The following is a 57671-nucleotide window of genomic DNA, read 5'->3' on the forward strand; positions in this document are numbered from 1 at the left end:
ACGCACACGGTCAACTCCCGTGAGAGTGACGCCGTGGAGGCGATCCGGGAGCTGACCGGGGGGTTCGGCGCTGATGTGGTGATCGAGGCGGTGGGGCGTCCGGAGACGTACCGGCAGGCGTTCTATGCCCGTGATCTGGCCGGGACGGTGGTGCTGGTGGGGGTGCCGACGCCGGAGATGAAGCTGGAGTTGCCGTTGCTGGACGTGTTCGGGCGTGGTGGGTCGCTCAAGTCGTCGTGGTACGGCGACTGTCTGCCGTCGCGGGACTTCCCGATGCTGATCGACCTGCATCTGCAAGGGCGCCTGGACCTGGGTGCGTTCGTCTCGGAGACGATCGCGCTGGACGAGGTGGAGAAGGCCTTCGAGCGGATGCACCACGGCGACGTCCTGCGCTCGGTGGTGATGTTCTGATGACGCACGCCCGTATCGACCACCTCGTCACCTCCGGCACCTTCTCGCTCGACGGCGGCACCTGGGACGTCGACAACAACGTCTGGATCATCGGCGACGACCACGAGGCGATCGTCATCGACGCCGCCCACGACGCCGACGCCATCGCCGAGGCGGTGGGCGACCGCACGCTGCGGGCCATCGTGTGCACCCACGCGCACGACGACCACATCGACGCGGCACCCGCCCTCGCCGAGCGCACCGGCGCCACGATCTGGCTGCACCCCGACGACCTGCCCCTGTGGAAGCAGACCCACCCCGGCCGGCTGCCCGACGCCTGGCTGGCCGACGGCCAGGTCATCGAGGCGGCCGGCACGGACCTGACCGTCATGCACACCCCGGGCCACGCCCCGGGCGCGGTCTGCCTGTACGCCCCGGGCCTCGGCAGTGTCTTCACCGGCGACACCCTGTTCCAGGGCGGCCCCGGAGCCACCGGCCGCTCCTACTCGCACTTCCCGACGATCGTCGAGTCGATCCGCGAGCGCCTCCTCGGCCTGCCGGCGGACACGGTGGTGCGCACGGGACACGGGGAGACGACCACCATCGGCGCCGAGGCGCCGCACCTGCAGGAATGGATCGCGCGCGGCCACTGACGGCCCCGCACCCCGGACGCGGGGCCCGCACCCGGGCCCCGCACCCCTGGGCCACGGACCCCCGGGCCCCGCACCCTCCGGACCGGCCGACGACCGGCGCGCGACCGCCGGTCAGCGCACCATCCGACGCGACGGGCCCCGGGGAAAACCGCCGGGAAAAGGCGACAGAAGATGTCCGGCTTCCACGACACCCTCATGACCACACCGTCCGGCGGCGCCGCCTCGGTCAAGGTGAGGGACACGGACATGGAGGTCGGAAGATGCCAGGAACGCTGGACGGCAGGGTCGCGCTGGTCGCGGGGGCGACCCGGGGCGCGGGACGGGGCATCGCCGTCGAGCTGGGCGCGGCGGGAGCGGTCGTCTACGTCACCGGCCGCAGCACCCGCGAGCGCCGCTCGGAGTACGGCCGGCCGGAGACCATCGAGGACACGGCGGACCTGGTGACCGCGGCGGGCGGCACGGGCATCGCCGTACCCACCGACCACCTTGTGCCGTCCGAGGTCCGCACGCTCGTGGACCGGATCGCCGAGGAGCGGGGCCGTCTCGACGTGCTCGTCAACGACGTGTGGGGCGGGGAACTGCTCTTCGCATGGGACGCCCCCGTGTGGGAGCACGACCTCGACAAGGGGCTGCGGCTGCTGCGGCTCGGCGTCGAGACGCACGCGATCACCAGTCACCACGCCCTGCCGCTGCTGCTGCGCCACCCCGGCGGCCTGGTGGTCGAGATGACGGACGGGACCGCCGAGTACAACCGCGACACCTACCGTGTCTCCTTCTTCTACGACCTCGTCAAGTCCTCCGTCCTGCGGATGGCGTTCGCCCTCGGCCACGAGCTCGGCCCGCGCGGCGCGACCGCCGTCGCGCTGACTCCGGGCTGGCTGCGCTCCGAGATGATGCTGGACAACTTCGGGGTGACCGAGGACACCTGGCGCGACGCCCTGGAGAACGTGCCGCACTTCTGCATCTCCGAGACGCCGTTCTACGTCGGCCGGGCGGTGGCCGCGCTGGCCGCCGACCCGGAGCGGGCCCGCTGGAACGGGGCCTCGCTCTCCAGCGGCGGCCTCGCGCGGACCTACGGCTTCACCGATGTGGACGGCAGCCGCCCCGACGCCTGGCGGTACATGGTCGAGGTGCAGGACCCGGGCAGGCCGGCCGACGCGACCGGGTACCGCTGAACAGGGGCCGTACGGAACGCCGTTGAGGAGCTGTCGCGGTGATCGCCGGGCCAGTACGGTCGCCCCTATGACTGCCATGCCGCGTTTCGAGGGGTACGGGGTTCTCATCACGGGCGCGGCCCGGGGCATCGGCGCGGCCACCGCCCGGCGGCTGGCCGGCGAGGGCGCCCGGGTCCTCGTCACCGACGTGGACACGGCCGCCGCGGAGAAGACGGCCGGCTCCCTGCGCGAAGCGGGCGGCCGGGCCGAGGCGTTCGCGTGCGACGTGTCCGACCGGGCTTCCGTGGAGCGGGCCGTGGCGCACGCCGTGGAGGTGTTCGGTTCGCTGGACGTGCTGGTCAACAACGCGTACGGATGCACACCGGACGCACCGTTGTTCGAGGGCGAGTCCGACGAGGTGTGGGCGCGCGATCTCGACCTCACGCTGACCGGCGCCTACCGCTGCTGCCGCGCCGCGCTGCCCCACCTGGTGGCCGGCGGCCGCGGGGCGATCGTCAGCATCGGCTCCGTCAACGGCCTCCAGGACTTCGGCAACCACGCCTACAGCGCGGCCAAGGCGGGCCTCGGCTCGCTGACCCGCACCCTCGCCGGACACGCGGCCCCGCGCGGGGTGCGCGTCAACCTGGTGGTCCCCGGCACGGTCCGCACCACCGCCTGGGAGGGCCGGGACGACGACCTGGCGGCGGCCGGCGAGCTCTACCCGCTCGGCCGGGTCGGGGAGCCGGAGGACGTCGCCGCCGCCGTGGCCTTCCTCGCGTCGGCGGACGCCGCGTGGATCACCGGCACGACGCTCTGTGTGGACGGCGGGCTGACGGCGGTCAACACCGGCTTCCGGCAGGCGGTCCGGCAGCGCCGTACGGACTGAACGCCGTGAGCGGGCCGGTCCCTACGTGCCGAGCGGGCGGGTCACGGCGCGAGGGAGTGCGCGGCCCGCACCAGGGCGTCCAGCACCCGGTCCGTGTCGGCCTCGGACGTACGCCAGTTGCTGAACGCGGCGCGCAGCGCGTGCGTCCCGCCGTACACCGTCGGAGTCAGGAACGTCTCGCCCGAGGCGGCGACCTCGCGGGCCAGGGCGTGCACCCGCTCCGGCGTCGGGTCACCGGCGAGCGTGAAGCAGACGACGTTGAGGCGGACGGGCGCGAGGAGACGCAACTCCGGTACCGCCTCGACGCGTTCGCCGAGACGGCGGGCGAGTGCGATGTTGCGCTCGACGATCTCGCGGTGCCCGTCCCGCCCGTACGCCATGAGCGAGAACCAGGCAGGCAGCGCGCGCAGGCGCCGCGAGTTCTCCGGCGTCAGGTGCAGGAAGTCCGGGTCCTCGGCCGGAAGTCCCAGGTAGGGCGAGGCGTTGTGGAAGACCTTCACCTGGAGGTCCTGGCGCCGGGTGAACTGGACGGCGGCCTCGTAGGGCACGTTCAGCCACTTGTGCAGGTCCACGCAGACCGAGTCGGCCGCGTCGAGACCGTCGGTGAGGTGCGCGTGCGCGGGGGACAGCGCGGCGAAGGCACCGAACGCGGCGTCCACGTGCAGCCAGAAGTCGTAGCGTTCCCGGAGGGCGGCGACGGCCCGCAGGTCGTCGAAGTCGACCGTGTTCACCGTCCCGGCGTTGGCGACCACCACGGCGGGCCGGCCGTCGAGGGCGTCGAGCGCCTCCGCCAGCCGCCCGACGTCGACGGCCTCGCGGTTCCCGGCGAGCACCGGGACCCGGCGCAGCCGGTCCCGTCCGATGCCGAGGACGGACAGGGCCTTGGCGATGCTGGAGTGCGGGCTGCCGGACAGCACGTCGACGGGACCGAGCGCCGCCGCCCCCTCGCGGGACACGGAGATCCCGAGCCGCTCACCGAGCCATTCGCGGGCCACGGCCAGACCGACCGTGTTGGAGACGGTGGCGCCGGTCACGAAGGCCCCGCTGTGCTCCTCGCCCAGCCCGAACAGCTCCCGCAGCCAGCCGAGCGTCTCGTGCTCCAGGGCGGACGCGGACGAGCCGGCGGCGCCGGACACGTTCTGGTCGTAGGTCCCGGTCAGCCAGTCCCCGGCCAGGCTCGCCGGGGTCGCGCCCCCGGTGACGAAGCCCAGGTAGCGCGGTCCGGCGGAGCCGGAGAAGCCGGGCGCCCACCGCTCGGTGAAGCGGGCCAGCGCGCCGTCGGCCCCGGCGCCCCCGGCCGGGAGGCGCTCGGCGTCCGGCGCCTTACCGGGGCGGGCGGCCGGCCGGTCGGCGAGGCCGGCGATCTCCCGGGCGGCGACGTCGCGGGCGGACTGCAGCAGTGCGGGGAACCGGGCCAGGTCCTCGGCCAGTACGGGATGCATGGCCGCAGCCTAGGCAGTCGGCCCCGGCGGCTTCCGGGGCCAATCCGGGACAGGTGGCCCCTTTGCTCCAGCCGGGAGCGCGGCGTAATGTCACCGTTCCGTCGCAGGGTGCGGGATGCCTACAACCGATTCCCCCGGCCGCCTGTCCAAGTGTGCAAGAAACAGCAAGACCGTATGAAGGGGAAGGGCCTGCCATGGGGGACATCCGCAGACGGGGAGCCGTCGCACTCGGCGTCGCCGGACTGATCGCGCCGCTCTCGCTCGCGCTCGGAGCCGCGCCGGCGAACGCCGCGAGCTGCACGACACAGACCGGGCCGTACCAGAAGCAGGTCGAGAAGTTCCTCGGCCGCCCGGTGGACGGCAGGCAGTCCAGCGCCGACTGCCTGGCGACGCAGGCCTTCCAGACCAAGCACGGCATCAGCCCGAACATCGGCTACGCGGGATCCGTCACCTGGGGCGTGATGGATCTCATGAACAAGCAGAAGGCCGTCGGGACCAACCCCAACAGGAACGGGACGTGCCCGGTCAACAAGGGCCGTATCGCCTGCGTGAACCTCACCCTCCAGCTCAGCTGGATCCAGGACGGCAGCACGCTCGTCTACGGCCCGGTACCGGTCCGTACGGGCCGTGACGGGTACGAGACCCGCACCGGCCTGAAGAAGATCTACTGGCGGCACATCGACCACGTGTCGAGCATCTACAACGTGCCGATGCCCTACAGCCAGTTCTTCGACGGCGGTCAGGCCTTCCACTCGGTGGGCGTCAGCATGTGGAACCCGCCGGGCTCGCACGGCTGCGTCAACATGACCACGACCACGGCGAAGAAGTACTGGTCGCTGTTGAGGAACGGCGACGACGTGTTCGTGTACGGCCGCAAGCCCGGTACCTGATCCTTTGCCGTGTGAGCGGCGGGCTCATGCCCGTTCGCTCACTTCTGCACAGGAGTGATCAGCTTCACGGTCCGATATGCCCGAAGATGCGTCTTTGCTCACATCGCCTTCACGCCCGGAGCCGTATGCTTCACAGCATGTCCACTACTCCTGAATCCACTTCGGCGCGCTCGGCCGCCGAGGTCAACGAGGAGATCCGGGCTCTCTGGTTCCGGACGGGCGGGACGCTGACCATGGACGAGCGGCGGGAGTACCAGCGGCTCGTCCTCGAGTGGGCAGCGGCCGCTCCGCGCTCCACGCAGGTCGCGTGAGCGCGTCTCCCACCGACCGACCCCTCACCCTCCGCCCGCGGGGCGGCCGCCGTCGCCGGTGATCCGGCCCGGCCGCCCGGCGGGGATCAGCCCCAACTCTGCGCGTAGCGCCTCCGGTAGCGGCTGCGCTCCTGCTCGGTACGGATGTACCGGGTCGCTACCAGCGCGATGATGCCCCCCGCGATGACCAGCAGCCCGGGACCGATGTTCCGCGGATCCGTGAGCCGTGACACAAGCGTCTGCGAGACGCCGGGTGTGCCCACCGGCTCGACGGCGCCCGGTGCCGCGGACCCGGGCGCCACGGCCGCGCCCTGGGTGGCGGCGGGTGCCGGCGACGCCTGGCCGTTCGGAGCGGCCGGTGCCGCGGGCTTCCCGGCCAGCCGCACGCCCAGCGAGGTGAGCGCCTTGGTCACCGGCTGGAAGAACGTCGTGCCGCCCGTGTCGCAGTCCCCGTTGCCGCCGGACGTCACGCCCAGGGCGACCCCCTCCGAGAAGAGCGGGCCGCCGCTGTCGCCCGGCTCGGCGCACACCGTGGTCTCGATGAGGCCGGTGACGGTGCCCTCCGGGTAGTTGACCGTCGCGTCGAGCGCGGTGACCTCGCCGTCGTGGAGCCCGCTGGTGCTGCCGCTGCGGAAGACCCGCTGGCCGACCGCCGGATCGGCGGCCGCCGTGATCCGCACCCCGCGGTCCCCGCCGATGGCGACGACGTTGGTGTCCGCGTCCGTGCGGGCGTCGGTGTACCGCACCAGCGAGAAGTCACCGCCGGGGAACGACCGGGAGACCGTCCGGCCGACCTGCCGGGTGCCGGTGGTGTCGGCGAACCAGACGGAGCCGGCCGGACCGCAGTGCCCGGCCGTCAGGATGAACTCGCTCCGCCCGTCGGTCACGTTGAACCCCGCGGAGCACCGGCCGCCGTTGGAGAAGATCGGCTGGGCGCCGTTGACCCGCGTGGTGAACGTGCCCCGCGTCCGCTCCATGCGGACCTGGTCCCCGATGCCGTCGGCCAGCTTCGTCATACGGGACCAGTCGGCGGTGGAGACGGTGCTGTCGCCGCGGACCACCACCTCGTTGTGCGCGTAGTCCACGGCCCAGGCGGTGCCGGGCACGCGCGGCGCCGAAGTCAGGCGCGCGGTGGCCGACTTGAGGTCCCGCAGACTGTGGCCGACCGTCTTGGGCCGGGCTCCGGCGCGCCGCACCTCGGCCGCCGCCTCCGCGTCCGTGACGGCGACGACCGTGCGCCCGTCGGAGGCGATCCAGCTGCCCGCCGTACGGGTCGCGCCGAGCCGCGCGACCAGTCCGGAGCCCGGGCCGGCGGCCGGCGCGGCGGAGGCTCCCGGGGCACGCGAGGTGTCGGACGGCTCGCTCGCCACGGCGTGCGTCACCATCAGCCCACCGCAGAGCAGCCCGCCGACGGCCGCGAACCGCGCCCCCCGTCGGACGATCCGTCGTCGTGCGTGCCTCATCCAGGGCTCCCGAAGCCGAACCGCGCGGTGTCACCACCGCCGGGGCGCCGGTCGAACGCCCTCCTCCCATACGTGCCTGGGCGCCGCGGTGTTCACCGCCCCGCGTCGCCGTGCCCGGGGGCCCGGGCGGCTCAGAGCTTGCGGCCGACTCCGCCGAACATCGCCACCTCGTCCGGCTGCTGGCCGGACGCCGTCTCCGGGCGCCAGCGCGAGCAGGACACCACGCCGGGTTCGAGCAGCTCCAGGCCGTCGAAGAAGCGGGCGACCGCCTCCGGGGTGCGCTGCTTCAGCTTCGGGGTGCCGTGCTCGTTCCAGAAGGCCACGGCCGCGTCCACGTCCGGCATCGACGGGCTGGTCACGGTGTGCGAGAGGACGAGGTGGCTGCCGGCGGGGAGGGCGTCGAGGAGGCGGCGCACCAGGCCGTACGCCTCCTCGTCGTCGTTGACGAAGATGACCACGCCGAGCAGCATCAGCCCCACGGGCTTGCTCAAGTCCAGCGTCTTGGAAGCGTGTTCGAGGATCGCGTCGACGTTGCGCAGGTCCTCGTCGAGGTAGTCCGTGCTGCCTTCCGGCGTGCTCGTCAGCAGCGCGCGGGCGTGCGCGAGGACGAGCGGGTCGTTGTCGACGTACACGATCCGCGCGTCGGGGGCGAGGCGCTGGGCGACCTCGTGGGTGTTGTCGGCGGTGGGCAGGCCGGTGCCGATGTCCAGGAACTGCTTGATGCCGCGGTCGGCGACCAGGTGCCGCACCGCCCGCCCGAGGAACAGCCGGTCGGCCTGGGCGTAGTCGCCTATGCCGGGGTGGAGTTGGCGGATCTGGTCGCCGGCCGCGCGGTCCACCTCGTAATTGTCCTTGCCGCCGAGCCAGTAGTTCCAGATCCTCGCCGTGTGCGGCTGGGTGGTGACGATGCGGCTGCGCACCGGCTCGGAGGGGTGTTCCGCGGCTGCCTGGTTCTCGGGCACGGTCGGCTCCTGGTCGTGTGGGAGTGCAGTGTCAACAGGCAATCTAGACGGCCGAGTTGCCTGCCGTGTCCGGAGGTGGGCCCGCACGGCGGCGCGGGCGGTGCTCCCGGTCGGGACCGGCCGCCGTCCGCCGGTGCGCCGGCCATCCGCCGTCGCCGTGGCGTACGCGCCGGGGCCGGGCGGCGGGCAAGTCACTACCAATCGGTAACTTCCGCGTCGCCTGCACTCCACTTCTTGTCGTGACCATGGCTGATGCGGCGTCGGAGGTCTATCCTCGCCGCTCGGACGACGAAGGGAACGGGAATGAGAGCACGCGGTGCGGGGCGCTGGGTCGCCACGGTCTCGATGGCCGTGGCCTTGGGCCTCGGCGGGACGGGGGCCGCCACGGCGGCACCGTCCACGGCGGCCGTGAGCGCGGCGCCGGCGCAGGCGGCCGACATCGACTACGGCACCTGGCAGCGGGACGTGCAGGTCGTCGTCGACCAGGCGCTGCCCTATGTGCGGCAGCGCACCGAGCAGGCCGGAGGTCAGCGGCTCGCGGTCGTCTTCGACATCGACAACACCGCGCTGGAGACGGACTTCCACCCGTGGTACCAGCTGCCCACCCCGGCGCTCAAGGCCTCGCTGGCACTGGCCCGTTACGCCCACGAGCGCGGTGCCGCCGTCTTCTTCGTGACCGCACGGCCGGGCATCATCGCCGCCGAGACGAAGTGGAACCTCAAGGCCGTCGGCTATCCCGTCGACGGTCTCCACGTGCGGAGCCTGCCGGACCTGTTCGACGAGGTCAGCGCCTACAAGACCGGCCGGCGGGCGGCCATCGAGGCGCAGGGCTACACGATCATCGCGAACATCGGCAACAACACGTCCGACCTGGTGGGCGGCCACGCCGAGCGGACGTTCAAACTGCCTGACTACGACGGCCAGTTGTCCTGAGCGAAGCGGCGGCGGCGAGCCTCCCGGGCCGGGGTGAGGGGCTTCCCGGCCCGGGAGGAACGGGCGGACAGGGCCTAGAATTCCGGTATGGATGATTCCCCGCTGGACGCGCTCGCCTCAGGCAAGTACCTGCTCGTCACCAGCTACCGCAAGAACGGCACGGGAGTCTCGACCCCGGTCTGGGTGGTCCGCGACGGGGACGCGCTGGGCATCTGGACCGCCGCGGACACCGGGAAGGTGAAGCGCATCCGCAACCGTCCGGACGTCCTGGCCGGCCCCTGCGACATGCGCGGCCACCCGACCGGCGCCCAGCTCCCCGCCCGGGCCGAGATCCTGGACGACGCCGGGACCGCCCGTATCCGGCAGCTCATCGCCCGCAAGTACGGCGTGACGGGCCGCCTCACCCTGTTCGGGAGCCGGCTGCGCCGCGGCAAGGACGGGACGCTCGGGATCCGCATCACCCCGGCCTCCTGACCCGGAGCCGCCGCGGTGCGCGCGGTCGGCGCCGCTGGCCGTCGCGTGCGCGTCCGCTCAGGCGTGCCTGCGGACCAGCAGCAGGGCGACGTCGTCGTCGGGTTCGGGACGCAGCGCGGAGAGCAGCATGTCGCTGGTCGTCTCCAGGGGGCGCTGCGGGCCCTGGAGCAGCCGGGTCAGGGTGTCCAGGCCCGCGTCGATGGGGTCGTAGCGGTTCTCGACCAGCCCGTCCGTGTACAGGGCGAGCAGGGAGCCCGGCGCCATCGCCAGTTCCACGGTGCCGAAGTCCACGCCCCCGACGCCGAGCGGTACACCGCCCGGGATCTCCAGCAGCGCGGCGCTGCCGTCGGGCCGGATCAGGACGGGCGGCAGATGGCCCGCGCTGGACAGTTCGCAGCTGCCCCGGCGCAGGTCGCACACGGCGTACACGCAGGTGGCGATCGTCTCGCCGAGCGAGCCGGTGATGTCGTCGAGGTGGCGCAGCAGCTCGGCGGGCGGCAGGTCGAGCCGGGCGAGCGCGCGGGTCGCCGTGCTCAACTGGCCCATCACGGCGGCCGACTGGACGCCCTTGCCCATCACGTCGCCCACGATGAGTCCGGTCCGGCCGGGGCCCAGGGAGAACACGTCGTACCAGTCCCCGCCGACCTCGCTCAGCGCCGGGAGGTAGCGGGCGGCGATGTCGAGCCCCGCGTGCTCGGCCGGTGCGGGCGGCAGCAGACTCCGCTGGAGCGTCAGGGCCGCCGCTCGTTCCCGCCCGTAGAGCCGGGCGTTGTCGACGCAGATCGCGGCCCGGGTGGCGAGTTCGAGGGCGAGGATGCGGTCCTGCTCGTCGAAGGGGCGCTGGTTGACGGACCGGTACAGGCTGAGCGTGCCGAGGACCTCGCCCCGCGCCACCAGGGGGACGGCCAGGTAGGAGTGCACACCCGCCGTGTGCAGCACCTGGGCGGCGTGCGCGTCCCGGGCGATGCGCCGCATCATCGCCGGACTCACCTGTTCGACCAGTATCGGGCGGCCCTCGCGGACGCACTGGGTGATGATCCGGGACGAACTGTAGGTGGCCAGCTCGCCGACCGGGTCCGCCGCGTGGATGGCGTCGGTGAGGTAGCCCGCCGCGACCGCCAGCGCCCTGAACTCGGCGTGGGCGTCCCCCGTGACGGCCGGGGTGGTGCCGTGCGTGACCACCGTCTCCAGTACGTCGACGGCGGCCAGGTCGGCCAGTTGCGGCACCGCCACGTCGGCGAGTTCCCGGGCGGTCTGCTGGAGGTCCAGCGTGGTCCCGATGCGCGCGCCCGCGTCCGCGATCACCGACAGGCGCTCACGTGCCTCGGACACCTCGGTCGCCGCGTTCTGCCGCTCGGTGACGTCGATGATGGCCACCGCGAGCCCGAGGACGCGGCCTTGCGTGTCCTCGATGCGGTGGTACGACTCCGAGAAGGCCCGTGCCGACGGGAGCCCCGGGGTCCGGCCGATGGTCATCTGGTCCAGCAGGGGCTTGCCCGTGACCAGCACGTGCCGCATCCGCGACTCGATGACCTCGACGTCGAGGTCGGGCAGCACCTCCCGGATGCGCCGGCCCAGGACCTGCTCCTCCGGCACCCCGTTCATCCGCTCCAGGGCGGGGTTGACGCTCACCCACCGCAGGCCGGTGTCGAAGACGGCGATGCCCACCGGGGTCTGCCGGACCAGGCTGTGCGACAGGGCCAGGTCCCGCTCCACGCCCCGTACGGTGGTCGCGTCGGCCGCCAGCCCCAGCAGGTGCATCGCCCCCTGCCGGTCGCGCAGCCGCATGGTGCGGAACTCCACCGGCACCTCGGTGCCGTCCCGGTGCCGGAGCGGGAAGACGCCCGCCCAGCCGGCACCCGACCGCACCTGGGCGAACAGGTCCCGGGCCCGCCGGCGGTTCTCGGGCGACACGAGCAGCTTGTCGGCCCGGCGGTCCAGGGCCTCGTCCGCGAGGTATCCGAGCAGTTGCTCCGCCTCGGGACTCCAGAGCACGACGCGTCCGTCGCCGTCCAGGACCACGGCCGCGACCTGGAGGAGGTCGAGCAGACCTCCCGGCGCCGCGGTGTTGCCGTCTCCCGGCCCGGCTGCGTACCCGTGCATCCCAGCCGCTCCTTCCGGCGCGGCTCCGACACCGCCATGATCCGTTCCGCGGCCTTTCTCCGATTACGGCACAGCCCGCCCGGCCGGGCAACCTCTGCCCCGCCCGGGAGCGGGCCGGACGCGGCGGGCGACGGCACCCGGCCGCCGAACCAAGCGCCACACCACTGCGGAATCCGCTGCCTCGGCAAGCGAATCGATCGCGATCCCTTGCTCAAGCGATCTTTTCGATCGTACGCTCCCTGGTGATCGGTCACCGTCTGAACTGGGGTACGTCATGGATCGCGTCCGTCTGCAGCACCTGCTGGCCCGCGAGAGCGCCGAGGCCGAGCGCCGCAACCCGCGGTCCAGGGCCGCCTACGAACGCGCCGAGCACCTCTTCGGCCGGGTTCCGATGACCTGGATGAACAAGACCGCCGGCGCCTTCCCCCGCTACCTCGACACCGCCCGCGGCGCCCGGGTCGCCGACATCGACGGCCACGAGTACATCGACTTCTGCCTCGGGGACACCGGGGCGATGGCCGGGCACTCGCCCGCTCCGGTGGCCCACGCCGTCCAGCGGAGGTTCGCCGAGCTGGGCGGCGCCACCGCCATGCTGCCGACGGAGGACGCCGAGTGGGTGGGCGCCGAACTGACCCGCCGCTTCGGCCTCGCCCGCTGGAGCTTCTCGCTGACCGCGACCGACGCCAACCGCTGGGCGATCCGGCTGGCCCGCGCGGTCACCGGCCGCCCCAAGATCCTGGTGAACAGCTACAGCTACCACGGCAGCGTCGACGAGTCGCTCATCGTCGTCGGCCCCGACGGACAGGGCACCGCACGGCCCGGCAACGTCGGCGCGCCCTGCGACGTCACCCTGACCAGCCGCGTCGCGGAGTTCAACGACCTGGAGCAGCTGGAGCGCGAACTCGCCCACGGCGATGTCGCCGCCGTGCTCATGGAGCCGGCGCTCACCAACATCGGCATCGTGCTGCCCGAGGACGGCTACCTGGCGGGCGTCCGCGCCCTGACCCGGCGGTACGGCACCCTCCTGATCAACGACGAGACGCACACCTTCTCGGCCGGACCCGGCGGCTGCACCGCCGCCTGGGACCTGGAGCCGGACCTGCTCACCATCGGCAAGGCGATCGGCGGCGGTGTCCCGGTCGGCGCCTACGGACTGTCCGCCGAGCTCGCCGACCGGCTGCTCGGCCGGGACGACCTGGACCTGGTCGACATGGGCGGAGTCGGCGGCACCCTCGCCGGCAGCGCCCTGTCCGTCGCGGCGGCACGGGCCACGCTGGAGCACGTGCTCACCGACGACGCGTTCGCCCACATGGCGAAACTGTCCGAGCGGTTCGAGGACGGCGTGCGCGCCGGCATCGGGGCGCACGCCCTGCCGTGGTCGGTGAGCCGGCTCGGCGCGCGCACCGAATACCGCTTCGCCGACCCGGCGCCGCGCACCGGGACGGAGTCCGCGGCGGCCGCGGACCCCGAGCTGGAGGACTTCCTCCACCTGTACCTGGCCAACCGGGGCATCCTGCTGACCCCCTTCCACAACATGGCGCTGATGTGCCCGGACACCACGGAGCAGGACGTGGACACGCACACCGAGGTCTTCGCCGCCGCCCTCGCCGAACTTGCGGGCTGAGCCGCGCCGTTAATCTTGGGCCCCCGAGCCGGAAGGAAGAGCGTGGACGAGATCGACCGGGCCATCCTGCGCGAACTGCAGACCGACGGCCGTATCGCGTACGCGGACCTGGGACCCAAGGTCGGACTGTCCGCGTCGGCCGCCCGGCAGCGGCTCCAGCGCCTGCTGGACGCCAAGGCCGTCCAGGTGGTCGGCGTGACCGACCCGATGGGCATGGGCGGGCAGTCCATGGCACTGCTCGGCATCGCCGTCGACGGGGACCCCCGGGCCGTCGCCGACGAGCTGGCCCGGCGCGCCGAGGTCGTCTACTCGGTGCTCACCTCGGGCGGGTTCGACCTCTTCGCCGAGGTGGTGTGCCCGGGCCCGAGGGACCTGCTCGACTTCGTCAACGACGTCGTACGGCCCATCGAGGGAGTCGCGCGGGTCCAGTCCTTCCCCTACTTCGGGATCCACACGCACCGCTTCCTCTGGGACGTCGGCTGACCGGAGCGCTCACCCGCGCGTCCGGCCGGCCAGTGCCCGCAGCACGGCGGAGCGCCCGCGGTCGGGCACGGTCCACAGGGTCTGGCCGCGCACGCCCCAGCGTTCCAGCAGGGCGTTCGCGGCGAGGAACCCGGAGGTCGCGGCGCGTTCCATCAAGGCCACCGGCAGCTCCGTGCGCACCAGGTCGCCCGCCACCGTCAGACCCGGGTCCGGAGTCCGTACGGTCGGCCGGTCGGCGTACCCGCCGACCGGGAAGAGCGGACAGTCGGCGCGCCACTCGTGCCGTACGTCGACGACGCCCGCGGCACGCGTCTCCGGGTACACGCGGTACAGCTGCTCGACGAGCCGCTTCTCCTCCACGTCGCGCACGCAGCCGTCCGGCAGCGCGTAGGCGTGCAGTTCCACGACGGACCCGCCGGTGCGGGCGGCCCACCGGGCGGCCTCGCCCTCCCAGCCGGACAGCACGCTGACGTTGTCCAGCGAGCCGAAACCGCTCGTCCCCAGGAACCCGGGACGATCCGGGGCCACCGGGCGGTCGAGCCACAGCCGCGAGACGAGGAACGGGGGAGCGGTGCGCAGTCCCGCCACCTGCTCGCGCCACCGGGCGTCGCCCAGTCCGGGCGACCGGGCCACGACCGAGCGCAGCCCCTGGGTGTCCAGGGCCAGCACGACCGTGTCGTGCTCGCGCTCGCCGTCGGGTGTCGCGACCCGATATCCGCCGTCCGCGCGGGGCTCGACGCACTCGACGGGCGTCGCCGTGCGCACCCGCGCGCCGAGCGCGGCCAGCCGGCGGGCCAGCGGATCCCACAGCGCGGCCGGGAAGGGCTCGCGCGGGACGTCGAACAGCAGCCCCTCGGAGGACCCGAGGAAGTAGATGTGGAACATCAGCACCATCTCCGCCGCGGACAGCGTCCGCGGATCGGCGAAGAAGCTCCGCGAGAACACCTCGAAGGCCAGGTGGTGCGCCGCCTCGGGGAAGCGGATCGAGGCGAGGAACTCGTGCGCGCTGACGCCGTCCAGCCGCTCGTAGACGTCCGGGACGCGGACGTCGAGCAGCGGCAGGGCCGCCGACGGGTTCATCCGCAGCAGGTCCCGGGCGCCGAACGTGGGACTGAGGGCCACGAAACCGAGCGCGCTCCAGGGCGGTGTGCGCGGCACGTGCCGGAAACTGTCCGTCAGGCCGCTGCTGTGCCGCAGGGGGTAGTCCGGCAGGGCGGTGAGCATGCCGAGCCCGGGATCGGCCCGGCGCAGCAGGCCCCGCAGGTTGTAGTACTGGCGGAAGAACGCGTGGAAGCCGCGGCTCATCGTCGCCGGGCTGCCGTCGGCGAGCTCGACGGGCCAGCCGGCGAGACGGCCGCCGAGGGTCCGGTCGCGTTCGTAGAGCGTCACCCGCACCCCGCGTTCGGCGAGGGCGGTCGCGGCGGCGAGCCCGGCGATGCCGCCGCCGATCACCGCGGTGGAGGGCGCGTCGCCGCTCACCCGCGGGCGCCCCGGACGCGGGAGGAGGACGTGGGCGCGCCGGTCCCGACCCCGCCGGGGCACCCCGTTCCCGGGACGGGCGTTCACACCGCACCCCCGTGCGGGGCATCCTGCCGCAGCCCGACCACGGTGTGCACGATGCCGGTCTGCCAGCCCGGCACGGGCAGCACCCGGACCTGCCCGAAACCCGCGCGCCGCACCCGGTCACCGAAGGCCTGAGCGGTGTCGAACTCCACGACGCTGCGCCACAGATGGTGGTAGAGGCGGCCGTTACCGGCGGCCGTGCCGGCGGGCAGCACGATGCCGCGGCAGACGGCGTTCCACACCGTGCGGTGGGCGGGCAGCCCGCTGAGCGTGTACTCGTGCACCGCGAGCCTGCCGCCCGGAGCGAGCAGTGCGTGCACGGCCGCCAGGATCCGGTCGGGGTCGGCCACGTTGCGGAACAGGTACGCCGCCAGGACCGCGTCGAAGGGACCCTCGACGCCTTCCTCGGCCAGGCGTTCCGCCGAGGCGTGCCGGAACGTCACCCGCGACGGCCAGCTCTTGGCAGCCGCGCGTTCCAGCATGCCCGCCGACGCGTCCACCGCCACGATCTCCGCCTCGGGGAGCACGGCGGCGAGCGCCGCGGTGGACGCCCCCGTGCCGCAGCCGAGGTCCAGCACCCGCCGGCCCGCCCCGCCGTCCGGCAGTCCGAGACGGCGCACGGAGCGGCGCAGGTGGGCGTGGTAGCCGGGGTTGAAGGCGACCAGGCGGTCGTAGGTGCGGGAGGCGTGGTCGAACGCCGTGGCCAGCTCCGCGTCGCGCAGCAGGGGCATGCAGTCTCCTCGGTTTCCGAAAGATGGGGCGGCGGCTTCGCCGGTGTCAGGAGTCCCCGGGCGGACGCCGGGGCAGCCACGGCAGTTCCGCCACCGTGCGCAGCATCGGCAGGACGGGGGTGCGCAGACCGACGGCGAGGTCCTCGTGGAGCCGTGTGCGGCCGTCGAGGAAGCGCAGCAGACGCTCGGCGGGCACGCTCGCGAACAGGCGCGAGAAGACGTCCGCGCCGTCGACCCGGCCCGTGGCGAGCGCGCGCAGCAGCACGGCGTCCATGGCGCGGGACCGGGCCGAGTGCGCCGGCGGGGGCGCCGGCCGCCGGCCGGACCGGAACGCGGCCGCGATGGCACGGGTCTGACGCTGCACGGCCGCGAAGGTGTACCCCGTCGACGGCCGGGTCGCGCCCCCGGCGGCGCCGATCCGGAACACCGCCTGGCCGGTCTGCCGGGCGAACGAGCCGTCGGTCATGGGGATCACGCCCGTCTCCCGCGCGGTCACCTCGAACGCGCCCAGACCGAGCACCTCCCCGGTGTAGTGGCGCAGAGCGGCGTCGTATGCGGAGGCGGTCAGCGGCGCGGAGGAGAACTCGGTGTACTCGACCAACGCGGTGTGCCGTCCGGTGGGCAGCACGTACCCGAACGACAGGCCCCGGTCCGGCTGCGGGGTGCGGAAGTCCATCAGGTCCACCACGTCGGGGTCGAAGACCGGACGGTCGGTGCGCACGAACCAGCCGTGGAAGTGCTGGAGCAGGGTGGTGCGGGCCGCGGGCAGGGCCCCCAGCGGCCGGGAGTCGAAGACCCAGCGGGCGCGCACCGCGAGCGGTACGCCGGCCGCGGTGGACGCCCGCACCTGCGCGCCCCCGCCGGGCAGCCCCTCGACGCTGTCGACGACGGCCTCCATCCCGCGCACCGACCCCCGGGCGGCCAGGTCGTGGTGGACGAGCTCCTCGAAGTCGTCGGAGCACAGCATCTTGTAGCGCAGCGGGGCGATCCGGCTGTCGGTCCAGGAGCCCTCGCGCCCGCGGATCCTGAGGCGCTGCCAGGAAGCGGTCAGCGCACGGTCGTAGGCACCCGCGCCCGCCTCCCAGTAGCACCAGGTGCGGCGCGGTGGCCGCAGCGGTCCCGGCGGCGCCGTGAGGAGGACGACGGAGGGGGTGCGGCGGCCCGTGGCACCGGACGAGAGCCGGTGCGCCAGGGACAGGCCCGCGGCTCCCGCGCCGATGATGGCGACGTCCGCGTCGAGCACAGGTTCCACTCCTCGGATACGGCAGGGAGGCGGCGGGCACAGGGATGCGCCTGCCGAAGCATTCCGTGCGCGGCACCCGTACGGATGCGCGCCGCACCGAATTCCCGCCCGGGGTAGGCCCATCGGCGCATCGCCACGCCGGGGGCGTCCGGGACGGCGACGGCCGGGGGCGCCTCCGCGGCCCTTCGCGTCGGGCGGGACGGGACCGGACGGGCGCCGACGGCGCGGGGCGGCGCACCCGACGGCCCGTCGGCGGACTACCGGGCGACCTGTCCGCCGCTCGGCGCCCGGGACGCCGCCAGGTGGACCCGGACTCTCACCCGGACAGCGTCCGATTCACGCCCGCGCTCGTGTGTCGCCGCCCTGACGGCTCACGGCCGCAGTAGCTTCACCGCTCGCGGCCGGCACGAGCCGGATCCGCTCCGGCACCCACGGGCGACCCGGCGGACGGGAAAAAGAGGACGCCATCGCATCCGCCACGCCCACCCCGGCCGAATCACTTCCGGCAAACCCGCGTCCGCCACGACGAGAGGAACCGGGATGCGTCGTACGAGGGCCGGGGAGCACCCCGCGATCGGCCCGGCACCCGTGCCACCGCACAACACCCGGGAGGCGCACGCCTCTTCGGGCCCGCGCGGCGGTCCGGACACGGACACCGCGACCGCAGTGCCCTGGCACCCGGACGCCGTGGACGCCGACGTGCCCGGCGCCGTCGGACGCGTACTGGACACCGTCCTGAGGGAACGGGTCGCCCAGGCGTCCGCGCTGGACCTCGCGTTCGGCGCCGACGTGGCCGAACGCGTAGCACGGTTCACCCGGCACGGCGGCAAGCGCATGCGCCCCCAGTTCCTGTGGTGGGCGCTGCGGGGCTGCGGCGGCGGCCGGCACCCGGCCGAGGCCGAGACGGCGCTGCGGATCGGGGCGGCGCTCGAACTCATCCAGACCTGCGCGCTCGTCCACGACGACGTCATGGACGCCTCCGCCCTGCGCCGGGGCCGCCCCGCCCTGCACGTCGACCTCGCCGCCCAGTACGCCGGAACGGTCGGGCGGCGGGCCGGCGCGCTGGGCGAGGCGGGCGCGATCCTCGCCGGCGACCTGGCCCTGGCCTGGGCGGACGACGTCGTCGCCGACCTGGTCGCGGACCCCGGCACACCGCCGGCCGTGCGGCGCGTCTGGCGGGCGATGCGCACCGAAATGGTCGCGGGCCAGTACCTGGACCTGCTGGACCAGTCCACCGCCACCGGCTCCATGGCCCGGGCCGTCCGCGCGGCCTGCCTCAAGAGCGCCCGCTACTCGGTGGAACGGCCACTGGCCCTCGGCGCCGCACTGGCCGGAGCGGACGCCGCCACGACCGACGCCATGTGCGCGGCGGGACGCTGCGCCGGAGTCGCCTTCCAGCTCCGGGACGACCTGCTGGGCGTCTTCGGCGACCCGCGCGGCACCGGCAAGCCGTCGGGCGACGACATCCGCGAGGGCAAGCGCACCTACCTGGTCGCCGTGGCGCGGGCCCGCGCCACGCAGTCCCGCGACCGGTCGGCCGTCGAGGTCCTCGACCGCTGCCTCGGGGACGGCGACCTGACGGAGGCACAACTCGCCGAGGTGCGGCACGTCCTGACGGCCACCGGAGCCAGGACCGCCGTCGAGAACCGGATCGAGCGGCTCGCGGCCCGCAGCGCCCAGCACCTCGCCGACGCCGGGCTCCTGCCCTCCGTACGAGACCGGCTGCAGGCCCTGATGTGCGCGGCGGCCGGCGTGACACCCGCCCGCGACCCGGCGGCGGAACCGCCGGAGACCGGGGACGACGACCCGACGGCGTGCCTGACCGGCGCCGGAGCCGCAGGAGGAACACGATGACCAGGACCGTCACCGGCCGCACCGACCACGTGGTGGTGGTCGGCGCGGGGCTGGCCGGCCTGTCGGCGGCACTGCACCTGCTGGGCGCGGGACGCCGGGTGACCGTCGTGGAACGCGCCGCCCTGCCCGGCGGCCGGGCCGGCCGCATCGACCGCGCCGGGTACCGCATCGACACCGGCCCCACCGTGCTGACGATGCCGGACCTCGCGGACGAGGCGTTCGCCGCGGTCGGCGACAGCCTCCGCGACCGCGTCGACCTGATCCCCCTGCACCCCGCCTACCGGGCCCGCTTCGCAGACGGCAGCGCCCTCGACGTGCACACCCGGGCGGACGCCATGGAGGCCGAGGTCGAACGTTTCGCCGGGGCCCGCGAGGCCGCCGGCTACCGGCGGCTGCGCCAGTGGCTGGAGCAGCTCTACGCCGTCCAGATGCGCCGCTTCATCGACGCGAACTTCGACTCGCCGCTGAACCTCCTGACCCCCGACCTCGGCAGGCTCGCCGCGCTCGGCGGGTTCGGGCGCCTGGACGCCCGTATCGGACGGTTCCTCAGCGACGAGCGGCTGCGGAGGATCTTCTCGTTCCAGGCCCTGTACGTCGGCGTGCCGCCCGAGCGGGCGCTCGCCGCGTACGCCGTCATCGCGTACATGGACACCGTCGCCGGGGTGTACTTCCCGCGCGGCGGCATGCACGCCCTGCCGCAGGCCATGGCCGACTCCGCCGCCGACGCGGGCGCCGAACTCCGCTACGAGCACGACGTGACGGGGCTCGAACGCTCCGGCTCACGGGTCACGGCGGTCCTTACCTCGCAGGGCCGCATCGCGTGCGACGCGGTGGTGCTCACGCCGGACCTGCCGGTGACCTACCGCCTGCTGGGCCGCCGTCCCCGCCGACCACTCGGGCTGCGGCACGCGCCGTCCGCCGTCGTCCTGCACGCGGGCACCGACCGGACCTGGCCGGGCCTCGGACACCACACGCTGTCCTTCGGCCGGGCGTGGAAGGGCACCTTCGACGAACTGACCAGGACCGGGAGCCTGATGACCGATCCGTCCCTGCTGATCACCCGCCCCACCGCCACCGACCCCTCGCTGGCCCCCGAGGGCAGGCACCTGCACTACATCCTCGCGCCCTGCCCCAACACGGACATCGGACCCGGCGCCGCCGCCTGGGGCGACCTCGCCCCCCGCTACCGCGACAGCCTGCTGGACGTGCTGGAACGCCGCGGGCTCGACGGGATCGCCTCGTCCATCGAGGAGGAGTGCCTGGTCACCCCCGCCGACTGGCACACACAGGGGCACGCCGCCGGCACGCCGTTCTCGGCGGCGCACACGTTCGCGCAGACCGGTCCCTTCCGTCCGCGGAACCTCGTCAGCGGCACCGAGAACGCGGTGCTGGCCGGCTGCGGAACCACCCCGGGCGTCGGTGTGCCGACCGTCCTCGTCTCCGGCAAGCTCGCCGCGGCCCGGATCACCGGACTCCGGCCCCGCCGCGTCACCCGCCCCGCCGCCCGCCCTACGACCGTGGAGGGCGCCCGCCCATGACCGACCGCGAACTCGACGCCGCCGGGATCCACGACCCCGGACTGCGCACCGCCTACGCCCACTGCCGCACGCTCAACGCACGGCACGGACGCACCTACTTCCTCGCCACCCGGCTGCTGCCCGTCGCCCGGCGGCCCGCCGTGCACGCGCTGTACGGATTCGCGCGCTGGGCCGACGACATCGTCGACACCCTGGACGACCGTCTCACCGCCCACGACCGCACGGCGGCGCTCGCCCGGCTGGAGACCCGGCTGCACCTCGGGCTGCGCCGGGAGGGACCGGTCGACGAGCCGGTGGTCGCCGCCCTCGCCGACACCGCCGCCCGCTACCACATCGACCACCGGCACTTCGTCGACTTCATGGCGTCCATGCGCAGCGACCTGCACGTCACGGGCTACGCCACCTACGACGACCTGTACGGCTACATGCACGGCTCGGCCGCCGTCATCGGGCTGCAGATGCTGCCGGTGCTCGGCACCGTCGTCCCCCGCGAGGAGGCCGCCCCGCACGCGGCGGCGCTCGGCGTCGCCTTCCAGCTCACCAACTTCCTCCGCGACGTGGGGGAGGACCTCGACCGCGGCCGGGTGTACCTGCCCGCCGACCTGCTCGGCGCCCACGGCGTGGACCGGGCCCTGCTGCGGTGGAGCCGGGACACCGGCCGCCGCGACCCCCGCATCACCGAGGCACTGCGCGCCGCCGAGGACCTGACCCGCGGCGTCTACCGCGACGCGGCCCCCGGCATCGCGATGCTCGACCCGGTCGCGCGGCCCTGCATCCGTACCGCGTTCGTCCTGTACGGGGCGATCCTCGACACCGTGGCCGACGAGGGCTACGCCGTGCTGCACCGGCGTGCGGTGGTGCCCCGGCGCAGGCGGGCCGCCGTCGCGCTGGACGGTCTCGTGCTCCTGGCCGCCGCGCGGGCGCGGGCCCGGGGCGACCGCTCGGCACAGCCGCCGGACCGCTGTGCCTCGGCCGACGGCCGCGTGCGGCCGTCCCGGCGCAAGGAGGCGGCGTGAGCGGCCGCGCCCGTCGTACCCCCCGGCTGCCGCTGCGGCTGCGTCGCGACCCCGTGGCGTGGGAGAAGCAGCTGCCCACCTGGCGCGAGGCACGGCCCGGCGTCATCGCCGCCGCCCTGAAGCGGGCGTCGGCCAGGCCGTCCGGCAACTGGTACGTCGTCGGCGCCACCCGCGACGTCGGCCCCGGGCGTCCGCTGGCGTGCACGGTGGCCGGGCAGGAGGTCGTCGTCTGGCGGGACGCGGGCGGACGGCTCGTGGCGGGACCGGGAGTGTGCCCGCACCTGGGGGCTCCGCTGGCCGACAGCCCCGTCCGCTGCGGCACCCTCGTCTGCCACTGGCACGGGCTGGCCCTGGACGGCGGTCCCGTCGCGGGCTGGGAACCGCTGCCCGTGCACGACGACGGCGTGCTGGTCTGGGTCCGCCTGGACGGTGTGGGCGGCGAGGACCCGCTGCCGGCCCCGGTGGTCCCGGTGCGGCCACCGCTGCCGGGAGCGGTCGAGGCCGTGTACAGCGCGGTCGGCCGGTGCGAGCCGGAGGACGTGGTGGCCAACCGCCTCGACCCCTGGCACGGCGCCTGGTTCCACCCGTACTCCTTCGTGGACCTGACGGTCGTGCAGAGTCCCACCGGTCAGGAGGCCGAGGACGACGACGGGTTCACCGTGGACGTCTCCTTCAAGCTCGCCGGCCGGCTGGTGGTGCCGGTGCGCGCGGTGTTCACGGCGCCGGAACCGCGCACGGTGGTCATGCACATCACCGACGGGGAGGGCGAGGGCTCGGTGGTCGAGACGCACGCGACCCCCCGGGGCCCCGACGAGCTGGGGCGCGCGCGCACCCTGGTGACCGAGGCGATCGTGGCCGCCTCCGGCCGGCGCGGCTTCGCCGTCGCCCGGGGCGCGGCGCCGCTGCTGCGGCCGTTGATGCGGGTCGCCGCCGGCCGGCTGTGGCGCGACGACCTGGCCTACGCGGAGCGGCGCTGGCACCTGCGCAGCACGGGACGCTTCCCGGGCTGAGGGGCCCGGACCGCCGCAGCCCGCATCCAGAACCGCAAAGACTTCTTTGCGAAGAACTCTTTGCGAAGAAGTCTTTGCGGTTTAGTCTGCCCGTATGACGGACACGAGCGGTGGGCCGGACGAGCCCAGGACCCAGGCGGACTCGGTCGTCCTGGACGCCAGGGGCCTGCGCGCCATGGCCCATCCGGTACGGGTGCAACTGGTCGGACTGCTGCGCAAGTACGGGCCCTCGACGGCCACGCGCCTGGCTGAGCGGCTGGGCGTGAACTCCGGGACGGCCAGCTACCACCTGCGCCAGCTCGGCGCGGCCGGCTTCGTGGAGGAGGACACCGAACGCGGCAACGCGCGCGAGCGCTGGTGGCGTTCGGTGCACCGGACGACGGAGTTCAGCGATCGGGACCTCACCGACCGGGAACCCGAGGCCGCCCTGGCGTACCTGCAGTCCATGGCCGCCACCTACGGGCTGCGCCTCCAGCAGGCGCTCAACGAACTGCACACGATGCCCGAGGAGTGGCGGGGCACCTTCGACATGAGCGACTGGGCGCTGCGGCTCACCCCCGAGGAGTCCGTCGCCCTGCGCCACGAGCTGCGGGCGGTCGTGGACCGCTACCGGCAGGACACACCGCAGGCGGCGGAGGACGCCCCCGAGGGCGCCGAGCGGGTCGCCCTGATCACCCAGATCCTGCCCGAACTCGACGCGTCTCCCGTGCCCGACGCCCCCTCCGCCCCCCGTGGGGGGACGGGAACGGAGACGTCGTGACGGCGGGCACATCCCACGGGGCCGGCCCGGCGGGCACTCGGTCGCTCAGGCCCCTGGCCGGTGTGCTGGCCGCCATGGCGGTGTCGCTGACCGGCACGCGGGTCTCCGCCGTGGCGCTGCCCTGGTTCGTGCTCGTCACGACCGGCAGCGCCACGCAGACCGGACTGGTCGCCTTCTGCGAGCTGACGCCCTACGTGGTCGTCAAGGCGCTCACCGGACCCCTGATCGACCGGACCGGCCCCCGGCGGGTCTCCTGGACCACCGACCTGGCCAGCGCGGCGGCCGCCGCCGCCGTCCCCCTCCTGCACGCCCTCGGCCTGCTCACCTTCCCGCTCCTGCTGGTCCTCGTGGCGCTGATCGGCGGACTGCGCGGTCCCGGCGACCTCGCGAAGGAGGTCATGGTCCCGGAGGCGGCCGAGCACGGATCGGTGCCGCTGGAGCGGGCCACCGGGCTGTCCGGGGTCACGGAACGGCTCGCGTCCACCCTCGGCCCGGCGGCCGGCGGCCTCCTGGTGGCGCTGCTCGGCCCGCTCACGGGCCTGGTCGTCAACGCCGGCTGCTTCGCCCTCGGCTCGGTGATCGTCGGGCTGGCGTTGCCCCGCGGCATGGGACACCCGCCCGAGGACCCTCCCGCACAGGACGGGTCCGCGGCACCGGGCTACTGGCGGCGGTTCGGCGAGGGCTTCACCTTCCTGCGCGGCGAGCCACTGCTGCTCGCGGTGATCGTGACGGTCGGGATCACCAACCTGCTGGACGCCGCGTTCGTCACCGTCCTGACCCCCGTGTGGGCGGAGGAGTCCGGCCACGGGCCCGCCGCGATCGGGCTGACGGGCAGTGTGGCGGGAGCCGCCGCGGTCGCCGGCAGCCTGATCGCCGCGACGGCCGCACACCGGCTGCGCCGCAGGCCGGTGTTCTTCGTGGGGTACGTGCTGGCGGGGGCGCCCAGATTCCTCGTCCTCGCCGCCGACGCCCCGTTGGGCGTCGTCCTGGCCGTGTTCGCCGTCAGCGGCTTCGGCGCGGGCTTCCTCAACCCCGTGCTGGGCGCCGTCATGCTCGAACGCGTCCCCCGCCGGATGCTGGGCCGGGTCAACGCGCTGGGGGACTCGCTGTCGTGGGCGGGCATCCCGCTCGGCGGGCTGGTGGCGGGGGCGGCGCTGGCGTTCACCGGACTCGTGCCGGTGCTGCTCGTCGGCGGCGCCGCGTACTTCCTCACCACGAGCCTGGCCGGGATCCGGCCGGAATGGCGCGAGATGGACCGCGTACGGGGGCGGGTGACCGCGGAGCGGCCGAAGGCGGACTCCGCGCCGGCCTGCGCGAAGGACCCGGTGTGAGGGTCCGCGCCGCCGGCGCCTCACGTCCAGGGGCGGCCCACGTCCAGGAGGCGGCACACGCCACCCGTCCGCCCGGCCGGTGACGCCCGTGCTCACCACGCCGCCCCCGCGCATGTGCGTGGCGGGAACGGCTAGCCGAGGCCGCCGTTGCTGTGCACGAGCTGCCCGTTGATCCATCCGCCCTCCGCCGAGCAGAGGAAGGTGACCAGACGGGCGCAGTCCTGCGGCACCCCGAGACGGCCCAGCGGGGTGACGCGGGCGATGTCCGCCTTCTGCTCCTCGGTCATCCACCCGGTGTCCGTGGGCCCCGGATTGACGGCGTTGCAGGTGACGCCCAGGTGGGCGAGCTCGTGGGTGGCGGCCAGCGTGATCCGGTCCAGCGCCCCCTTGCTCGCCCCGTAGGGCAGGTTCCCGGCGGTGTGGTCGCTGGTCAGGCTGACGATCCGCCCGGTGCCGTGCCGCCCGCGGAAGCGCAGGCCGTACTCCCGGATCAGCAGCCAGGTCGCCCGCGCGTTGACCGCGTAGTGCCGGTCGAAGCTCTCGACGGTGGTGTCCAGCAGCCCGGAGTCGACCGACTCGCAGTGGCAGAGGACCAGCGCGGTGACGTCCCCCAGCTCGCGCCCGACGTCGTCGAACAGCCGGGCGGGCGCCGCCGGATCGCTCAGGTCCGTCTCGACGGCGAGCGTCCTCGCCCCGTACGACTGCGCCCGCTCCCGCAAGGCGGCCGGAGCACCGGGGTCCGCGCCCCACGTCATCCGGGCGTCATAGGGGGTCCAGTACGTGAACGCCACGTCCCAGCCGGCCCGCGCGAGGTCCACGACCACGGAGGCGGCGATGCCCGCCGACCGTCCCGCCCCCGTGACCAGGGCGAGCGGGCGCCCGTCGTCCGTCGCGTCCTGCCGGGCCCCCTGGGGTGTCCTCTCAGGTGTCTCACCAGTCATGATCCTCATCCTGGCGGGCCCTGCCGGGAAGGGCACCGGATTTTCCGTCAGGCCGTGGACGCCAGTGAGGCGGCCTCCCAGGCGAAGCCGTCCGGGTCGGTGAAGGCACCGGAGTCGCCGCCGATCGTCAGCCGGTGCGATCCCGTGCCGTCGGGGGAGACACCGGCGTCCTTGGCCAGCGCGCGCCGTCGGTACAGCCCCAGCTTGACCGGGCCGGGCCCGGTCTCGAACTCGACGTACATCCGGCCGAAGCTCTTCGCCACGGCGAGGCCGTGCTCGACGTAGAACCGCTTGGTGGCGGTCACGTCCGCCACTCCCAGCAGGAGCACGACCCCGTCGATCTCCGGGATGGCCGGGCCGGTGTCCTTCTTCGCCGAGGTCGCGATCTTCCAGATGGCGCCGTCCGGGGCCTGTACGACACCGCCGTAGCCCCAGAGCGACTTCGCCGCGGGCTTCAGCGACGTGGCGCCGGCGGCCAGGGCGGCGCCGACGAAGTGGTCGACGGTGGCCGGCCGGGACACGGTGAGCGACAGCGTGTATCCGCGGAAGCCGGAGGTGGGCTCCTCGGAGGCGCGCAGGCGGAGCCAGGTGTCCAGCCCGAAGGCCTCGGTGTAGAAGCGGCGGGCGGCCGTGGGGTCGGCCACGTCCAGGGTGAGGGATGCGATGGATGCCATGTCCGCCACGCTAGGCGCGGACCGGTGCCCGGCGCTTCTCGAATCCTGACCGTTCCCGCGGACCGTCGCGTTCGGCCTGCCGACAGGCCCTTTCGCGGCGTCGAGCGGTGCTCCAGCGAAGGCCGCCCGGAGCGGCGCGCCACCCCCGCGGCGGTGCCGAACAGCGGCCCCACGCGCCGCCACAGCCGCCGACGTCCGCGGCGAGGGGCCGATGTGCCGGTGTCAGACCTGCCGCACGCGGCGCCGGCGTTCCGGCGTCAGACCGTGCCGGTCCCGAGGGCGTCGTCCTCCCTGCCGTCCGTCGGGCGGCGCAGGGGGAGCCGGGCGCCCAGGTCCGTGGTGTCCATGACGGCCCGCGCGGCGGGGCTGGGGGAGGTGATCTCGACCGGCACCCCGATCATCTCCAGGGCGTCGGTCACACCCAGGAGGCTGTAGAGCCCGCCCGCGTCACAGTAGGTGACCTCGGACAGGTCCAGCCGGAGCAACCGGGTGCTCCCGGGCAGGACGGCCGTGACGACGGCCTCCCGCAGTTGCGCGCTGGTGTGGACGTCGAGTTCGCCCACCAGTGCCATGAGCACGCCGCCTTGGCCCTGCTCGCCGCGGCGCACACGCAACCCCGGCTGAAAGTCTCCGTTCACGACCGGCACTCTCCGACCGGCCGGGCGCCGGTCATGACTGGGAAGGCCGCTGTCTGCCCAACGGCCCGGCCACAGTCTGCCGGATCACGGGACCCGCCCGCGGATCGGAGGGGCTCGTTCGGTCAGCCTGCACGGCAGCGACACATCTCGTACACCGGCCGCGCAAGAGCGCCGGACGTTCCCGCCGGTCCAGCCCCTCCCGTCAGTCCCGGACGAGGCAGAACGGGTGGCCGGCCGGGTCGGCGTACACCCGCCACCCGCGCCGCCCGTCACCGGCGTCGAGCAGGGTCGCACCGGAGGACAGCGCGGTGGCCTCGGCGCGGTCGAGGTCGGGGACCCCCAGGTCGAGGTGGAACTGCTGGGGCCGTGCGGGGTCCGGCCACCGGGGCGGCCGGTGGTCGGCCACCCGCTGGAAGGCGAGCACGAACCCGGTCCCGGTGTGGAGCGTCGCCCAGTCCTCGTCGAGCGACCAGCGCGGGTCCGGCCGGTTCACCTCCCCGCCGAGCAGCGAGGCGTAGAACCCGGCGAGTCCGAGGGGGCGGGCGCAGTCCAGTACGACGCATTGCAGCTTGGCGATCATGCGGGGCAGCGTAGACCGGGGCGGGCGCGGACATCGTCCGCGCCCGCCCTCGTCGGGGTCTGCGCCCCTCGGTCGGGGCCGGCACCCGCTTCCGGGCAGCGGTGCCGCACACGGACCGCCTCCCGAAGCGCGGAGTCGCCCCCGTGAGGACAGGCGGTCAGTGGGCCGAGACGCGCTCCTGGAGCTGCTCGGGAGTCAGGTAGGCGTCGGTGTACTCGAAGTCCCGCAGCGTGGCGGGCGTGCGGGCCAGGAAGCCCGTACGCACGAAGTCGTCGCCCGCCACCGAGTTCAGCGCCCAGTTCGTCGCCACCCTGACCTTCGCCACGTTGGTGCGCAGCGCCGACCAGTGGTAGCCGCGGGCGGCGACCAGCGCCGGCAGACCGCGCAGTTCGACGCCGAGCGGCCGGGACACGGCGTCCATGCCACCGAGGTCGACGACGAGTCCGAGGTCCTTGTGGACGTACGGCGACATCCGCTGCCCGCGCAGGGTCGCGATGACGTTGTCGGCGACGTGCTTGCCCTGGCGCATCGCGTGCTGTGCGGTCGGCGGGCACACCGCGCCCTCCACGTCCTTGGCCTCGTCGGGCACGGCGGCGGCGTCACCGAGCGCGAAGACGCCGTCGTGTCCGGGCAGGCACATCTCCGAGGTGACCGCCAGCCGCCCCTTGACCGTCTCGGCGCCCAGAGTGGCGATGAGCGGGCTCGCCGCGACACCGGCGGTCCAGATCAGCGTGCGGGTGGGGATCACCCGGCCGTCGGTGAAGGTGACCTCGTCCGGGCCCGCCTTCGCGATGGAGACGCCCAGCGAGACGTCGATGCCCCGCTTGCGCAGCACGTCCAGGGCGCTGCGGCCGAGCTTGTCGCCCAGTTCGGGCATCAGCTTCGGCGCGATGTCGATGAGGTGCCACTTGATGAGCTTGGGGTCGAGCCTGGGGTAGCGCTTGACGGCGTTGTGCGTCAGGCGCTGCAGGCACGCCGCGGTCTCCGTGCCCGCGTAGCCGCCGCCGACGACCACGAACTGCAGCCGCGCCGCGCGCTCCGCCTCGTCCACGCTGGCGTCGGCGATGTCGAGCTGCGAGATGACGTGGTCGCGGATGTACACGGCCTCGGCGAGCGTCTTCATGCCCCGGGCGTTGTCGGCGAGTCCGGGGATGTCGAAGGTGCGGGTCACGCTGCCCGGGGCCAGCACGATGTAGTCGTACCGCTCGTTGACGATGTCGCCGGAGATCGTGCGCACGACGCAGACCTTGGCCTTGAGGTCCACCCCGATGGCGCCGCCGGGGATGATCCGCGTGCGGTACTTGCGGCTGCGGCGCAGGGACACGGCGACCGACTGCGGGGTCAGCACGCCGGAGGCGACCTGGGGCAGCAGGGGCAGATAGAGCTGGTAGGAGAACGGTGTCACCAGGGCCAGGTCGGCCTCGTCGGGTCCGAGCTTGCGTTCCAGCCGCCGGACGCACTCCACTCCCGCGAAGCCCGCTCCCACTACCAAGATCCTCGGTCGTGACACGATTTTCATCCCTTCACCGGCTGAGACTTGTCTGGCTCCCAGAGGTTCCTGTGCCCCTGGGCCGCCGCCTCGCACATGTTCGATCCCATCGCGCAACGCGCCGACGCGCCACCGGGCGCCTCTCCGACGGTTCGCCCTTCACCGGGACGGCCGCCGGTCGCGGCCCCGGACGGCGTGCCGTCGGCGCCCGGTGACGGCGTCGTCACCGAGCCGTCTCCGAGTGCCCGCGAGCGCGCGAAGTACCCGCGCCGACGCCCGTCCGGTGGGGGCTCCTGAGGAACGGGCCGCGGCGAGTGGTATTTCCGGTTCCGCGCGGGCCACAAGTCCGCTCACTCGTGTCGGAGGAAATCTGTCGTGGCGAGAGTAGACATTCGGTGTCGCCGGGCGTTAACGTTTTCCTCGTAGCCAAGAAGTCATCAAGGCGCGGCAGGCGAACTGCCGCGTGTGCTGGACCCGCGATGCAGGGCACGGCAGTGGAGTGGCAGGGCCGGAGTATGCCGGGGTCCTGTCGCTGGCTGCCGGGCCCGGCGGCTCACAGGAGCCGTCGACGGTGCGCGGGACGGCAGTCGCACCACCAGTGATCGAGCACGAGAAGGAGGTCGACACCATCAGGATCGCCCGGGCGTGTGATCGGCCCGGGTACCGCAGGCCCCGGAACGGAAGGTGGTCTCACGGTCACGCATCCGCGATCCCCGCACTCGCTCACGTCCCCCCGGCGCAAGTGCGGAAACAGAAGGCCGGCGCAGCAGTAGGCCGGCAGATGGTGTTGTTGTAGGAACAGGGGCCCTGACGCCGAAGTGGCGTCAGGGCCCCCCGACTTGTGCCCGGCGCGTTCGCGGAACGGAGCCAGCGAGGAGGCGTCGTCCCGCCACCGGCCCGCCGGCCCGCCGGCCCGCAGGCTGCTCGGCTCCTCGGATGCTCGGTGTCGTGGCTCCCGCGCTCCCGCTGTCCGGCGGTTGGGCTTGCTGTCGCCGCGGTTCATGACGGAGACGTCGAGGTGCGCGACGCCCCCAAAAGCGTTATGCCTTAGGCCCGTTACGCCCCCACCCCCGCTGCACGGAGCGCCCGGTGCCCGGCCCTGCCGGGTCGTAGTATCGGGTGATCTCGGGTGGGAGGTGGGGTGGGGTATGGGCAGGCGACGTCCCGGCGGCCCGACGCTGGAGGAGGTGGCCGCCCGCGCGGGGGTGGGACGCGGCACCGTCTCACGCGTCATCAACAACGCTCCAGGCGTGCGTGGTTCGACCAGGGAAGCGGTGCGGCGCGCCATCGCGGAACTGGGGTACGTGCCCAATCTGGCCGCGCGTTCGCTGGCCGGCCGCCGCGCCGACGCCGTGGCGCTGGTCATGACGGAGACGGACTGGCGGCTCTTCGGGGAACCCTTCTTCAGCGAGGTCGTCCGCGCCGTCGGTGACGCCCTGACCGACACCGGGATGCAGTTGCTGCTGACCCTCATCCGCTCCGAGACCGAACGTCAGCGCTTCGTGGAGTACGCGCGCGGCGGCCGGGTGGACGGGGTCCTGCTCATGTCCGTCCGCGCCCAGGACCCGCTGCCGGACATGCTCGCGGACGCCGGTCTGCCCACCGTGCTCCTGGGGCGCCGCACCGGCGAGGAGTGCGTGACGTACGTGGACGCGGACAACGTCGGCGGTGCCCGCAGCGCGGTCTCCCACCTGCTGGACAGCGGACGCCGGACCATCGCGACCATCACCGGACCGCTCGACATGTACGCGGCCCAGTGCCGGCTCCGCGGGTACCACGAGGCGCTGCGCCGCGCGGGCGTCGCCGAAGTGCCGTCCCTCGTGGTGGAGGGCGACTTCACCGAGGAGAGCGGACGCCGGGCGATGGCCGAACTCATCGAGCGGCACCCCGGCGTCGACGGTGTCTTCGCGGCCTCGGACACCACCGCCGCCGGGGCGCTGACGGCGCTGCGCGCGGCCGGCCGCCGGGTGCCCGACGACGTCGGGGTGGTCGGCTTCGACGACTTCCTGCTGGCCCAGCACACGGACCCCAAGCTGACCACGGTCCGCCAGCCGGTGGACGAGATCGGCCGGGCCATGGTGCGGCTGCTGGAGGAGGAGATGGAGGAGCCGGCGGTGGCCTGGCGGCACGTCATCCTCCGGACGGAACTGGTCCTGCGCGACTCGGCCTGAGCGGCGACGACGGGACCGGCGGATCGACGGCGGCGGCTGAGGAGCAGGTGACCAACCGAGCCGGCCGAGGTGGACCTGAAACGAGCCAGCCCGGTTGAGCCCGGGAAGAGCCGGCCGAGGCGAATCCGAACCGTGCCCGACGAGGCGTACGTGAACCATGTGACGGGGCGGGCGGCGCCGCGACCCGGAGCGTCGAATGTTTTCGGGAGCGCTCCCAACGCCTGGACTCTCGCCCGGAGTTGATTCGCCCAGGGCCTCCGACCTCGGACTTCGAAATTGGTTCGACGCGCGTCCCGTTCACACCCTTGTCAGGGACATGCGCGACTCCTACAGTCCCTTTCGAATCGCGAGTGGGAGCGCTCCCATCCTGACGGGGACCGAGCGCTTCCGAACACTCCGGCCGCCCCTCCCAGAGAGGATCCCCCCGCATGCGACCGTTACCGCACCTGGCCCGCGCCGCGCGTGGCCTGTTCGGCGCACTGCTCACCGCTCTCGCCCTCGTCGGGACACTCGTCACCGTCACGACGCCGGCCCACGCCGACACGACCATCTGTGAAGAGTTCGGATCGACCACGATCCAGGGGCGCTACGTCGTCCAGAACAACCGCTGGGGCACCAGCGCCACCCAGTGCATCACCGCCACCGACTCCGGCTTCCGGGTCAACCAGGCGGACGGTTCCGTGCCGACCAACGGCGCCCCGAAGTCGTACCCGTCCGTCTTCAACGGCTGTCACTACACGAACTGTTCGCCGGGAACCAACCTGCCGGCGCAGCTCAGCACCATCTCCGCCGCGCCGAGCAGCATCTCCTTCGGCTACGTGAACGACGCCGTCTACGACGCGGCCTACGACATCTGGCTCGACCCGACGCCCCGCACCGACGGCGTGAACCGGACCGAGATCATGATCTGGTTCAACAAGGTGGGCCCGGTCCAGCCGGTGGGCTCGCAGGTCGGCACGGCCACCGTGGCCGGGCGCACCTGGCAGGTCTGGTCCGGCAACAACGGCGGCAACGACGTCCTGTCCTTCGTCGCCCCCTCCGCGATCAGCAGCTGGAGCTTCGACGTCATGGACTTCGTCGACCAGGCCGTGGCGCGCGGAATGGCCCAGAACAACTGGTATCTGACGAGCATTCAGGCCGGGTTCGAACCCTGGCAGAACGGTGCCGGGCTCGCCGTCAACTCCTTCAGCTCCACGGTCACCACCGGAGGCGGCGGCGACCCGGGCGGGCCCGGCGGCTCCACCGGCTGCAAGGTCGCCTACGGCACGAACGTCTGGCAGGGCGGCTTCACCGCCGACGTCACCGTCACCAACTCCGGCCCCTCCGCCGTCGACAACTGGAAACTGGCGTTCACCCTGCCCTCGGGGCAGCGCATCACCAACGCCTGGAACGCCACGGTGACGCCGTCCTCGGGAGCGGTCACGGCGAGCGGCCTGGCCCACAACGCGGGCATCGCCGCCGGGGCCAGTCAGACCTTCGGCTTCCAGGGGACCTACGGCGGCACGTTCGCCAAACCGGCGGCCTTCAGCCTGAACGGCACCGCCTGCACGACCGGGTGACATCCACGCGGCACAGCACCGGCGGAGCCCGCGCCGCCACCGCCTGACCGTTCGCGCGGGCACGTGTCCGGCATCCGCCGCGGCGGTCCGCTCCGGGGCCCGCTCCTCTTCCCTGCGCCGACGGGAAGGGCCCCGGAGCAACCCGCCGTCCGTCACCCCCGCCGCTTCCCCCCTGCGGACCCCGACCGGAAAGGCCCCCCCGCATGAGCCTTTCGCACTCCCGGCGTCCGGCGCTCGTCGCCGCACTGAGCGCCGTGTCCCTCGCCCTCACCGGGCTCACCGCCGCCGCACCGCACCATCCCGACGTGTCCTCGGCCTCCGCCGCGTTCCCCTACCAGGACCCGTCCCTGCCGGTGCCGGCCCGGGTCGACGACCTGCTCGGCCGGATGACGCTCGACGACAAGCTCGGCCAGATGACGCAGATCGAGAAGGACGCCCTCGTCCCGGTCTCCGACCTCGCCACCCACCGCATCGGTTCGGTGCTGTCCGGCGGCGACTCGACGGTCAGCCCCAACAACGCCCAGACCTGGGCGGACACCTACGACGCACTGCAGCGCACCGCCCTCGGCACACCGCTCGGCATCCCGCTGATCCACGGGATCGACGCGGTGCACGGCCACAACGCCGTGCGCGGCGCCACCGTCTTCCCGCACAACATCGGGCTCGGTGCCACCCGCGACCCCGCGCTCGTGCGGCGCGTCGGGCGGGCGGTGGCCGAGGAGGTGGCCGGGACAGGCATCGACTGGGACTTCGCCCCCTGCCTGTGCGTGGCCCGCGACGACCGCTGGGGCCGTACGTACGAGTCGTTCGGCGAGAAGCCCGAGCTGCCCGCCGCCATGGCCACGCTCGTCACCGGCCTGCAGGGCGAGACCCTGGGCGCCGGCCCCGCCTCCGTGCTCGCCACCGCCAAGCACTACATCGGCGACGGCGGCACCACCGGCGGCGTCGACCAGGGCGACACCCGGATCTCCGAGGCGGAACTGCGCGCCGTCCACCTGCCGCCGTTCCAGGAGGCGGTGCGGCGGGGCGTGGGCGCGGTGATGCTCACCTACAGCAGCTGGAACGGCGTGAGGGCGCACGGCGACAAGTACCTCGTCACCGACGTGCTCAAGGGCGAACTCGGCTTCAGCGGGTTCGTCGTGTCCGACTGGGCCGCCGTCGACCAGCTCGACGGGCAGACCGGCTTCACCGGTGCCGAGATCGCGAAGGCCGTCAACGCCGGCGTCGACATGGTGATGGTGCCGCACGACTACGGGAAGTTCCTGACTCTGCTGCGCGGTGAGGTGACCGCGGGGCGGATCCCGCAGGCCCGCGTCGACGACGCCAACCGGCGCATCCTGACCAAGAAGTTCCAACTCGGCCTGTTCGAGAAGCCGTTCACCGACCGTTCGCTGACCCCCGGCGTCGGCTCCGCCGCACACCGCGCCCTCGCCCGGGAGGCGGTGCGGGCCTCGCAGGTGCTGCTCAAGAACGAGGGCGGGGTGCTGCCGCTGCCGAGGACGGCGAAGGTGTTCGTGGCCGGCAAGTCGGCCGACGACATCGGTAACCAGAGCGGCGGCTGGACCGTCGGCTGGCAGGGCCGCAGCGGCGCCGTCACCGACGGCACCACCGTCCTCCAGGGCGTCCGCGCCGCCGTCACCGACCCCTCGCGCGTCACCTACGACCGCTACGGCAACGGCATCGACGCGACCTACACGGCCGCCGTCGCGGTGGTGGGCGAGACCCCCTACGCCGAGGGCCGCGGCGACCGGCCGGGCGGCCTGGGACTGGACCAGGAGGACCTGGCGACGCTCGGCCGGCTGAAGGCGAGCGGCGTACCCGTGGTCACCGTGCTGGTCTCCGGCCGACCGCTCGACATCGCCTCCCAACTGACCGACTGGCAGGCGCTGTTGGCGGCCTGGCTGCCGGGCACCGAGGGCGCCGGTGTCGCCGACGTGCTGTTCGGCGCCTACGCCCCCACCGGCAAACTCCCCGTGACCTGGATGAGGAGCGCCTCCCAGCAGCCCGTCAACGACGGTGACGGCAAGGTCCCCCTCTTCCCGTACGGGTACGGACTGACCTACTCAGGGACGAACCCCGAGCCGACTCCTTCGCCGACGCCGACGCCGACGCCGACTCCTTCGCCGACGCCGACGCCGACCGGCGCGGAGTGCACCGCGCAGTTCCGCGTCGCCTCCTCCTGGGGCGGCGGCTACCAGGCGGAGATCACGGTCCGGAACTCCGGACCGACCCCCCTCACCGGCTGGGCGGTCGACTGGGACCTCAACGGGTCCACCGTCACCAATCTCTGGAACGGCACCCTGACCCTGTCCCAGGGCCGGCCCACCGTCCGCAACGCCGCCTTCAACGGCTCGCTGTCACCCGGCGGCACCACCTCCTTCGGCTTCACCGCGAGCGGCGCGGCCGGAGCACCGGTCCCGCACTGCGCGGGGAGCTGACCCCCGACGTCCCACCGCCGTCCGCAGGCGCACGGCCGAGGCCGGCGTCCCGGGCACGACGACCCGCGTACGGAAGGACGGACGCACCCGCCTCGACGGGCCCCCGCCCGGCCAGGCGTACCGCGCACCACCTCGTACCACCCGCAGAACACCCACGAGGAGGGCACATGACCGACCGGACCCCACGCACAGGCACCCGCCCGCCGAGACCCCGCCGCAGACGATGGCGGACGGCCGCGCTCGCCACCGCGCTGGCCACCGCCCTGCTGGGCGTCGCGGGACAGCTCTCGCCCCAGCCGGCCGCCGCCGCGGAAGCCCATGTCGACAACCCGTTCGCCGGCGCCACCTTCTACACCAACCCGGACTACACGGCCCTGGTGGGCACCTCCGCCGCGAAGACCTCCGACGCCACGCTCAAGGCGAAGATGCAGACGGTCGGGACCTACCCCACCGCGGTGTGGCTCGACCGGATCGCGGCGATCGGCGGCGGCACCGCCAACGGGGGCCGCAAGAGCCTGGCCGACCATCTCGACCTGGCGCTCGCCCAGAAGAAGCCCGGGCAGCCCGTCACCGCCACCTTCGTCGTCTACGACCTGCCCGGACGGGACTGCGCGGCCCTCGCCTCCAACGGCGAACTGCCCCTCACCCAGGCCGGACTGGACCGGTACAAGAGCGAATACATCGACGCCATCGCCGACGTCTTCGAGAACCCCAAGTACCAGGACGTCCGCATCACCACGGTCATCGAACCGGACGGCCTGCCGAACCTGGTCACCAACACCGCCGACGCCGAGTGCGCCCAGGCCAAGAGCAGCGGCATCCACGTCCAGGGCGTGCGGTACGCCCTGAACAAACTGCACGCCATCCCCAACGTCTACACCTACCTGGACTTCGCGCACTCAGGCTGGCTCGGCTGGGACAACAACCTCTCCCAGACCGTGCAGTTGTACACGGACGTCGCCAAGGGCACCACGGCGGGACTCGCGAGCGTCGACGGACTCATCACCAACGTCGCCAACTACACGCCCCTGGAAGAGCCGTTCCTCACCGACCCGGACAAGACCGTCGGCGGCACCATGGTCAAGTCCGCGAAGTTCTACGAGTGGAACGCGAACTTCGACGAGTCGGACTTCACCAAGAACGTGCACCGGGCGCTCGTGTCCGCCGGCTGGCCCACCTCGACGGGCATGGTCGTCGACACCTCCCGCAACGGCTGGGGCGGAGCGTCCCGGCCCGGCGCCGCGAGCACCAGCACCACCCTCGACACCTACGTCGGCGAGTCCAAGGCGGACCGCCGCACGCACCGCGGACTGTGGTGCAACGTCGCCGGCGCCGGGATCGGGCAGCGCCCCCAGGCGTCCCCGTCCGGCCACCCCGACTCCCATCTCGACGCGTTCCTGTGGGTGAAGCCACCGGGGGAGTCCGACGGCGCCAGCACCGACATCCCCAACGACGAGGGCAAGCGGCTGGACCCGATGTGCGACCCCACGTACACCGCGCCCAACGCCGGCAACAGCAAGACCGGTGCCCTGCCGGGCGCCCCGCTGGCCGGACACTGGTTCCACGACGCGTTCGCGATGCTGGTCGCCAACGGCTACCCGGCCGTGCCCGCGGACGGCGGCGGCACCCCGGGCGGCGACACCACCGCGCCCAGCGCCCCGACCGGCCTCAAAGCCACCGCGAAGACGGCGACGAGTGTGTCCCTGTCCTGGACGGCGTCCACCGACGACACCGGCGTGAGCGGCTACGACGTCTACCGCGACGGCACGAGGACCACCTCGTCGCCGGTGACCTCGACCACCTTCACCGACACCGGACTCGGCGCCGCCACCGCCTACAGCTACACCGTGCGCGCCCGTGACGCCGCCGGCAACGTCTCCGCGCCCTCCGGCGCCCTGAGCGTCACGACCGACCCCGGTGGCGGCGGTCCGGACCCCGCCGGCGGCCTCGCGGTCCGCTACCGGAACAGCGACACCTCGCCCACCGACAACGCGATCCGGCCCAGCCTGCGCATCGTCGACACCGGCGGCGACGCGGTCGACCTGACCAAGGTCACCGCCCGCTACTACTTCACCCGCGACGGCGGTTCCGCCACGGTCAACGCCTATTGCGACTACGCGGCAGTCGGCTGCTCCACCGTCCAGCTCAAGGTCGTGCCGCTGAGCACACCGGTCGCGGGAGCCGACGCCTATCTCGAAGTCGCCTTCAAGTCGGGCACGTTGGCGGCCGGCAAGGACACCGGCGACATCCAGCTGCGGATGGCCAAGTCCGACTGGTCGGCCTTCGACGAGGTCGGTGACTACAGCCGCGGCACGGCCACGTCCTACACCGACGCCCCGACGATCCCCGCCTACCTCGGCACCGTACGCGCCTGGGGCACCCCGCCCGCCTGACCCGCCCTGCTCCCCGCCCGTCCGGCCGGCACCCTCGCCGGACGGGCGGGGCTCCAAACACCGGCCGCAGCCGGCATCACGGCTCCCGGCACGCGGCACCCGATCTCGAACGACCCGAGTACGACCGGAAGGAGAGGACATGGCTCTACGCAGCACCGTTCTGTCGCGACGCGGCACCATTCTGTCGATGGCGGCCGCCTTCGCCACCCTGATCGCGGCGCTCGGCATGACCCTGCTGGGACAGGGCTCCGCCCAGGCACACGGGGTGGCGATGCTTCCCGGCTCGCGCACCTACCTGTGCTACCTGGACGCCCGGACGGGCAACGGAGCACTGGACCCGACGAATCCCGCGTGCCGGGACGCCGTCGCCGACAGCGGCACCACGCCGCTCTACAACTGGTTCGCCGTACTGGACTCCCAGGCGGGCGGCAGGGGCGCCGGCTACGTGCCGGACGGCACCCTGTGCAGCGCCGGCGACCGGTCCCCGTACGACTTCTCCGCCTACAACGCGGCCCGCTCCGACTGGCCGAGGACGCACCTCACCTCGGGCAAGACCCTCCAGGTGCAGTACAGCAACTGGGCCGCGCACCCGGGCTCGTTCCGGGTCTACCTGTCCAAGCCCGGCTGGTCGTCCACGTCCGAGCTGGGCTGGGACGACCTGGACCTGATCCAGACCGTCACCAATCCGTCCCAGCAGGGTTCGCCGGGCACCGACGGCGGCCATTACTCCTGGGACCTGAGCCTGCCCTCCGGGCGCTCGGGCAACGCCCTGATCTTCATCCAGTGGGTGCGGTCCGACAGCCAGGAGAACTTCTTCTCCTGCTCCGACATCGTCTTCGACGGCGGCAACGGAGAGGTGACCGGCATCAGGAACCCCGGCGGCACTCCGACCCCGACCCCCACTCCCACCCCGACCCCCACGCCGACCCCGACCCCGTCCGACCCGCACACCGGCTCGTGCATGGCCGTCTACAACGTCGTGAACTCCTGGAGCGGCGGCTTCCAGGCGTCCGTCGAGGTGATGAACCACGGTACGGAACCGCGCAACGGCTGGGCCGTGGCGTGGAAACCGGGCACGGGCACCAAGATCAGCAGCTTGTGGAACGGGTCCCTGTCCACCGCGAGCGACGGCACGGTCACGGTCAAGAACGTCGACCACAACCGGGTCATCGCCGCCGACGGCAGTGTCACCTTCGGCTTCACCGCCACCTCCACGGGCAACAACCTGCCCGCCGGCTCGATCGGCTGCGTGCCGGCCTAGCACCCGGCACGGACGGCGTGCCGGCCGCGGCGACCCACGGAGGTCCGCGGCCGGCACACGTTTTCATGACGACTCGTCAGTTGGGCTTCGGGAACGCGGAGTTGACCGGCGCCGCGGGTTCTTCCCGCACGCCTGCCCGTCGCGCAGGCGCCGCGCCCCCACCGGGAGAACGGCCGGTCCGCGGAACTGCTCAGAAGGCGTACCGAACGCGCAGCCAGGGGGCCCGCTCGGCGACCAGGTCGCGCAGACGCCGCACCGCGCGCGCCTTGATGTCGACGGCGTAGCGGACGTTCAGCGCGCCGTTCTCGGAGCGCTTGGCCTCCTGGAGGCCGGGCTGCCACAGGACGTCCTCGGCGCGGGGGTGCCATCCGAGGTTGACCTCGTGCAGCTCCCGGTTGTGCGTCAGCATGATCACCTCGGCGGCCGCCTGCCGCTTGACCCGGTCCGGCAGCACGTCGTCGAGATGCGTCAGCAGTTCCGACCACGCCTCCTCCCAGCCGGGGCGCACCACGACGGGGGAGAGGTTGAAGTGCACCTCGTAGCCCGCGTCCAGGAAGTCCGCGGCGGCGGCGATCCGCTCGGCGACGGGGGAGGTGCGCACGTCCAGCAGCCGGGAGTCCTCGGGAGGCATCACCGAGAAGCGGATACGGGTCCGGCCGCGCGGGTCCAGCCCCAGCAGGTCCGGATTGACGAACTTGGTCGCGAAGGACGCCTTGGCCGTCGGCCACTGCCGGAAGGCGTGCACGAGATCCGCGGTGTTGTCGCAGATCAGCGCGTCCACCGAGCAGTCGCCGTTCTCGCCGATGTCGTACACCCACGCCTCGGGGTCGCACTGGTTCGGCTCGGTCTTGGGACCCTGGCGTGCGATGTGCCGTCCGATGTGGGCGATGATCCGGTCGATGTTGGTGAAGACCGTGATCGGGTTGGCGTAGCCCTTGCGGCGGGGCACGTAGCAGTAGGCGCAGGCCATCGCGCAGCCGTTGGAGGCGCCCGGGGCGATCCAGTCGGCGGACCTGCCGTTGGGGCGCGTGGCCGGTGACTTCCGCTCGCCCAGCACGAGGGTCTCGCCCTTGACGCGCACCCAGCGCGCGACGTTGCCCTCGTTGCCGTGCAGTCCGGCGATGCGCCAGTGGGACTCGACCTCGACGAGACGCGCCTCGGGGAACCGGGCGATGATCTGCCGGCCGCGCGGGGAGGCGGCGGCCCCGGGCTCGGCGTGGATCTCCCGCACGGGAAGCAGGCGCCGCGCGGTGTCGGAGTCCCGGAAGGACGGCCGGTCGCCGCCCGGTGCCGCGGGCGCGGGGCCCAGGGCGTCGAGCCCGAACAGGGTGTCGGAGTCGTCGTCCGGGCTGGTGGACGGGTGGTGCATGGACGCTCCGGGGCGGATGGCGCGGGACGGGACCGGGTCAGAAAGGGACGAAACGCTTCTTCCACTGTACGGGGAGCCGGGGTGCGGGGGACGGGCAGCCCGGGGTGCGGGACGGGGTGGTTCCGGCGGTTCGGAGGCAAGGACGGGTGGCCCCGGCCGCCGGGGTCCACAGCCCGCCCCCGGCCGCCCGGGTCGGTCACCTGCCCGCCCTCCGTGCGACCGGCACCGGAGGGCGGGGGCGGGGGCGGGGCGGGTCAGCGGCCGGAGCGTTCCTGGAGGACGAGGAGGGCGATGTCGTCGGTACGGTGCTCGGTCGCCCGGGTCATGTCCAGCAGGTCGTCGATCAGCAGCTCCAGGTTCCCGTCGTCGGCCCGGGCGAGACGGCGGGCGAGCACGGCGAGGGACTCGTCGGGATCGACGCCCGGCGTCTCGACGAGACCGTCGGTGTACAGGACGAGCAGCATGCCGGGAGTGAGCGGGATCTCGGTCAGCGGGAAGACCGCGTCGGGGGCGATCCCGAGGAGCGGTCCGGGCGTAACGGGCACGGGCCGCGTGTCACCGCCGGGAAGGCGCAGCAGCGGCGGCGGGTGGCCCGCGGAGGCCAGCGTGACGCGTCGGGCGGCGAAGTCGAAGTGGGCGTAGAGGCAGCTGGTGAGCAGGTCGGGGGACAGTTCCGTCAGGAGCCGGTTGGTTCTGGCGAGGACCTGGTCGGGGGACGTGCCCAGGGTGGCGTGGGCGTAGACACCGGTGCGGACCTGGCCCATGAGGGCGGCGGCGGCGACGTTGTGGCCCTGGACGTCGCCGATGACGGCCGCGGCGGCGGAGTCACCGAGCCGGATCACGTCGTAGAAGTCCCCGCCGATGTCCATGCCCCGGGTCGCGGGCAGGTAGCGCGCGGCGACACGCGCCCCGGCCACCCGGGGCAGGGTACGCGGGAGCAGGGCCTCCTGGAGGCCGTGCGCGAGGTCCTGCTTGACGTCGTACAGGCGGGCACGGTCCAGGGCCTGGGCGATGAGCCCGGCGAGCGACGTCAGCACGGCGCGTTCCTCGGCCGGGAACGTGTGCGGACGGTCGTAGGACAGGATGCAGCACCCGACGGGCCGGCCGGAGATGATCAGCGGCAGGAACGCCCACGCCTCTTTGCCGCTGACCTGCGGCGCCTCCGGATACAGCCGCCGCATCTCCTGCGCGTCGGCGAAGAACGCGGGCGTGCCGGTGTCGATGGCCCGTCCGGCAGGGGTGAAGTCGGTGTCCAGGGGCAGGCCGTCGAGACGCGCGATGCTCTGCGCGGAGTAGCCGCGGTGACCGGTGATCCGAAGCCGGCCGGCATCGGCGGCGGACAGGACCAGGCCCTGGGCGCCGAACGCGGGCATGATCTGGTCGGCGACCAGGTCGATGACGTCCTGGACCCCGACCACCTCGGTCAGGGCGGCGGCCAGGTGGGTCAGCTGGTAGAGCCGCCCGGCGGGCGCGGGGGCGACGCTGCTCGCGGACCGGGCCGCCCCGGGGAGCGGCGGCGCCGGCGTGCCGGTCGGCACGATCCGGACGCTGATGCCGCTGGCGTCCGGATAGAGATGGAAGTCGAGCCACTGGTCGGGCGGGCGGCACGCGGTGAAGACGATGGGCTCGCGGCCGAGCACCGCGGCACGGTAGCGGTCCTCGTAGGCGGGGTCGTCGAGCCAGCGCAGGGACTGCCACGGCAGGGTCCCCAGCAGGCGGCTCGCCGGGCAGCCCAGCAGCTCGCTCGCACCGGAGCTGAGGTAGACGAAGCGGCCTCCCAGGTCCAGCGAGCAGCTCCCGCCGGGCAGGCGCTCCACGAAGTCCTCCGCGGCCGAGGCAGGGACGCCGGAGCGGTCGCCGTCCGCGGCGGGCACGACCCGGGGCTCGGCGCGCGGGGCCGGGGAGCGGCCCTGACCGGCGGCCTCCTCCAGCAGCCGGGCCAGCCGCCGGCAGCTGGACGCGATGTTGCCGCGCTCCCGCCCGGTCATGTACGGCGGACGGGTGGCCGGCCACATCAGCAGCAGCGCGCCCCACCGCCGGGCAGCCGTGACCGGCGCCGCGACCAGCGCCAGCGGGTAGGGAAGCACCATCGCGGTGCGCGGATAGGAGCGGGCCATCTCCTCCTGGCTGCCCACCCACACCATCCGCTCCTCGCGGACCGCGTCCGCCACGGGCGCCGGGGCGGCCGTCGCGACCCTCGCCCACGGCGCGGCGAACTCGGCCGGGGCCCCGGACAGCACGTCCAGCCACAGCACCTGCTCGTCCGGCGCGAGCAGGTACAGCGCGCCGAGGGAGGCGCCGGTCCGGCGCACGGTCTCCGCGAACTCGGCATCCAGTGCGCGCTCGGCGGCGGCCGGATCACCCACGCTGGTCACCAGGCACCTCCAGCCTCGCGGACGCCGCCCCGGACGGCTGCCACCTCAGGCACCCCGGACGCACCCGGAAGTCACCCCTTGGACGTTACGCCGCCGGGCAGCGGTCGGCACGTCGCTCCCGGCCCCGGCGCGCGACCGGGCCCTGTCGGCACCGCCCGGGGGTGGAGCGGCAGCCGGGCCGAGCCGCCGGAACGCGGTGCGCTTCGGCGGGTTCCACAGGGCCCATCGTGGTACTCGTGAAGGGAGGGAAGACCACGCCGCCCCGACGACACGTGCGCCGGGCAGCGGTGGCACCGGAGGTGTTCCTGCGGATGCCGGACTCCGTCGGCCATGGTGGCGCCGACGCCGATCGAGGGGCCGCGGGCCTTGCGCGAAGGAACACATGATGAACGCTGATGACATGTACGGCAGCAGGGACATCACGCAGTGGCTGCTGGACACCGACACCCTGGAGGAGTTCCTCCAGACGCTGGCCGACACCGCCCTGGAGCTGTCACGGGGAGAGGGCGTCGGGGTGACGGTCGAGGGCGACGGCAAGCCCGCCACGGTGGTGAGCGCGGGACCGGCGGCGCCCAAGCTGGACGAGAAGCAGTACGGCCGGGACGACGGCCCCTGTCTCCAGGCCCTGCGCACCGGCGAGGAGGTCGCGGTCGTCGACATGCTGCGGGAGAGCCGCTGGGGTGACTATCCCGCCTACGCCGCCGCGTGCGGGGTCCGCTCCTCCCTCTCGCTGCCGATCGCCGCCCACACCCGCACCGCGGGCGCGCTCAACCTGTACGGCGGCCCGCCCGACGCGTTCGCGGACACGGACCTCAGCGCCCTGCGGTCCCTCGCGGCCCAGGCCACCGGCGGCATCGCCGTGGCCCAGCGCCTCGCCGACACCCAGGAGTTCGCCGCACAGCTCCAGACCGCCATGCAGTCCCGCAGCGTCATCGACCAGGCCCTGGGCGTGATCATGGGCCAGCGCCGCTGCACCGCGGCCGAGGCGTTCGACACCCTGAGGTCCGCGTCCCAGCACCGCAACATCAAACTCCGCGAACTGTGCGCCGAGTTGATCACCAACATCACCGGAGCACCGCCCACGGAGCCGGAGTTCCGGCCACGCGGCTGACGAGGTGGGGTGGGGAGTGGGGCTTGTCCGAGTCGCCAGGAGGCGGCCTTGTGTTTCGGGCTTCGGCGTGGTGAGCGGGCCCGCTGCTCTCCGAGGGTGCCCGCGTGCGGTGGGCGCCGCCGCGGGCCGCGACACCCCCCTCTACAGCGGGCAAGTCGCGAAGGCGCCTGGCGGGCGCTACCGTCCGTCAGCATGACCACTGACGTCCTGAAGCGCCTGCGGGCCGACTTGCGGGAGCGGGCGGATGCCGGGGTCCGGGCGCAGCTGGTGCGGGTGCTCACCCCCGCGGACGACGACGAGCTGCTCGGCGTACGCGTCCCGCTGATGCGCGAACTCGCCAAGGAGAATCGGGAGTTGGCGCTGGAGGATGTGGACGTCCTGCTGCGCAGCCGGGTGCACGAGGAGCGGTTCACGGGTCTGCTGGTCCTCGCCGAGCGGGTACGCCGTGCCCGGGGCGCCGACCGGAAGCCCCTGGTCGACTTCTACCTCGACCGTACCGGCCGCGTGGACAACTGGGATCTCGTGGACGGTTCCGCGTACGTGGTGCTCGGACCGTGGCTCCTGGACGGGCCGCCCGAGGCTCTGGACGTGCTGGACGAACTCGCCGGGTCGGCCCGGCTGTGGGACCGCAGGATCGCCGTGGTGGCCACACTCGCGCTGATCCGGGCCGGCCGCTTCGAGCCGACGCTCGCCCTCGTCCTGAAGCTGCGCGGCGATCCCGAGCCGCTGATCCACAAGGCGTCCGGCTGGATGCTGCGGGAGATCGGCCGCCGGGACGAACCCCTGCTGGTGGACTTCCTCGGCCGGCACGCCCCCGAGCTGCCGCGGATCACCGTGCGGTACGCGACCGAACTCCTCACACCCGCCGCGCGGGCGCGCTTCGTCAGGACGCGATAGCGCGCGGCACCCGGGACGCGTCAGGTGCCGCGCTGGAGACCGACGACGACGGGGGCGGAGAAGGGGTCACCGCTCTGGTTGACCTGGACGTGCCCGGCGCCCAGCCACTCGTCGGTGCCCGGGATCCGGTGGATCTCCTCCAGCCACAGCGACTGGTTCGACTCCTTGCGGGCGCCGGTCGAGAGGGGCAGGCGGTGCCGCCCGATCTTCACGCAACGGCCGTCGTCGGTCAGATACCAATTGCCCTGGAGCAACAGGCCCTTGGCGTCCGCAGCCTTGGGAATCCGCCCGGCGCACCCACCGGGCGCCGGCTCCTCCTCGACCCACTTCGAGCCGTCCCAGCGCAGTTCGAGGAACTCCTCCGCGGGTTCGTTCTCGACCTCACCGTGGTTGAAGCTGTTGGTGCCGTACGCGCGCACCTCACCGTCGGCGAGCGCGAAGACGTCGCCGAGCCCGGCGCTGGGCTCGGGCGGGACCGGCTCCTCGAAGCGGGCCTGCGGAGTGTCCACCGACGTCCAGGCCCTGCCGTTCCAGTGCATCGACGCGGGCTGCCTGTACCGCTCGCCGTAACCGAGCTCGGTGCCCGGCCCCGTCGAGCGGCTACCGACCGCCCAGACGTCGGCGGGGCCGACCACCGCCAGGTCGGAGGCGTCGTGGGGGAGCCGGGTCGTGGTCCAGCGGGTGCCGTTCCAGTGCTGGGCGGACCGCTCACCCGCCAGGGCCCAGACGTCGTCCGGATCGACGCCTTCCAGCTCCCCGACCTGGCCCGTCGGCGGGTGGGGCACAGCGGACCAGTGAGTGCCGTCCCACTGCGCCCAGGAGTTCGCGTCGGTGGCGTCCTGGAGGTTCAGCGGCCGCAGCCACAGGGTCTCCTCGCCGATCTCTTCGAGTGCCGGCGGATAGGCACTGGCACCGAGCGCCTCGGGAAGCGGCTCACGCGTCCACTTCGCACCGTCGTAGTGCAGCAGGACCGGGGGCGACGGCCGGTCGTTCTCGCTGCCGACCGCCCATATGTCGTCCTCGGCCAGGGCGGCCACGTCGGTCAGCTTCCCGTTGAAGTCCGCGATGTGCTGGAACTCCCAGGTCAGGGCGCCCGCCGCCTTGGACGGAGGCTTCTCGCCGCCGGACCGGGTGGTGGGGGACTCGGCGGACCCGGAGTTCGTGCCGCAGCCGGCGGCCGTGAGGACCCCCGCCACGGCGGCGGCGGCGACCACCGCGCCCCGGCGTCCGATACCTCCGGACCGGAATCCCGCAGACCCGCGCATGATCGCTCCCCTCGCCGCATCCCCACCGGCCGCCATCCTCTCCCACCTCGGGCCCGCGTCCAGGCAGGGGGTGCGGGCACCTTCGGTGATGCGGTACACCAGAAGCACCACGCTGATGGCGAGCAACGGCCAGGAGACCCACGGAGTGCAACTGGCCCCGGCTGGGCAGACGTTCCCGACTCCTCCCGGGGACGGTCCGTGCGGACGTCCACCGAGCGGGACGAGTCGGTCCGGGAGGAGGCGCGTGGCTGCCGCGCGCCTGCCGACTCGCCCTTCACCGCTCCGCGGTGGTGAAGCGGGAGCGGTACAGGTCGCGGAGCAGGGCGACCTCCGCCATGTGGTGGATGAACTCCAGGTTGGCGCCCGACAGCACCGAGATGTAGGGGTCGTCGGGGTCGGAGCCGTACGGGTACTGCGAGAAGCCGACGGTGTCCAACTGCTCCTCGGTGACCGAACCGACGCTCTCGCGCCAGCGGTCGATCACCGACCAGAACCGGTCGAGCGCCACCGCCGCGGACGGACTGAAGTCGACGCCCAGCTTCGGCTCCTGCCGCCGCTCACCGAACGTCCACTCCCATCCGCCGGCGAAGTGGAAGTGCAGGTGTCCCAGCCGCCACGCGATCGTCGTGACCGGGGTCTCGTCGGGGTCCGGCTCACCGGTGTGGGCCAGGATCTGCTCGACCCGCTCGACGCCGACGCTCCAGTCCTCGGCGATCTTGGCGACGGTCATGCCGCCGGCGGCCTGCCGGGCGACCTCCGCGTACTCGTTCGCCGGGATGTCGGCGGCGCCCAGGTCGAGCACCCACTCACCCGGTCCGAACGCCCTGGGTGTCGTCGCCTCGCTCCGGGGCCGCACCGACCAGCACCCGGGCACCGGCTCCCACAGGTACTCCTCGTCACCGAGCCCCGCCAGCCGCACCTCGGCCATCTCGCGGGCACGGTCGAACTGGTCGAGCAGCAACCCCAGACGATCGGTCGTACGCCGTCGCTCCCCATGCCTGGCTCCTCGCCTCGTACCGCACCGCGCTCACGCGGAACGTAGCGCCCCACCTTCCGGCACGCGACCGATTAACTCGCACCCTCCATGGGGACGTTCGGCCGACGACGGCGTTCCTCGCGGCCGCGCCGTGCGAGGTCGCGCCTGCGGCGTACGAGCTCGCGGGCGGCCTCCGGCCACAGCGCGTGGTCGAAGGTGAAGCCCTCGGTCAGGAGACGGCCGGGGACGACGCGGCGGCTCTTCAGCAGGAGTTCGGTGTCCGAGCGCAGGACGAAGGCGCCCAGCTCGGCCATGGCCTTCGTCGCGGGCAGACCCACCGGCACACCCTGAGCCGCCCGCAGAGCCCGCATGAACTCCCCCTGGGGCAGCGGAGTCGGGGCCGCGAGGTTCACCGGCCCGTCGAGGTCCTCCCGGTCGATCAGGAACTCGACGGCACGCACGAAGTCGTGCTCGTGGATCCACGACACGTACTGCGCCCCGCCCGCGACCGGACCGCCGAGCCCGAGCCGCGCGAGCCACAGCAGGACGTCGAAGACACCGCCGCGATCAGGACTCATCACCATGGCCGAACGCAGGGCGACCTTGCGGGTGTGCGGCGTGCGCGCTTCCTCCTGTGCCCGTTCCCACGCCTTGGCGATGTCGACGCTGTACGCCCAATAGCCCGGTACGTCGGGTTCTGCGCCGCCGATCACACCGGTGGCCTCGTCGTTGGGCGCGTCGTGGCGATGGGCGTAGATGGTGGCGGTGCTCATCTGCAGCCACACCCGGGGCGGTCGTGCGGCCGCTTCGATCGCCTCGCCCACCACCCGGGCGGAGTTGACCCGCGAGTCCATCATCGCCCGCAGATTGACCGGCGTGTAGCGGCAACTGACGCTGCGGCCCGCCAGGTTGACGACGGCGTCGCTGCCGTCGATGGCGTCGGCCCAGGGACCGAGAGTCTCGCCGTCCCACTCGATCTCGCCCTCGCGCACCGGCCGCCGCGTCAGCACCAGGCCCTCATGGCCCGCGGCGGTCAGGGCACGCTTGAGAAGCGACCCCACCTGCCCGGTTCCCCCCGGTATCACGATCTTCATCGGTAACCCCCTCCTGGCGTTCACTCTAGTACGAGAAGTTGAACACGTTCAAAAGGGGGCGGCGGGAGGGGTGAGGCGGAGGGGGCGAGGGCAGGCATCCGGCGACCCATTGGCGTTCTGCGCGTCCGCGCGGGGGTGCGGCCGCGACGGTGACCGGCCGCAGGAGGGCCGGTGCGGGGCCGCTCGGAGGGCCGCTCGGAGGGCCGGACCGGGGCCGCGCGGGTGGCCGAGTGGCTCAGGCAGCGATCACTGAGGCGTAGAGCCGGCGGCGATCGGTGAGGCGCGGGGCCGGAGGCGCTCAGCGAAACGCGGAGCCGACAGCGCTCAATGAAACGCGGAGCCGACCGGCGCGCACCACGTTCTTGGGGCCGCCCCGGAGACGGGGAACGCCCTGAACAAGCCCGGCGTCCCGGTGAAGGGTCGCCCAGGCACGGATTCGCTCACGCACGGATTCGCTCACGCACCCTCTGGTGCGGCCCGGCGGACCAGACCCGCGGCCCGGAGGAGGTTCGCCCGGTCGTCGGCGCCGACCAGGTCGTCCGGCAGTGCGGTGATCAGCTCCGCGTGCCGGGCGAACACCGCCCTGCACTGTTCCCGTTCCGGGTGTTCGTCGTCGCTCCCGAAGAGCCGTACCGCGCGCTCGTCGCCCGCGTCGACCGGCAGCGCGAACTCGGCGGCGACGAGCAGGATGTCGAGCCGTGACTTCCTTACCGGGGCCTGCGGATCAGCCGCCAGGCGGAGCAGGAACGGCAGGGCCGCCGGCATCGCGGCACCGAGCGAGAAGACGCCGTCCATCAGCGCGTTGGTGAGGACCCGCACCGCGTCGGGTGCGGCCTCCTGGTCCAGCAGTCCCCGCAGCACCGCCGGTATCGCGGCGGGACATCCGGGGATGTCGGACCAGGCGACCTCGTCGCAGCCGCTCAGCGCGGGATGCCCGATCCCGGCCTCCTGGGCCCGCGGGTGGGCGAGCAGGAACTGAGCGACCTCGGCCTCCTTGGCCGCCAGATCCAGTACGCACATCCCTGTGTCCCTCCGCTGTGTCGCCCGCTTCGGCCATGCACGGCCCGCCACGGTTGGCACTCTCCCCACAGGGCGCCCCGCACGCAAGCACGGACATGTGCCGGCCTCGCCCATGGGGCTTTCCCGCACACGGATCGTGGGCCCCTGTCCTCATCCCGCTGGGACTTGCGCGTACCTCGCCGCCAACCGGCAGCAGCAGCGAGCGGGGCGCGGAGATGAGGACCCGGACCCGTACGGTTTCCGGCCCGGCGACGCGGGCCGCACGCCTTCGTGAACATATTGAACGCAAACGATCGATACGACGTATGGGCGTAGAGTGAGCAGACGGGATCACGCCTCGCGTCCCCTCGTTCGTCCGTCCGGCCTTGCCCCAGGGGGAGCCCATGCGACTGCACGTCGATCAGCGCCATGAGCGGGTGCTCGAACTCGTCCGGGAGCGCGGCAGCCTGCGGGTCGCCGACCTCGCGGCCGAACTCGGCGTGTCCGCGGTGACCCTGCGGCGTGACGTGGAGGCGCTCGCCGCGCAGGGCCGGGTGCACCGGCTGCACGGAGCGGTGGTCTGGCCGGGGGACGCGGCCGCCGAGCCGCAGCCCCGCCGGGAGTCCGCCGAGGGCGCCGTGATCGGCATGATCGTGCCGACCACCAAGCACATCTTCGCGGACATCGTCCGAGGGGTGCGCGAGGTCGTGGCGGCGCACGGCGGACGGCTGGTCCTGGGCATGACCGGCTATGTCGACTCCGAGGACCCCGTGCAGGCGGAACACCTGGTCGCGGGCGGTGCGGAGGCGTTGCTCGTCGCCCCGAGCTGGTTCGGCGGAGTGCCCGTCGGCGGCCAGGAGAAGTGGCTGCTCGACTGCGAGGTGCCGACGGTCCTGGTGGAGCGCTCGGCACCGGCCGGCAATCCCGCGGCGGATCTCGACCGGGTGCGGACGGACCGGGCCCACGGCGCCGCGGTCGCCGTCGGCCACTTCGCCGCGCTGGGCCACCGCCGGGTCACCGCCGTGCTCCAGGAGGGCCCGCACGCCGAACACATCTCCGCGGGCTACCTGGCGGCGGTGCGGTCGCTGGGCCTGGAGGGCGACACCGGGGCCCCCGCGACGCGTGAACACGGCGACTACGAGGCGACCATCGACTATCTCGTCGAGGCCGTCCGCAAGCGCGGGGTCACCGCGGCGCTGATCCACAGCGACGAGGACGCCATCGTGCTGGTGCCGAAGCTGCAGGCGGCCGGCATCAGCGTGCCCGGCGACCTCGCGCTGATCGCGTACGACGACGAGGTGGCCGCCCTCGCGGACGTTCCGCTCACCGCCGTCGCCCCGCCCACGCGCGCGGTGGGGGAACTGGCCGCCGGGCTGCTGCTCCAGCGGCTCGCCGAACGCCGTGCCGGAAACGGGCCCGCGCCGCGTCAACACATCGAACTGCTCCCCGAGTTGAGGGTGCGCTCGTCCTGCGGTGGCGGCACCTCCGCTTGATGAGCGTTGCGCGATCGTTTTGATTGTTATGGTCGAACGCTCTTGACTCTGATCGTGTGCGCGCAAAAGATGTCCTGCATCCGCCTCTTCCCGTACGAGGTCTCGTAGGAGCCGTGCCATGCCGCGCACTTCACGTTCGTTCCGCACCCGCCTTGCCGCCACCGCCGCCGTCGCCGCCCTGGGCCTGCTCGCCACCGCCTGCGGCGGCGACGGCTCGACCGACGCCGCGTCGGACGGCAAGCCGGTCACCATCGACTACTGGACCTGGACGCTCGGGGCCAAGTCGACCGTCGAGGCGTTCAACCGGACGCACAAGGACATCAAGGTCCGGTTCACCGAGATACCCAGCTCGACGGAGGGGTACAGCAAGCTCTCCAACGCGGTGAAGGCGGGCAACGCGCCCGACGTGGCGACCATCGAGTACCAGATGGTTCCCGAGTTCGCGAGCCAGGGCAATTTGATCGATCTGACCGAGTACGCCGGAGAAACGGTCAAGACGAAGTTCCCCAAGTCGCTCCAGAGCCTCGTGACCTTCGGCGGGAAGACCTGGACCGTCCCCTACGACGTCGCGCCGCAGCTCTACTACTACCGGACCGACCTGTTCAAGAAGTACGGCATCGACGTCCCCACGACCTGGGACGAGTTCGAGGCCGCCGCCGCGAAGGTGAGGAAGAAGGACAAGAACGTCCGGCTGGCCTCGATGCCCAAGTCGGACCCGGCCCTGCTGGCCGCCCTGTCCTGGCAGGCCGGCGGCAAGTGGTTCGCCACCGAGGGCGACGCCTGGAAGCCCGGCGTCGACGACGCCGCGACCAAGAAGGTCGCCGCCTACTGGGACGGCCTCGTCAAGAAGGACCTCGTGCAGTCCTTCACCGGGTACAGCCCCGAGGAGACCAAGGCCCGCGCCACCGGCAAGACGCTCTCCTTCCTCGGCGCCTCCTGGTCCGCCGGCGGCATGAAGACCGCCATGCCCGACCTCACGGGCAAGTGGGCCGTCGCGCCGCTGCCCAACTGGGGCACCGCCGCCACCGGCAACTACGGCGGCACCTCCTACGGCGTCCTCAAGGGCAGCAAGCACGCCGAGGCGGCCACCGAGTTCATCGAGTGGCTGACCACCAGCAAGGCGGGCGTCGAGGCCCGCCTCGCCGACCTCGAGTCGCCCAGCAGCGCGCTGCCCGCGAACCCGGAGCTGCGCACCGTGGCCGCCGCCAAGTTCGACACCTCGTACCTGGACGGCCAGGACCTCTACAAGCTGGCCTCCGAGCAGGTCGACACCATCGTCCCCGGCTGGACCTGGGGCCCCAACCAGATGGACGTCTACACCGCGGTGCAGGACGCGGCGGCCAAGGCGGGCTTCACCTCCGGCGTGGAGGCGGGCCAGCGGAAGGCCGAGTCGGGCATCGAGGAGCGCGGGCTCAAGCTCGCCGAGTGACCCGGCGGGTCCGGCCGTCGTCCCCGGTGTCCGGCAGACCCCCGGACACCGGCCGCGGCCGGCCCCCCCCTCTTCGCCGTCTCCCCGCAGCGCCCAGCCCGCCAAGGAGTCCCACTGTGGCAGCACCCGTCGTCCAGTCCGTGAGCCGACCGAAGCCCCAACCCCCGGGCACGGCGAAGCCGCTGGGCTCCGTACGGCCGCGGCGCAGCCAGCGCCGGGCCGCGGCGCTGTTCATCACGCCGTTCTTCGTGCTGTTCGGAGCCGTCATGGTCGCGCCCATCGGCTACGCCGTGTGGATGAGCCTCTTCCAGGAACACTCCTCCGGACTCGGCTTCGGCGGCACGGAGCGGGTGTTCTCCGGACTCGGCAACTACACCCGGGCCCTGTCCGACTCCGGCTTCCGAAACTCCTTCGCGCACATCGTGCTCTACTGCGCCCTGTACATACCGGTGATGATCGGCGGCTCGCTGCTCCTCGCCCTGCTGGTCGACTCGGCGCTGGCCCGCGCCAAACGGTTCTTCCAGCTCGCGCTGTTCCTGCCGCACGCCATCCCCGGGCTGATCGCCTCGATCATCTGGATCTATCTGTACACCCCAGGACTGAGCCCGGTCCTGGAGTGGATCGGCGCCCTCGGCGGCTCCTGGAACTTCTACAGCAACGACCACGTGCTGTCGTCCATGATCAACCTGTGCGCCTGGCAGTGGATCGGCTACAACATGGTCATCTTCTACGCCGCGCTCCAGGCCGTTCCGCGCGAAGTGATCGAAGCGGCCGTCGTGGACGGAGCGGGAGCCATCCGGACCGCGCTGCGGATCAAGGTGCCCATGATCGCCTCCGCGGTCGTCATGACCGTTCTGTTCACCTGCGTCGGCGCCATCCAGATCTTCACCGAGCCGAAGCTCCTCAACCAGCGCGGAGCGCCCTCCATCGACACCGAATGGTCGCCCACCCTGTTCATCTGGAAGGCGGGATTCGTGCAGCACGACTACGGCCTGGCCGCAGCCGCGTCCCTGATCCTCGCCCTGCTGGGCGTCCTTCTCTCCTACATCGTCACCCGGCTCGGCAACCGGTGGAAGGCGGCGTCATGAGCACCCTCACCCGAACCACCGGGGCCCCGCGCGCACAGGCCGGCCCCGAGGCCGCCCCGGCCGCCCGCCGCCGCACCCCGCACCGCGCCCTGCTCTCCCGAGGAGCCGTCAACGGCGTCCTGATCGTCGCGGCGCTCTACACGCTGATGCCGGTGAGCTGGCTCCTCCTCGCCGCCACCAAGAACGACCGCGACCTCTTCGGCACCTCCGGGTTCTCCCTCGGAGAGTTCAACCTGTTCAGCAACCTGCACCGCGTCTTCACCTTCAACGACGGCATCTACCTCCGCTGGTTCGGCAACAGCATCCTGTACTCCGTGGTCGGTTCGGCCGCCTCCACGTTCCTGTGCATCGCCACCGGCTACGCCTTCGACAAGTACGACTTCAAGGGCAAGGAGAAGCTGTTCGGCCTGGTCCTCGGCGGAGTCCTGGTCCCCACCACCGTGATCCAGCTCCCGATGTACCTCCTCGCCACCAAGGCCGGAGTCGTCAACACCTACTGGGCGCTGCTGCTGCCCGCCCTGGTCAACCCGTTCGGCGTGTACCTCGCCCGGGTGTTCTCCGAGGGGTACGTACCCGGTGAGGTGCTGGAGGCCGCGCGCGTCGACGGCGCCGGCGAGGTGCGCACCTTCGCCCGCATCTCGCTGCCGATGCTCGCGCCCGGCTTCATGACCATCTTCCTGTTCTCGTTCACCGCCAGCTGGAACAACTTCTTCGGCGCCCTGGTCATGCTCAACGACGAGAGTCTCTACCCCGTCAACCTCGGCCTGTTCATGTGGAACAGCGTCACGCAGCAGCAGCCCGAGTACTACTCGCTCGTCATCACCGGCTCGCTCGTCGCCGTCGTCCCCCTGATCGTCGCCTTCGTCTGCCTCCAGCGCTTCTGGCGCTCGGGCCTGACCGCCGGCGCGGTGAAGTGACCATGCTCGTACCGGAAGACACCCTCCTGAACAGCTCCGAACCGGCGACCCGGGAACGACGCCCGCGCACCGCCCTCGCCATGGGCCGCGAGATTCACGGCTCCCTCCAGACCGAGGGCGCGCTCGACCGGCTGCGCACCGTCGCCGACGTCGACCCCGCCGCCCACATCACCGACTTCGCCACCGCCGACGACAGTGAACTGACCGCGCTGGAGGTCCTGTTCACCCACTGGGGTGCCCCTCTGCTGACGGAGGAGGCGCTGGGCCGCATGCCGCGGCTGCGTGCCGTCGTCCACGCGGCGGGCTCGGTCAAGCACCATGTCACCGAAGCCGTCTGGAAGCGGGGGATCACCGTCTCCTCCGCGGCCGCCGCCAACGCCCTGCCCGTCGCCGAGTTCACCCTCGCGGCCATCCTGTTCGCCAACAAGCGGGTCCTCGACATCGCCCGCACCTACGCCGACGTCCGCGCACAGCCCGCGCTGCTGCCCTACTTTGCCGGACACGGAAACTACCGGCGCACGGTGGGGGTCGTCGGCGCCTCCCGCATCGGACGCCGTCTCGTCGAACTGCTCCGCCCCCTCGACCTCCACGTCCTGCTGCACGATCCGTACCTCGATCCCGCGCAGGCCCGGGCACTGGGCGTGGAACCCGCCGACCTCGACACGCTCGTCAGGCGCAGCCACGTCGTGTCCATCCACGCCCCCGCACTCCCCGAGACCCGGCACATGTTCGACGCCCGGCGCATCGCGCTCCTGCGAGACGGCGCCACCCTCGTCAACACCGCCCGCGGTTCCCTCGTCGACACCGACGCGCTCACCGAGCACCTCCTCACCGGCCGCATCCACGCGGTGCTCGACGTGACCGAACCCGACGTGCCGCCCGCCGGCTCGCCCCTGTACACCCTGCCCAACGTGCTGCTCACCCCGCACATCGCGGGCTCCCTGGGCAACGAGCTGGGGCGGATGGCCCATTGGGCCGTCGACGAGGTCCGGCGCTACGCCCAGGGGCTCCCGTTCGCCCACGCGGTCGGCCCGGACGAACTGAGCCGCTCGGCCTAGGCACCCGCCCGGGCCCCCGGCCTCGTACTCCCCGAGTCCGGCCTCCTACTCCCCGTGCCCGTGCCCACGCCCGTGCCCACGGCTGTGCATGCCGATGCCCATGCCCGTGACCGCCGTACCGAAAGGACCCCTTCATGCCAGCCGCCGTCCACCGCGTCCTCGTCGTCGGTATCGACGGTGTCCGCCTTGATGTGCTGCGCCGCCTGCGCACCCCGCACCTCGACACGCTCGCGGCCGCCGGCTTCCTCGCACCGATCGAGGTGGACGATCGCACGCCGACCATGTCGGGCCCGTGCTGGGCGACCGTCGTGACCGGCGTGGGCGTCGCGAAGCACGGCGTGTGGAGCAACGACTTCAGCGGCCACCGGCTCGACGTCTTCCCGGACTTCGCGACCCGCCTCGCCGAGCAGGACGGCCGCCGGACCTTCGTCGCGGCCGGCTGGCGGCCCCTGCTGCAGGCACGCGACGGCGGCCCGCTCTTCCGCGCCCCCTCCAGGAGCGCGTACGTGGCCCCCGCGGCCGACACCCCCGAGGCATGGGAGGAGTGCGACGAGCGGATCACCGAGGAAGCGGCGCGGGTCCTCGCCGGCGAAGACGCGGAGGCCTCGTTCGTCTACCTCGGCGCTCCCGACGAGACCGCCCACTTCCTCGGCTGCGGAGAGGCGTACGAGACCTCCGTGCTGCGTGCCGACGAACGGCTCGGCCGGCTCCTGGCGGCGGTGCGCTCCCGCCCCTCGTACGACGCCGAGCGGTGGACCTTCCTCGTCGTCACCGACCACGGGCACGTCGACGCGGGCGGGCACGGCGGCCGTTCGCCCGAGGAGCGCACCGCCTGGCTCGCCGCCGCGGGCCCCGGCATCGTCACGCCGCCGGTGATGGTGCGTCATGTCGACGTGGCGGCGCAGGTGTTCGCGTCGGTGGGACGACTCGCGGACCGGCACTGGACGCTCGACGGGCGGCCCTTCGCGGCGGCTCCGCACGCGGTGCTCCTCGACATGGACGGCACCCTCGTCGACACCGAGTCGCTGTGGCTGCGCACGGTGCGTGAGAGGTGTGCCCACCTCGGTCATGAACTCGGGGACGACGACCTGCCGCACGTCCTCGGCCGCGCGGTCGAGGACACCGCCGCCCATCTGCACCGGGTGACGGGGCACGACCCGCACACCCTCGCCGCGGAACTCGACGCGGCCTTCCTGACGGCGGTGCGTGCGCAGGCCGCCCCCCTGCCGGGTGCCGGCGAACTGCTCGATCTGTTGCGGGACTTGGGGATTCCGGCGGCCCTGGTGTCGGCCTCCCCGCGTCCCGTGGTGGACAGCGTCCTGAAGGTGCTGGGCGCGGACCGGTTCCGTACGACCGTGGCGGCCGGCGAGACGCCCCGGACCAAGCCCGCCGCCGACCCCTATCTCGCGGCGGCCCGGGCCCTGGGCGTCGATCCCGCGGCCTGTCTCGCCGTCGAGGACAGCCCGGCCGGGGTGGCCGCGGCCGAGGCGGCGGGCTGCCGGGTGCTCGCCGTGCCGTCGTACACGCCGATCGCACCGGGGCCGCGGCGCGGTGTGCGCTCCGGCCTGGCCGCAATCGGCGTGCACGACCTGTGGACCGCGGGTCTCCAGGCGTCGGAGGGGGCGCCTGGAGACCCGCACGACCGGCCCCGCGGCCGGTCCGGGGCCTGACCCGGCCGGGGTGCGGCCGGCGTTCCCGCGGCGGACCGCCGGTCAGGCGAGCTTGACGGTGATCCTCTGCGTGACGCCGGCCGTGGCGGCCAGGTCGCCGAAGGTGAGCCGCAGGGCGGAGCCGGTGGTCGCCGAGGTGACCGTGGACGGCTTGGACGTCACCGCGGAGACCGCCCGGTTCCAGGTGAGGGTGAGGCCGGTCTGTGCCCGCATCGGATCGCTGACGCAGACGACCGCCGTGCCGTCGCTCCTCTCGCTGATCATCACGGAGCACGGGGCGCTCGCGGTGAGGGGGCCCACCGTGCCGCCGAACCAGAAGTTGACCCCGGTGAAGCCGAGCGACGGCACCGCGATGCCCTGCTGCTCGTCCGAATTGGCCAGCAGCGTCAGCCAGTTGACGGCGGCGGCTCGTGCCTGGGTCTGGGCCGCGGTGGCGCCCGGCATGAGCAGGTGGGCGTACGAGCCGCCGGTCGGATTCGTCCCGTGGTCGACGTACATCGTGAGGTACTTGCGGTTCAGGACCGTGGTGGCGCCGCCCTTGTTGATGTCGCTCCACCTGCCGTCCCGTGACTCGCGCAGCGCCTTGACGGTCGCACCGCCGGGGAAGACGTAACCGCCGTGCCCGCCGAGATGCGCCCACCGGACACCGGTGAGTGTCTCCGACCAGGGGTAGCCGGCCGGCTTCGTGACGCCGTCGGCCTGGAAGGACGCGCCGCCCGTGGGGCCGAGGTTGCGGTTGTCCACCGTCGACTCCACGGCCGTACCGTCGGTGCACTTGATGCCCGCGCCCAGGCAGACGATGGCGTCGTCCAGGAAGAACCACGACTTCTTCGCCATCAGGGTGCTGCCGAGCCCCTTGAGGTACTGCCCGACGGCGGCCCGTTGGCCGTCCGTCGCGCCGCCGACCCAGTTCACGTCCGGCCGGGACGCTCCCCAGTCACCACCCGCGGCGTCGGCCAGCACCTTGCGCGA

Annotated in this window: 48 protein-coding genes (1 of these 48 running past the window's edge); 29 read left to right on the plus strand and 19 right to left on the minus strand. The window is 73.1% G+C overall.

What is annotated here, in order from left to right; all coding sequences use genetic code 11:
- From ACWGIS_RS16310 to ACWGIS_RS16325, 4 genes are all read left to right on the plus strand, one after another.
- Positions 1-411, plus strand: a 411-nt coding sequence (locus tag ACWGIS_RS16310; protein WP_453363072.1) for a zinc-binding dehydrogenase, incomplete at its 5' end; no start/stop codon positions are given.
- A complete protein-coding gene (locus ACWGIS_RS16315) occupies positions 411-1043 on the plus strand; it encodes an MBL fold metallo-hydrolase (protein WP_453363073.1) in 633 nt (210 codons plus the stop codon). The genes ACWGIS_RS16310 and ACWGIS_RS16315, both read left to right, overlap by 1 nt.
- A 260-nt stretch (positions 1044-1303) precedes the next feature.
- Positions 1304-2218 carry an SDR family oxidoreductase gene (locus ACWGIS_RS16320; RefSeq protein WP_453363074.1) on the plus strand — a complete coding sequence of 305 codons (915 nt, stop codon included), beginning with the start codon at positions 1304-1306 and terminating at the stop codon, positions 2216-2218.
- 67 nt (positions 2219-2285) lie between these two features.
- The gene (locus tag ACWGIS_RS16325; protein ID WP_453363075.1) at positions 2286-3083 is read left to right on the plus strand and encodes an SDR family NAD(P)-dependent oxidoreductase; all 798 of its coding nucleotides are present in this window, start codon (positions 2286-2288) and stop codon (positions 3081-3083) included.
- A 41-nt stretch (positions 3084-3124) separates the two neighbouring features.
- On the opposite strand, the gene ACWGIS_RS16330 is transcribed toward ACWGIS_RS16325, so the two are convergent.
- Positions 3125-4525: a pyridoxal phosphate-dependent decarboxylase family protein gene (locus tag ACWGIS_RS16330; protein ID WP_453363076.1), complete on the minus strand. Its 1401-nt coding sequence runs from the start codon at positions 4523-4525 to the stop codon at positions 3125-3127.
- A 194-nt stretch (positions 4526-4719) separates the two neighbouring features.
- Between ACWGIS_RS16330 and ACWGIS_RS16335 the strand changes: the two genes are divergently transcribed.
- Positions 4720-5415, plus strand: a complete 696-nt coding sequence (locus tag ACWGIS_RS16335) for a L,D-transpeptidase (RefSeq protein ID WP_453363077.1) — start codon at positions 4720-4722, stop codon at positions 5413-5415.
- Positions 5416-5540: 125 nt separating this feature from the next.
- Entirely contained in the window at positions 5541-5726 is a 186-nt protein-coding gene (locus ACWGIS_RS16340; protein ID WP_453363078.1) for a hypothetical protein, read from the plus strand.
- 86 nt (positions 5727-5812) lie between these two features.
- Here the strand turns inward: ACWGIS_RS16340 and ACWGIS_RS16345 are convergent, their stop codons facing one another.
- Complete coding sequence (locus ACWGIS_RS16345) at positions 5813-7189, minus strand: S1 family peptidase (protein WP_453363079.1); 1377 nt, start codon at positions 7187-7189, stop codon at positions 5813-5815.
- Positions 7190-7320: 131 nt separating this feature from the next.
- Positions 7321-8151, minus strand: a complete 831-nt coding sequence (locus tag ACWGIS_RS16350) for an SAM-dependent methyltransferase (RefSeq protein ID WP_453363080.1) — start codon at positions 8149-8151, stop codon at positions 7321-7323.
- A gap of 303 nt (positions 8152-8454) precedes the next feature.
- On the opposite strand from ACWGIS_RS16350, the gene ACWGIS_RS16355 reads away from it, so the two are divergent.
- Positions 8455-9084, plus strand: coding sequence for an HAD family acid phosphatase (locus ACWGIS_RS16355; protein ID WP_453363081.1), 630 nt, complete (start codon positions 8455-8457; stop codon positions 9082-9084).
- Positions 9085-9171: 87 nt separating this feature from the next.
- The gene (locus tag ACWGIS_RS16360; RefSeq protein ID WP_453363082.1) at positions 9172-9558 is read left to right on the plus strand and encodes a PPOX class F420-dependent oxidoreductase; all 387 of its coding nucleotides are present in this window, start codon (positions 9172-9174) and stop codon (positions 9556-9558) included.
- A 57-nt stretch (positions 9559-9615) separates the two neighbouring features.
- Here ACWGIS_RS16360 and ACWGIS_RS16365 read toward each other — a convergent pair whose 3' ends face one another.
- The gene (locus tag ACWGIS_RS16365) at positions 9616-11661 is read right to left on the minus strand and encodes a SpoIIE family protein phosphatase (protein ID WP_453363083.1); all 2046 of its coding nucleotides are present in this window, start codon (positions 11659-11661) and stop codon (positions 9616-9618) included.
- Between the two features lie 274 nt (positions 11662-11935).
- Between ACWGIS_RS16365 and ACWGIS_RS16370 the strand changes: the two genes are divergently transcribed.
- Complete coding sequence (locus ACWGIS_RS16370; RefSeq protein ID WP_453363084.1) at positions 11936-13285, plus strand: transaminase; 1350 nt, start codon at positions 11936-11938, stop codon at positions 13283-13285.
- A gap of 42 nt (positions 13286-13327) precedes the next feature.
- Positions 13328-13768, plus strand: a complete 441-nt coding sequence (locus tag ACWGIS_RS16375; RefSeq protein WP_355792559.1) for an Lrp/AsnC family transcriptional regulator — start codon at positions 13328-13330, stop codon at positions 13766-13768.
- 9 nt (positions 13769-13777) lie between these two features.
- On the opposite strand, the gene ACWGIS_RS16380 is transcribed toward ACWGIS_RS16375, so the two are convergent.
- From ACWGIS_RS16380 to ACWGIS_RS16390, 3 genes are read right to left on the minus strand one after another with little or no spacing between them, the layout of a single operon-like run.
- On the minus strand, positions 13778-15334 hold the full coding sequence (locus ACWGIS_RS16380; protein ID WP_453363085.1) for an FAD-dependent oxidoreductase: 1557 nt from the start codon (positions 15332-15334) through the stop codon (positions 13778-13780).
- A complete protein-coding gene (locus tag ACWGIS_RS16385; RefSeq protein ID WP_453363086.1) occupies positions 15331-16062 on the minus strand; it encodes a methyltransferase domain-containing protein in 732 nt (243 codons plus the stop codon). Before ACWGIS_RS16385 ends, ACWGIS_RS16380 begins: the two co-directional genes overlap by 4 nt.
- Positions 16063-16108: 46 nt before the next feature.
- Complete coding sequence (locus tag ACWGIS_RS16390; RefSeq protein WP_453363087.1) at positions 16109-17305, minus strand: lycopene cyclase family protein; 1197 nt, start codon at positions 17303-17305, stop codon at positions 16109-16111.
- Positions 17306-17845: 540 nt separating this feature from the next.
- Between ACWGIS_RS16390 and ACWGIS_RS16395 the strand changes: the two genes are divergently transcribed.
- From ACWGIS_RS16395 to ACWGIS_RS16420, 6 genes are all read left to right on the plus strand, one after another.
- On the plus strand, positions 17846-19159 hold the full coding sequence (locus tag ACWGIS_RS16395; protein ID WP_453363088.1) for a polyprenyl synthetase family protein: 1314 nt from the start codon (positions 17846-17848) through the stop codon (positions 19157-19159).
- Positions 19156-20697, plus strand: a complete 1542-nt coding sequence (locus ACWGIS_RS16400; RefSeq protein ID WP_453363089.1) for a phytoene desaturase — start codon at positions 19156-19158, stop codon at positions 20695-20697. The genes ACWGIS_RS16395 and ACWGIS_RS16400 overlap by 4 nt, the downstream gene beginning before the upstream one ends.
- The gene (locus ACWGIS_RS16405) at positions 20694-21713 is read left to right on the plus strand and encodes a phytoene/squalene synthase family protein (RefSeq protein ID WP_453363090.1); all 1020 of its coding nucleotides are present in this window, start codon (positions 20694-20696) and stop codon (positions 21711-21713) included. Before ACWGIS_RS16400 ends, ACWGIS_RS16405 begins: the two co-directional genes overlap by 4 nt.
- Positions 21710-22723: a DUF5914 domain-containing protein gene (locus tag ACWGIS_RS16410; protein WP_453363091.1), complete on the plus strand. Its 1014-nt coding sequence runs from the start codon at positions 21710-21712 to the stop codon at positions 22721-22723. The genes ACWGIS_RS16405 and ACWGIS_RS16410 overlap by 4 nt, the downstream gene beginning before the upstream one ends.
- Before the next feature lie 94 nt (positions 22724-22817).
- Positions 22818-23483 (plus strand): ArsR/SmtB family transcription factor, encoded by a 666-nt coding sequence (locus ACWGIS_RS16415; protein ID WP_453363092.1) that lies wholly within the window; start codon positions 22818-22820, stop codon positions 23481-23483.
- Positions 23480-24814: an MFS transporter gene (locus ACWGIS_RS16420; RefSeq protein WP_453363093.1), complete on the plus strand. Its 1335-nt coding sequence runs from the start codon at positions 23480-23482 to the stop codon at positions 24812-24814. Before ACWGIS_RS16415 ends, ACWGIS_RS16420 begins: the two co-directional genes overlap by 4 nt.
- 131 nt (positions 24815-24945) lie before the next feature.
- On the opposite strand, the gene ACWGIS_RS16425 is transcribed toward ACWGIS_RS16420, so the two are convergent.
- The 5 genes from ACWGIS_RS16425 to ACWGIS_RS16445 all read right to left on the minus strand — a co-directional run bounded on the left by ACWGIS_RS16425 (position 24946) and on the right by ACWGIS_RS16445 (position 29166).
- Positions 24946-25755, minus strand: coding sequence for an SDR family oxidoreductase (locus ACWGIS_RS16425; RefSeq protein ID WP_453363094.1), 810 nt, complete (start codon positions 25753-25755; stop codon positions 24946-24948).
- A 47-nt stretch (positions 25756-25802) separates the two neighbouring features.
- Positions 25803-26429, minus strand: a complete 627-nt coding sequence (locus ACWGIS_RS16430) for a glyoxalase (RefSeq protein ID WP_453363095.1) — start codon at positions 26427-26429, stop codon at positions 25803-25805.
- 257 nt (positions 26430-26686) lie between these two features.
- The gene (locus tag ACWGIS_RS16435; RefSeq protein WP_453363096.1) at positions 26687-27067 is read right to left on the minus strand and encodes an STAS domain-containing protein; all 381 of its coding nucleotides are present in this window, start codon (positions 27065-27067) and stop codon (positions 26687-26689) included.
- 202 nt (positions 27068-27269) lie between these two features.
- Positions 27270-27647, minus strand: coding sequence for a VOC family protein (locus ACWGIS_RS16440; protein WP_453363097.1), 378 nt, complete (start codon positions 27645-27647; stop codon positions 27270-27272).
- A 157-nt stretch (positions 27648-27804) separates the two neighbouring features.
- Entirely contained in the window at positions 27805-29166 is a 1362-nt protein-coding gene (locus ACWGIS_RS16445; protein WP_453363098.1) for an NAD(P)/FAD-dependent oxidoreductase, read from the minus strand.
- Positions 29167-30284: 1118 nt separating this feature from the next.
- Between ACWGIS_RS16445 and ACWGIS_RS16450 the strand changes: the two genes are divergently transcribed.
- From ACWGIS_RS16450 to ACWGIS_RS16470, 5 genes are all read left to right on the plus strand, one after another.
- Positions 30285-31307: a LacI family DNA-binding transcriptional regulator gene (locus ACWGIS_RS16450; protein WP_453363099.1), complete on the plus strand. Its 1023-nt coding sequence runs from the start codon at positions 30285-30287 to the stop codon at positions 31305-31307.
- A 428-nt stretch (positions 31308-31735) separates the two neighbouring features.
- Positions 31736-32866 carry a GH12 family glycosyl hydrolase domain-containing protein gene (locus tag ACWGIS_RS16455; protein ID WP_453363100.1) on the plus strand — a complete coding sequence of 377 codons (1131 nt, stop codon included), beginning with the start codon at positions 31736-31738 and terminating at the stop codon, positions 32864-32866.
- A 203-nt stretch (positions 32867-33069) separates the two neighbouring features.
- Positions 33070-35304 (plus strand): glycoside hydrolase family 3 N-terminal domain-containing protein, encoded by a 2235-nt coding sequence (locus tag ACWGIS_RS16460; RefSeq protein WP_453363101.1) that lies wholly within the window; start codon positions 33070-33072, stop codon positions 35302-35304.
- Between the two features lie 167 nt (positions 35305-35471).
- Complete coding sequence (locus ACWGIS_RS16465; RefSeq protein WP_453363102.1) at positions 35472-37697, plus strand: glycoside hydrolase family 6 protein; 2226 nt, start codon at positions 35472-35474, stop codon at positions 37695-37697.
- Positions 37698-37836: 139 nt separating this feature from the next.
- The gene (locus ACWGIS_RS16470) at positions 37837-38958 is read left to right on the plus strand and encodes a lytic polysaccharide monooxygenase (RefSeq protein ID WP_453363103.1); all 1122 of its coding nucleotides are present in this window, start codon (positions 37837-37839) and stop codon (positions 38956-38958) included.
- A gap of 190 nt (positions 38959-39148) precedes the next feature.
- On the opposite strand, the gene ACWGIS_RS16475 is transcribed toward ACWGIS_RS16470, so the two are convergent.
- Positions 39149-40327, minus strand: coding sequence for a spore photoproduct lyase family protein (locus tag ACWGIS_RS16475; protein ID WP_453363104.1), 1179 nt, complete (start codon positions 40325-40327; stop codon positions 39149-39151).
- Between the two features lie 254 nt (positions 40328-40581).
- Positions 40582-42702: a SpoIIE family protein phosphatase gene (locus ACWGIS_RS16480; RefSeq protein ID WP_453363105.1), complete on the minus strand. Its 2121-nt coding sequence runs from the start codon at positions 42700-42702 to the stop codon at positions 40582-40584.
- Positions 42703-43087: 385 nt separating this feature from the next.
- Here ACWGIS_RS16480 and ACWGIS_RS16485 point away from each other — a divergent pair, with 385 nt between their 5' ends.
- Positions 43088-43813: a GAF and ANTAR domain-containing protein gene (locus ACWGIS_RS16485; protein WP_453363182.1), complete on the plus strand. Its 726-nt coding sequence runs from the start codon at positions 43088-43090 to the stop codon at positions 43811-43813.
- A 192-nt stretch (positions 43814-44005) separates the two neighbouring features.
- Positions 44006-44710 (plus strand): DNA alkylation repair protein, encoded by a 705-nt coding sequence (locus tag ACWGIS_RS16490; RefSeq protein ID WP_453363106.1) that lies wholly within the window; start codon positions 44006-44008, stop codon positions 44708-44710.
- A gap of 20 nt (positions 44711-44730) precedes the next feature.
- Here the strand turns inward: ACWGIS_RS16490 and ACWGIS_RS16495 are convergent, their stop codons facing one another.
- The 4 genes from ACWGIS_RS16495 to ACWGIS_RS16510 all read right to left on the minus strand — a co-directional run bounded on the left by ACWGIS_RS16495 (position 44731) and on the right by ACWGIS_RS16510 (position 49065).
- Positions 44731-45975 carry a hypothetical protein gene (locus tag ACWGIS_RS16495; RefSeq protein WP_453363107.1) on the minus strand — a complete coding sequence of 415 codons (1245 nt, stop codon included), beginning with the start codon at positions 45973-45975 and terminating at the stop codon, positions 44731-44733.
- Positions 45976-46249: 274 nt separating this feature from the next.
- On the minus strand, positions 46250-46903 hold the full coding sequence (locus tag ACWGIS_RS16500; RefSeq protein ID WP_453363183.1) for a DinB family protein: 654 nt from the start codon (positions 46901-46903) through the stop codon (positions 46250-46252).
- 140 nt (positions 46904-47043) lie between these two features.
- Positions 47044-48045 (minus strand): DUF1731 domain-containing protein, encoded by a 1002-nt coding sequence (locus ACWGIS_RS16505; protein ID WP_453363108.1) that lies wholly within the window; start codon positions 48043-48045, stop codon positions 47044-47046.
- A gap of 456 nt (positions 48046-48501) precedes the next feature.
- Positions 48502-49065, minus strand: a complete 564-nt coding sequence (locus ACWGIS_RS16510; RefSeq protein WP_453363109.1) for a hypothetical protein — start codon at positions 49063-49065, stop codon at positions 48502-48504.
- A gap of 383 nt (positions 49066-49448) precedes the next feature.
- On the opposite strand from ACWGIS_RS16510, the gene ACWGIS_RS16515 reads away from it, so the two are divergent.
- The 6 genes from ACWGIS_RS16515 (at position 49449) to ACWGIS_RS16540 (ending at position 56699) form a co-directional block, all read left to right on the plus strand.
- On the plus strand, positions 49449-50537 hold the full coding sequence (locus tag ACWGIS_RS16515; protein WP_453363110.1) for a substrate-binding domain-containing protein: 1089 nt from the start codon (positions 49449-49451) through the stop codon (positions 50535-50537).
- A 118-nt stretch (positions 50538-50655) separates the two neighbouring features.
- The gene (locus ACWGIS_RS16520; RefSeq protein ID WP_453363111.1) at positions 50656-51966 is read left to right on the plus strand and encodes an ABC transporter substrate-binding protein; all 1311 of its coding nucleotides are present in this window, start codon (positions 50656-50658) and stop codon (positions 51964-51966) included.
- A 116-nt stretch (positions 51967-52082) separates the two neighbouring features.
- On the plus strand, positions 52083-53054 hold the full coding sequence (locus ACWGIS_RS16525; RefSeq protein ID WP_453363112.1) for a carbohydrate ABC transporter permease: 972 nt from the start codon (positions 52083-52085) through the stop codon (positions 53052-53054).
- Positions 53051-53971, plus strand: a complete 921-nt coding sequence (locus ACWGIS_RS16530; RefSeq protein WP_453363113.1) for a carbohydrate ABC transporter permease — start codon at positions 53051-53053, stop codon at positions 53969-53971. The genes ACWGIS_RS16525 and ACWGIS_RS16530 overlap by 4 nt, the downstream gene beginning before the upstream one ends.
- 2 nt (positions 53972-53973) lie before the next feature.
- Positions 53974-55029: a hydroxyacid dehydrogenase gene (locus tag ACWGIS_RS16535; RefSeq protein WP_453363114.1), complete on the plus strand. Its 1056-nt coding sequence runs from the start codon at positions 53974-53976 to the stop codon at positions 55027-55029.
- A 134-nt stretch (positions 55030-55163) separates the two neighbouring features.
- On the plus strand, positions 55164-56699 hold the full coding sequence (locus tag ACWGIS_RS16540) for an HAD-IA family hydrolase (protein WP_453363115.1): 1536 nt from the start codon (positions 55164-55166) through the stop codon (positions 56697-56699).
- Positions 56700-56741: 42 nt separating this feature from the next.
- Here ACWGIS_RS16540 and ACWGIS_RS16545 read toward each other — a convergent pair whose 3' ends face one another.
- A protein-coding gene (locus tag ACWGIS_RS16545) for a polysaccharide lyase 8 family protein (protein WP_453363116.1) crosses the window boundary here: on the minus strand, positions 56742-57671 show its 3' end. 1527 nt of this gene lie beyond the right edge of the window; only the last 930 of its 2457 coding nucleotides appear in the window; its start codon lies off the right edge, out of view; its stop codon occupies positions 56742-56744.

Source organism: Streptomyces sp. NPDC054842, from assembly GCF_053611025.1.

What these genes read in the sequence shown, in the direction of transcription:
- ACWGIS_RS16315 (WP_453363073.1), top strand. Translation starts at nt 411, where the DNA reads ATGACGCACGCCCGTATCGACCACCTCGTCACCTCCGGCACCTTCTCG.
- ACWGIS_RS16320 (WP_453363074.1), top strand. Translation starts at nt 1,304, where the DNA reads ATGCCAGGAACGCTGGACGGCAGGGTCGCGCTGGTCGCGGGGGCGACC.
- ACWGIS_RS16325 (WP_453363075.1), top strand. Translation starts at nt 2,286, where the DNA reads ATGACTGCCATGCCGCGTTTCGAGGGGTACGGGGTTCTCATCACGGGC.
- ACWGIS_RS16330 (WP_453363076.1), bottom strand. Translation starts at nt 4,525, where the DNA reads ATGCATCCCGTACTGGCCGAGGACCTGGCCCGGTTCCCCGCACTGCTG.
- ACWGIS_RS16335 (WP_453363077.1), top strand. Translation starts at nt 4,720, where the DNA reads ATGGGGGACATCCGCAGACGGGGAGCCGTCGCACTCGGCGTCGCCGGA.
- ACWGIS_RS16340 (WP_453363078.1), top strand. Translation starts at nt 5,541, where the DNA reads ATGCTTCACAGCATGTCCACTACTCCTGAATCCACTTCGGCGCGCTCG.
- ACWGIS_RS16345 (WP_453363079.1), bottom strand. Translation starts at nt 7,189, where the DNA reads ATGAGGCACGCACGACGACGGATCGTCCGACGGGGGGCGCGGTTCGCG.
- ACWGIS_RS16355 (WP_453363081.1), top strand. Translation starts at nt 8,455, where the DNA reads ATGAGAGCACGCGGTGCGGGGCGCTGGGTCGCCACGGTCTCGATGGCC.
- ACWGIS_RS16360 (WP_453363082.1), top strand. Translation starts at nt 9,172, where the DNA reads ATGGATGATTCCCCGCTGGACGCGCTCGCCTCAGGCAAGTACCTGCTC.
- ACWGIS_RS16365 (WP_453363083.1), bottom strand. Translation starts at nt 11,661, where the DNA reads ATGCACGGGTACGCAGCCGGGCCGGGAGACGGCAACACCGCGGCGCCG.
- ACWGIS_RS16370 (WP_453363084.1), top strand. Translation starts at nt 11,936, where the DNA reads ATGGATCGCGTCCGTCTGCAGCACCTGCTGGCCCGCGAGAGCGCCGAG.
- ACWGIS_RS16385 (WP_453363086.1), bottom strand. Translation starts at nt 16,062, where the DNA reads ATGCCCCTGCTGCGCGACGCGGAGCTGGCCACGGCGTTCGACCACGCC.
- ACWGIS_RS16395 (WP_453363088.1), top strand. Translation starts at nt 17,846, where the DNA reads ATGCGTCGTACGAGGGCCGGGGAGCACCCCGCGATCGGCCCGGCACCC.
- ACWGIS_RS16400 (WP_453363089.1), top strand. Translation starts at nt 19,156, where the DNA reads ATGACCAGGACCGTCACCGGCCGCACCGACCACGTGGTGGTGGTCGGC.
- ACWGIS_RS16405 (WP_453363090.1), top strand. Translation starts at nt 20,694, where the DNA reads ATGACCGACCGCGAACTCGACGCCGCCGGGATCCACGACCCCGGACTG.
- ACWGIS_RS16415 (WP_453363092.1), top strand. Translation starts at nt 22,818, where the DNA reads ATGACGGACACGAGCGGTGGGCCGGACGAGCCCAGGACCCAGGCGGAC.
- ACWGIS_RS16425 (WP_453363094.1), bottom strand. Translation starts at nt 25,755, where the DNA reads ATGACTGGTGAGACACCTGAGAGGACACCCCAGGGGGCCCGGCAGGAC.
- ACWGIS_RS16430 (WP_453363095.1), bottom strand. Translation starts at nt 26,429, where the DNA reads ATGGCATCCATCGCATCCCTCACCCTGGACGTGGCCGACCCCACGGCC.
- ACWGIS_RS16440 (WP_453363097.1), bottom strand. Translation starts at nt 27,647, where the DNA reads ATGATCGCCAAGCTGCAATGCGTCGTACTGGACTGCGCCCGCCCCCTC.
- ACWGIS_RS16445 (WP_453363098.1), bottom strand. Translation starts at nt 29,166, where the DNA reads ATGAAAATCGTGTCACGACCGAGGATCTTGGTAGTGGGAGCGGGCTTC.
- ACWGIS_RS16450 (WP_453363099.1), top strand. Translation starts at nt 30,285, where the DNA reads ATGGGCAGGCGACGTCCCGGCGGCCCGACGCTGGAGGAGGTGGCCGCC.
- ACWGIS_RS16455 (WP_453363100.1), top strand. Translation starts at nt 31,736, where the DNA reads ATGCGACCGTTACCGCACCTGGCCCGCGCCGCGCGTGGCCTGTTCGGC.
- ACWGIS_RS16460 (WP_453363101.1), top strand. Translation starts at nt 33,070, where the DNA reads ATGAGCCTTTCGCACTCCCGGCGTCCGGCGCTCGTCGCCGCACTGAGC.
- ACWGIS_RS16465 (WP_453363102.1), top strand. Translation starts at nt 35,472, where the DNA reads ATGACCGACCGGACCCCACGCACAGGCACCCGCCCGCCGAGACCCCGC.
- ACWGIS_RS16470 (WP_453363103.1), top strand. Translation starts at nt 37,837, where the DNA reads ATGGCTCTACGCAGCACCGTTCTGTCGCGACGCGGCACCATTCTGTCG.
- ACWGIS_RS16475 (WP_453363104.1), bottom strand. Translation starts at nt 40,327, where the DNA reads ATGCACCACCCGTCCACCAGCCCGGACGACGACTCCGACACCCTGTTC.
- ACWGIS_RS16485 (WP_453363182.1), top strand. Translation starts at nt 43,088, where the DNA reads ATGAACGCTGATGACATGTACGGCAGCAGGGACATCACGCAGTGGCTG.
- ACWGIS_RS16490 (WP_453363106.1), top strand. Translation starts at nt 44,006, where the DNA reads ATGACCACTGACGTCCTGAAGCGCCTGCGGGCCGACTTGCGGGAGCGG.
- ACWGIS_RS16495 (WP_453363107.1), bottom strand. Translation starts at nt 45,975, where the DNA reads ATGCGCGGGTCTGCGGGATTCCGGTCCGGAGGTATCGGACGCCGGGGC.
- ACWGIS_RS16500 (WP_453363183.1), bottom strand. Translation starts at nt 46,903, where the DNA reads ATGGCCGAGGTGCGGCTGGCGGGGCTCGGTGACGAGGAGTACCTGTGG.
- ACWGIS_RS16505 (WP_453363108.1), bottom strand. Translation starts at nt 48,045, where the DNA reads ATGAAGATCGTGATACCGGGGGGAACCGGGCAGGTGGGGTCGCTTCTC.
- ACWGIS_RS16510 (WP_453363109.1), bottom strand. Translation starts at nt 49,065, where the DNA reads ATGTGCGTACTGGATCTGGCGGCCAAGGAGGCCGAGGTCGCTCAGTTC.
- ACWGIS_RS16515 (WP_453363110.1), top strand. Translation starts at nt 49,449, where the DNA reads ATGCGACTGCACGTCGATCAGCGCCATGAGCGGGTGCTCGAACTCGTC.
- ACWGIS_RS16520 (WP_453363111.1), top strand. Translation starts at nt 50,656, where the DNA reads ATGCCGCGCACTTCACGTTCGTTCCGCACCCGCCTTGCCGCCACCGCC.
- ACWGIS_RS16530 (WP_453363113.1), top strand. Translation starts at nt 53,051, where the DNA reads ATGAGCACCCTCACCCGAACCACCGGGGCCCCGCGCGCACAGGCCGGC.
- ACWGIS_RS16535 (WP_453363114.1), top strand. Translation starts at nt 53,974, where the DNA reads ATGCTCGTACCGGAAGACACCCTCCTGAACAGCTCCGAACCGGCGACC.
- ACWGIS_RS16540 (WP_453363115.1), top strand. Translation starts at nt 55,164, where the DNA reads ATGCCAGCCGCCGTCCACCGCGTCCTCGTCGTCGGTATCGACGGTGTC.